This is a genomic window from Caballeronia sp. AZ10_KS36, from assembly GCF_023631105.1.
Classification (GTDB): domain Bacteria; phylum Pseudomonadota; class Gammaproteobacteria; order Burkholderiales; family Burkholderiaceae; genus Caballeronia.
This window is the reverse complement of sequence record NZ_JALQDQ010000013.1, coordinates 1-55,403: the sequence shown is the minus strand read 5'-3', so window position 1 is coordinate 55,403 and position 55,403 is coordinate 1. Positions and strand designations below refer to the sequence as shown.

Genomic DNA, 55,403 nt, shown 5'->3' with positions numbered 1-55,403 from the left:
CCGAGATACCGTGCCTGAACGGGTTCATTTCCCCGGTACGCGTGAGTTTGCCCTCGGGGAAGATGCAGATCAGATCGCCGTCTTCGAGCGCCCGCTGGCATGACTGATACGCGCGCTCCAGCAGTTCCGCGTCCTCGTGCGCGGGCGCAATCGGAATTGCCTTCACATGACGGAACAGCCAGCCGACGAACGGCGTGCGAAAGATGCGGTGATCCATCACGAAGCGGATCGGGCGCGGACTCTCGGCCATGATGACGACCGCATCCACGTAACTCACGTGATTGCACACGAGCACCGCCGCGCCGTGCGACGGAATGCGCGCGGCATCCACCAGGCGAATGCGATAGAACGTGTGCACGAGCATCCACGCGATGAATCGCAGCAGAAACTCGGGCACGAGCGAGTAGATATAGACGGCAACGAGCACGTTCAGCAGCGCCGTCACGAGAAAGAGACCGGGAATGCCCACGCCCATCGACGTGAGCGCGAGCGCCATGAGCGCCGAGACGATCATGAAGAACGAATTGAGAATGTTGTTCGCGGCGATGATCCGCGCGCGGTGCGTCGGCTGGCTGCGCGCCTGAATGAGCGCGTAGAGCGGGACGCTGTAGAAGCCGCCGAACATCGCGAGCAGAAACAGGTCCGCGAGAATGCGCCAGTGCCGCGACACGAGCAGAAAATCGCTGACGTTGAGCAGATGCGAAGCAGGCGCGATGCGGTGACTTGCGAAGAACAGGTCGATCGCAAACACGCTGATTCCGATGGACCCGAGCGGCACCAGCCCTATTTCGACGCGGTGTTTCGAGAGCCGCTCGCACAGCAGCGACCCGGTGCCGATGCCGAGCGAGAACGTCGCGAGCAGAATGGTCACGACATCCGGATTGGCGGACAGCACGTCTTTCGCGAAATTGAAGAAGGACGTGAGAAACGTCGCGCCGACGAACCACAGCCACGAAATGCCGAGCAGACTCAGAAACACGGTTCGGTCCGACCGGGCGAGTTTCAGGTTGCGCCAAGTCTCGGACACCGGATTCCAGTTGATGCGCAAGTCGCGCTGAGACGCCTCCGACTTCGGCACGAAGCCCGACACGACGCGCCCGACGATCGCGAACGCGAGACACGCCGCAGCCAGCAACAGCGCGCCGTGCTCCGCCGCGCCCGCCGCCGCCCCGCCGATGATCGTGCCGATGAGAATGGCGACGAACGTGCCCATTTCGACGAGGCCGTTGCCGCCGACGAGCTCCGTGCCTTTGAGATGCTGCGGCAGATAAGCGTATTTCACGGGACCGAAGACGGTGGAATGCACGCCCATCAGGAAGGTGCAGACGTACAGCAGCGGCGCGCTGTGCAGCAGGAATCCCGCGCCGCCGATCAGCATCACGACGATCTCGAAGCTCTTCACGAGACGCGCGAGCACGGCCTTGTCGTACTTGTCGGCGATCTGTCCGGAAGTCGCCGAAAACAGCACGAACGGCACGATGAAGATGGCGGAGATCAGAAACGCCGCGGTCTTCGGATCCACGCCGGAGAAGCGCGCCGCCTGAAACGTCACGAGCGACGTGAAACCGACCTTGAAGACGTTGTCGTTCATGGCCCCGAGAAACTGCGTCCAGAAGAACGGTGCGAAGCGGCGCTCGCGCAGCAGACGGAACTGGCTCTCGCCTGCGGCGGGCGAGTTGCGGGAAGCACGCGGGCCTGCGTCGTTCTTTGCGTTCAACGGGTTGTCACTCATCGGTGTATCGGTCAGATTGTGTCTTTGTGTGCTCAAACGCCGGACGAAAAAAAACGCGCCCTTCGGCGCGCTGCGATGTTCCGGCTACTTCGGTATCTCGGCTTCAGCCACTGCAGGCTGCCGCGCGACGACGACGCGCGCGGCACGAAGCCCTGACTTCAGCGAACGTTCTGCTGCTCCTGCTGGCCCTGCTCTTCCGGCCAGTCGCGGATATACGCCTTCAACATGCGGTTCTCGAAACCCTGTTCCTCGACCACGGCCTTCGCCACGTCGTAGAACGAGATCACGCCCATCAGCGCGCGATTCTCCATGACCGGCAGATAGCGCACGTGATGCTCCAGCATCATGCGGCGGATTTCGTTCACGTCGGTTTCCGGCGTGCAGGTGAGCGGATGGTCGTCCATGACCTTGCGGATGGTCGTGGTGCCGACGCCGCCGCCGTTCTCGCGCAGCGTCAGGATGATTTCGCGGAAAGTCAGCATGCCGACCAGATCGCCGTATTCCATGACCACCAGCGAGCCGATGTCGTGCGCCGCCATGACGTTGATCGCGTCGGAGAGCGGCGTATCCGGCGTAACGGTGAATAGCGCGTTGCCCTTCACCTTCAGAATGTCGCTGACTCGCATGACTTTCTCCTTGCGAAATGCCTGTTCAGATGCCGAAGCGTTTGTGAAACCATGGGTCGATGCTATCGGAAAGGCCCGCAAAAGGAAAGCGAACGGCGCCCGCGTTAGCCTTTCGGATAAGGCTTCGCGGCCCGGCGGCAGGCGTTCGCCCTAGGTTTGCGTGCGCCGCCGCGATGATAGGATGGCCGACCGACATTTTCGCCGGACGCACGCCGCGCCGGCCGCCGACGATGCCCGCCAACCGCTTCGATACGCTCGCGCTGCACGCGGGCGCCGCGCCCGATCCCGCCACCGGCGCACGCGCGACGCCCATCTATCAGACCACGTCGTTCTCCTTTCGCGACACCGACCACGCCGCCGCGCTCTTCAACATGGAACGCTCGGGGCACGTCTATTCGCGCATATCGAATCCGACCGTCGCCGTCTTCGAGGAACGTGTCGCGGCGCTGGAGAACGGCGTCGGCGCCATCGGCACGGCGAGCGGTCAGGCGGCGCTGCATCTGGCGATCGCCACGCTGATGGGCGCGGGCTCGCATATCGTCGCGTCCGCCGCGCTGTATGGCGGCTCGCATAATCTGCTGCATTACACGCTGCGGCGCTTCGGTATCGAAACCACCTTCGTGCCGCCGCACGATCTCGACGCGTGGCGCGCCGCCGCCCGGCCGAGCACGCGACTGTTCTTCGGCGAGACGCTCGGCAATCCGGGGCTGGACGTGCTCGATATCGCAGGCGTCGCGGAGATCGCGCACGCGCACGGCGCGCCGCTGCTCGTCGATTCGACGTTCACGACGCCCTACCTCCTGCGCCCGTTCGAGCACGGGGCGGATCTTGTCTATCACTCCGCGACGAAGTTTCTCGGCGGCCACGGCACCACCATCGGCGGCGTGCTGGTGGATGGCGGCACCTTCGACTTCGCCGCGAGCGGCCGTTTCCCCGAATTCACCGAGCCTTACGAAGGCTTTCACGGCATGGTCTTCGCTCAGGAAAGCACGGTCGCTCCGTTCCTGCTGCGCGCCCGGCGCGAGGGCCTGCGCGACTTCGGCGCGTGTCTGCATCCGCAGGCCGCGTGGCAACTACTTCAAGGCATCGAAACGTTGCCGCTGCGCATGGACCGGCATGTCGCGAATACGCGCAAGGTCATCGAATTCCTGCTGAGTTCGCCGGCGGTCGAATGCGTGGCCTATCCCGAACTGCCGACGCATCGCGATCATGCCCTTGCCAGGCGTCTGCTCCCGCGCGGCGCGGGCGCCGTCTTCAGCTTCGATGTGCGCGGCGGCGTGCCGGCAGCGCGCGCGTTCATCGAATCGCTGACGCTCTTCTCGCATCTGGCGAACGTCGGCGACGCGCGCTCGCTCGTCATTCATCCCGCCTCCACGACGCATTTCCGCATGGACGCGGCCGCGCTCGCCGCCGCGGGCATCGGGCCGGGACGGATTCGCCTTTCGATCGGGCTGGAAGATCCGGACGATCTGATCGACGATCTGAAGCGCGGGCTGAAGGCGGCGCAAAAGGCTGCCGATAGTGGCGATCAGGCAAACGCGACGCCGCTCGGGAGCCGCGCATGATGCTCGATCTCGACGGCCGCCGCGCCTACGCCTACACCGGCGGCAAGCCTTTCGACGCGGCGCGCCCCGCCGTCGTCTTCATTCACGGCGCGCAGCACGACCATAGCGTGTGGGCGCTGCAGACGCGCTACTTCGCGCATCACGGCTTCGGCGTGCTGGCGCTCGACCTGCCAGGCCACGGCCGCAGCGACGGTCCCGCGCGGCACGACATCGCCGCGCTCGCGGACTGGGTCATCGGCGTGCTCGACGCCGCAGGCGTGGGCCGGGCCATGCTCGTCGGCCACAGCATGGGCTCGCTCATCGCGCTGGACGCCGCCGCGCGCTATCCGGACCGCGCCGCCGGCCTCGCGCTGATTGCGACAGCCGCCCCGATGACGGTCTCCGACGCCCTGCTCGACGCCGCCCGCGAGCGCGAGCCGCAGGCGATAAGCATGGTCAACCAGTGGTCGCATTCGACCATTGCGGCGAAGCCTTCGAGTCCTGCACCCGGCTTCTGGCTGCAAGGCATGAATCAGCGGCTGATGGAGCGCGTGAGCGCATTGGGCGAAGCGCAGCTCTTTCACACGGACTTCAGCGCCTGCAACGGTTATACGGAGGCGCTCGACCGCGCCGCGTCCGTGCGCTGTCCCGTCAGCGTGCTCTGCGGCAAGCGCGACGTGATGACGCCGCCGCGCGCCGCGCGCTCGCTCGTCGATGCATTGCGCAAGGCGGGCGGCCGGGTGCGCACGGTCGAGCTGGACGCCGGCCACGCGCTGATGTCGGAACAGCCGGACGCCGTTCTCGACGCGCTATTCGCGTTCGCGCTGGAGTGTGCCGAAGGCCAGTGAAGCGCGGCTTGCGCACTCGGGGCCGCCGGTCGCAGAATGGATCTTGCTGATGAATCGGATATCCGCCCAGCAGCGGCTCGTGGACACGGAGGCCATCATGGCGCACACGGCACACGGGGACCACTTCGCGAGCTTCGCCGAGTTCTATCCGTATTACCTCGAAGAGCACCGCAACCTGATCTCGCGCAGGCTGCATTTCATCGGCTCGCTGGGCGTGATCGGCTGCCTCGCCATGGCGCTCGCCACCGGCGACTGGCTCTGGCTTCCGGCGGCCGTCGTCTGCGGCTACGGCTTCGCGTGGATCGGACACTTCTTCTTCGAAAAGAACCGCCCGGCCACCTTTCGCCATCCGCTCTACAGCCTGATGGGCGACTGGGTCATGTTCAAGGACATCTGCATCGGCCGGATTTCGCTTTGAGCCGCGTTATGCCGTTTGTTGCGGCATCGGCGAGCGCGGCGTCTCGCGCACGGGCGCATTCGGCAGTTCCTTCGCGCGCACCGCGATCAGCGAGCCCAGCGTCGCTTCGAGTTTCTCGTTCTCCAGCGCGTTGATGAGCGCATCGCGCTCGATCTGCGTGGCATCCAGTCGCAGCTGGTAGTCCAGTTCTTCGCGGTCGACGACGAATTCCTGAAACAGCATGGTAAGCGTGATCTGGTTCGGATTCGCGATCATCACATAGCGCGGCATGCGCGCGTCCTCCAGCCTGCCGATCCAACCGAGCGTGTCGAGCCGCGCGATGATGCGCGTGGACGTATCGAGATCGCAGCGCACCATCTTCGACAATTCGAGCGCGGTATAGCCGGGCTTGCCCTCCTCGCGCGCCTCGACGAGCCGGGCGAGAATTTCGAGCGCGTCCAGCAGGTCGCTGCCCGGAAACGCGCGCCGGTGATACTGCCCGATACGGATGGCGGGCAGCGCCGAGGTCAGCATCGCGCCGACGAGCGCGATCATCCAGCAGAGATACACCCACAGCAGAAACACGGGCAGCGACGCGAACGCGCCGTACACGGCGGTATAAGTGGGGATGCTGCGCACGTAGAGCCCGAAGCCGCGCTTGCCGATTTCGAACGCGACGGCGGCGATCAGCCCGCCCACGACCGCATCGCGCCACTCGACCTTGCAGTTCGGCATGTAGACGTAGGTGATCGTGAAGCCGAACACCGTGAGCGGCAGCGAAACGCCGGTGAGCAGCCATTCGACGACGGGCGGCATCAGGTTGTGCGAACCCGCGTACGCAACCGAATGCGCGAAGACATAGGACGAAATCGACAGGCTGCAGCCGAAGAGAATCGGGCCGAGCGTGATGATCGACCAGTAGACCAGCACGCGCTGCGCGAGCGGGCGCGCCTTCTTCACGCGCCAGATGACGTTGAATGCGGATTCGACCGTCATCATCGTCATCACAGACGTGACCAGCAGGATGATCATCCCGACCGTCGTGAGCCCTTTGGCCTTCGACGCGAACTCGTTCAGGTATCCGAGAATCTGGCTGTTGATCTGCGCGGGCATCAGGTGATCCGCGAGGAAATCCTGCAACGAAGCCTGGAAAGACCCGAAGATGGGGAACGCCGTAAACAAAGCGAAAGCGACAGTGGCGAGCGGCACGAGCGACAGCACGCTCGTGAACGTGAGACTGCCCGCGACTTGTGCGACGCGATCCTCGCCGATACGCCGCGCGACGAAACCCGCGAGGCGCTTGACTGCTGCGAGATCGATTGAAGGACGCTGCAAACGTTTTCTCCTGTGCATTGCATGGGGTCGCCTCGGTTGACGAACAGCCAGCCCGCTGACCGCCTCACCCACGCACGCCGACCCAATCCCTATAATAGCCGTTCACCAAAAAGCTCATATGAACGACATCCTCGTGCTTTACTACAGCCGCCACGGCGCGACGCGCGAGCTTGCGCTCGCGATCGCGCAGGGCGTCGACAGCGTTCCCGGCATGCAGGCCCGCGTGCGTACGGTGCCTCCCGTTTCCACCGTCTGCGAAGCGACGCAACCCGACATTCCGGCAGACGGCCCGCCCTACGCGGAATTGCGCGACCTCGAAGAATGCGCGGGCCTCGCGCTCGGCTCGCCGACGCGCTTCGGCAACATGGCCGCGCCGCTCAAATACTTCCTCGACGGCACCACGCCGCAATGGCTCTCCGGCGCGCTCGCCGGCAAGCCCGCGAGCGTCTTCACATCGACCGGCAGCCTCCACGGCGGCCAGGAAACCACGCTGCTTTCGATGATGCTGCCGCTTCTGCACCACGGCATGATGATCGTCGGCATTCCGTACACCGAGTCCCGGCTGACGACGACGCAAACCGGCGGCACGCCGTACGGCGCATCGCATCACGCGCGCACCGGCGACGAGGCCGGCCGGCAAGGCATCTCCGCCGACGAGAAAGCGCTCGCCGTCGCGCTCGGCGCGCGCCTTGCCCGCGCGGCGCGCGATCTCGTTCGCGGCGCGCAGGCGAACTGAGCCGGCCATGCGCGCGCCTTCCGTCGACGAAACCCGAAACCACGGCGCGTTCGCACTCGGCGCCGCCGCGAGCCTCGCCGCGCTTATCGCGCTCACGCTGCTCTGGGAGCTGTGGCTCGCTCCGCTGCGCCCCGGCGCGTGGGTGCTCGCATTGAAGGCGCTGCCGCTCGCGTGCGCGCTGCCGGGCGTCGCGAAACGCAACGTCTATACGCTGCAATGGTCATGCATGCTCGTGCTGCTGTATCTCGCCGAAGGCATCGTGCGCGGCATGAGCGACGCGGGCTTGTCCGCGCGGCTCGCGTGGCTCGAAGCGTTGCTTGCGCTCGCGTTCTTCGTCTGCGCAATCGCCTATGTCGCGCCGTTCAAGCGCGCCGCGCGTGCGCGCAAACGCCACGGATGACCGCTGTCGTGCCGCTTCGTGCTTGCGCTGAGAAGCTTTGTAGCACGAAATACGGCCACAGGCGCATCCGACGCGCGTGCCTATGCCATCCGGCCGATGCTTCGCCCATCGCCCGCCTGCGCGATACTGTCGCCTAATCTCAGCACTCTCCTTCGCCCATGACCGCTTCTGCCGCAACTTTCATCGACGCCTGCGTTCAACTGATCGGCGCGTCGCACGTCCTCACCGATGACCACGACACCGAGCCGTATCGCGTCGACTGGCGCAAGCGCTATCGCGGCAACGCCTGCGCCGTGCTGCTGCCCGCCGACACCGAACAGGTCGCCGGCATCGTGCGGCTCGCGCGCGCCCATCGCGTGGCGATCGTGCCGCAAGGCGGCAACACCGGCCTCGCGGGCGGCGCGACGCCGGATGCAAGCGGCGCGCAAGCCATCATCAGCCTGAAGCGGCTGAACCGCATTCGCGGCGTGGACCCGCATAACAATACGATCACCGTCGAAGCGGGCGTCGTGCTCGCCGAAATTCAGGCGCGCGCCGAAAGCGCGCAGCGTCTCTTTCCATTGAGCCTCGCGGCGGAAGGCAGTTGCACGATCGGCGGCAATCTGTCGACGAACGCGGGCGGCACCGGCGTGCTGCGCTACGGCAACACGCGCGAGTTGTGCCTCGGTCTTGAAGTGGTGACGCCGCAAGGCGAAATCTGGGACGGCCTGCGCGGACTGCGCAAGGACAACACCGGCTACGATCTGCGCGATCTCTTCATCGGCGCGGAAGGCACGCTCGGCATCATCACGGCGGCCGTGATGAAGCTGCATCCCGCGCCGGTCGCGAAGGTCACGGCGCTGGCCGGGCTCGCGTCGCCGCATGCCGCGCTCGACTTTCTCGCCATGGCGCAGCAGCACGCCGGCCCGCTTCTGACCGGCTTCGAACTGATGTCCGACTTCTCCATGCGCCTCGTCGGACGCCATTTCCCGCAACTGCGTTATCCGTTCGGCGAGCCGCACGGGCAGACCGTGCTGCTGGAGTTGTCCGATAGCGAAAGCGACGAACACGCCCGCGCGCTCTTCGAACGCCTGATGGAGCAAGCCATCGAAGAAGGCATCGTCGAGGACGCGGTGGTGGCCGAGAACCTCGCGCAGTCGCAGGCATTCTGGGACTTGCGCGAGCACATTCCGCTCGCGCAGGCCCAGGAAGGGCTCAACATCAAGCACGACATCGCCGTGCCGATTTCGAGCATCGGCCGCTTTATCGACGAAACGGATGCGATCATCGCGAAAGCCGTGCCGGGCGCGCGCATGGTGACGTTCGGGCATCTGGGCGACGGCAATCTGCACTACAACGTTCAGGCGCCGGAAGGCGTCGATCAGAAGGCGTTCCTCGTCGAGTATCAGACGCCGGTCAACGCGCTCGTGTACGAGCAGGTTCACAAGCATCGCGGAAGCGTCAGCGCGGAGCACGGGCTCGGGCAGTTGAAGGTGGACGAAGCCATGCGCCTTAAATCGCCGGTCGAAGTGCGGCTGATGCAAACCATCAAGGCCGCGCTCGATCCCGAGAATCTGATGAACCCAGGGAAGGTCGTGCGCTGGAACGCCGAAGCCGGCAAGGAGAGGACCGCATGAAGATTCGTGTGCTGTCAGACCTGCATCTGGAATGCGACGAGCCGCTCGCCATTCCCTATGCCGACGCCGATCTCGTCGTGCTCGCGGGCGACATTCACAACCACGCGGAAGGCTTGCGCTGGGCAGCGGAGAACTTCGACAGCGGCGTGCCCATCGTCTATGTGCCCGGCAATCACGAGTACTACGACGGCGAGTTCGGCGCGATGGAAGCCGCGATGCACGACGCCGCGCGCAGTGTCGACAACGTGCACTATCTGAACAACGCCGCGCTCGTCGATCGCAGAGGCGCGTGGCGCGTGCTCGGCACGACGCTCTGGACCGACTTCGCCTTGTTCGGCGCGGGCGAGAACGAAATCGAGAAAGCGAAGGAAGCGTGCGCGAAGGTGATGCTGGACTATCGCGGCCTGATCCAGCTCGCCTGGCCCGAACCGGACGGCGAACCGCACGCCTTCACGCCGGACGATTCGCTCGCGCTGCACGTGCAGGCGCGCGCGTGGCTCGAAAGCGAACTGGCGAAGCCGTTCGCGGGGCAGACCATCGTGGTCACGCATCACGCGCCGCTGCGCGAAAGCCTCGCGCCGCGCTATGCAGAAGACATCGTGTCGGCGGGCTTCATCAATCACTTGCCGGCACTCGCCCGAGAACCGGTCGCGCTCTGGATTCACGGCCACACGCATACGGCGTTCGACTACACCGTGAACGGCACGCGCGTGGTGTGCAATCCGCGCGGCTACTTCCACAAGCGCACGCAGCGCTGGGAGAACCCGGAATTCGCGTGGGACAAGGTCGTCGAGATCTGACGCCGAAGGGGAGGAACGCCATGTGCGGCCGAATCAGCCAGTACCGACTGCCGATGCACTATGCCGAGCGCCTGCATCTGAAGAACCCGTTCGTACTCGTGGACGCCGCCGACCGCCGCCCCGGCTATAACCTGTCGCCCGGCACGCATCCGCTCGCGGTCTATCCCGACGAGACCATTCGAGCGGTCCATTGGGGCTACTGCCCGTCGTGGGCCCGAGAGAAGAAACTGCCGCAGACGATCAACGCGCGCGTCGAGACGGCATCGACGAGTGCGTATTTCAGAGACTTGTGGCGCAACGCGCGCATCCTCGTGCCGGCGGACGGCTGGTTCGAATGGCGCGTGGAACCGCGCCCGGGCGATCGCGCGGGCAAGCCTTTCAAGCAGCCGTATTACATTCGCCGCGCGGACGGCGAGCCGATGTTTCTGGCGGCGCTCACGAGCATCGTGCGCGATGAAGACGCCGCGACGCCGGGCGCGGGCTTCGTGATCGTGACGTCGAAGGCAGACGAGGGTCTGGTCGATGTGCACGACCGCCGTCCGCTCGTCTTTTCGCCCTCTGCGGCCCGGCGCTGGCTGGACGCGACGGCCACGCCCGCCGATCTTCAAGCGCTCGTGAAAAGCGATGGCGTGCCGGCCGCGCACTTTGTCTGGCATCGGGTGACGAGCGACGTCAATCGCACGGTCAACGACGAACCGCGTCTCATCGAGCCGCTGGAAGCCGCTTAGCGACGATAGCGATCGCGCTCGTCGTCGATCCGCACCGGCACGAGGCGCCGCTTGGCCTCACGCTCGGACTGGGCGCGCATTGCCTGAAAGAGATCGCGCGAGGCAGGCACGGCGACCAACACCAGCAGCGCGGCAAGGGCGAACAACAAAGGCGTGCTCATTCGACGTTTTCCCGGAAAAGTTGCGTTGAGGGGAGTCCAGACGAGTCCAGACGTTACCAAGCTGCGGACGAAACGGGCGTAAGCAAGTGTTGCACCGCGCTTTATTCGGTAACGAAAGACTCAAGCGAGCGTATCAGGTCGCGACGAACTCTTTGAGCGACTCATCGTCGGCCGCGAGCGTCGCCGGCAGCGCCTCGCGCAAGAATTCGACCCATGTGCGGATCTTCGCGTCCAGATACTGGCGCGACGGATACAGCGCGTAGACCCGCAATTCCTGCATCGTGTATTGCGGCAGCACCCGCACGAGCGTCCCTGCGCGCAGCGCGGGCAGCGCGGACGACGTCGGCAGCACGCCGATGCCCATGTTCTCGCGAATCGCGACGACCATCGCTTCGGCGACGTTCACCGTGAACGTGGACGGCCCGAGCGTCACGGTCTCCTGCCCGTTCGGTCCGTCGAAGACCCATCGGCCGGGCGGAAACACCGGCGTGATCAGATGCAGACAGGTGTGGTGCGCCAGATCGGCCAGGGTGTGCGGCGCGCCGTGCTTCTCGATATACGCCGGCGACGCGCACGCGATGCTGAACACCGTGCCGAGCCGCGCGGATACGAGGCCCGAGTCCGGCAACTCGGAGGCGAGCACGAGCGACACGTCGTAGCCTTCGTCGAGCAGGTCCGGCATGCGCTGCGCGAGCGTCAGGTCGACCTGCACCGAAGGATGCCGCTCCTGGTAGCGCGAGATCATCGGCACGACGTAATGCTGACCGAAGCTCGTCATCGAATGCACTTTCAGACGCCCGGCCGGACGCGCGTGCGCGTCGCTCGCCTCGGCTTCGGCCTGATCGACATACGCCAGAATCTGCTCGCAGCGTTGCAGGTAACGCTCGCCCGCTTCGGTCAACGCGATACGGCGCGTCGTGCGATTCAGAAGGCGCGTGCGCAGATGCGCCTCCAGATCCGACACCGCCCGCGACGCGTACGCGGTCGTCGTATTTAGATGTTGCGCGGCGGCGGTGAAGCTGCCCGCCTCGACCACGCGCACGAATACGCGCATGTTTTGGAGCGTGTCCATATCGTTCTTCGACCCTGAACTGTCCTGTCGTCTCGTCAGACCTGAGCGACTGCCCTCGCATTGTTGCATGGGCTAGAAGTCCGCATTCTCTCACGATCTGCAAGAATTCTTTGCGAGAGCGCCGGTTATTCGCGGATCGTTGCAAAAATATAATCACCGCTTGGTCGATTCTTTTTGCGATTGAGGAGTGGAACGTGCAAGGCCGGGGGTTCAGACGCGCAAGCTGCGCCGCGCTGCTTACAACAATACTCACGATGGCGGGCTGCGCAAGCACCGGCAACATCGCGCCGCAGGACTCGCTGGAGGACGCTTCGACGCTCGATGCCGGCCACGCAATCGAAGCGGCCACGCGCGCCGCCGATGCCGACGCCGCCTGGCCCGATGCGCAATGGTGGCGCGCCTACCGCGACCCGCAACTCGACGCATGGATCGCCCGGGCGACGGCCGGCAATCCTACGCTAGCGATGGCCGCGGCGCGCGTGCGCGAGGCGCGCGAACAGGCGGGCGTCGCGCGCTCGGCGCTGTTTCCGCATGTGGACGGCAGCATGAGCGTCACCCGCAAGAAATGGCCGGACAACGCGTTCTACGGGCCCGGGCCTTTCGCGGACGCCACGACCTGGGACAACACGGCCGGTCTGACTCTCTCCTACGATCTCGACCTGTGGGGCCGCGACGAGCACGCCGCCGAGCGCGCGCTCGATGTCGCCCACGTGCGGGCCGCCGATGCGCGGGCCGCGCAACTCGAACTCGAAACGAACATCGTGCGCGCCTACGTCGGCTTCTCGCAGTCGTTCGCGCTGCTCGACATCGCGCAGCAAACGTACGACCAGCAGGCGCGCATTGCCGAACTGGCGCGGCGGCGGCTGAAAGGCGGGATTGGCACGCAGCTCGAAGTGAGCCAGGCCGAAGCGCCGCTGCCCGAGTACGAACGCCAGATCGATCTGTACAAGGAAGCGATCGAGCTCGCGCGTCATCAACTGGCCGCGCTCGCGGGCGAAGGCCCCGGCGCGGGCGAAGCGCTCACGCGCCCGGCGCTGTCGCTCGCGACGCCGCTGCCGCTGCCCTCTTCGTTGCCCGCGGAACTCGTCGGGCATCGGCCGGATATCGTCGCGGCGCGCTGGATGGTCGCGGCAGAGGCGCGCGGCATCGACGTCGCGAAGGCGCAGTTCTACCCGAACATCAATCTGGCGGCATCGCTCACGCAGATGTTCGCGGGCGGCGCGCTGTTGAGCTTTCTGACGAGCCAGGCGACCGGCTACGCGTTCGGCCCGGCGCTCTCGCTGCCGATCTTCGAAGGCGGACGGCTGCGCGCGCAACTCGGCGCGGCGTCGGCGCAATACGATCAGGCGGTCGACCACTACAACGCGACGCTCGTCGCGGCGCTCAAGGACATCGCCGATCAGGTCGTGCGCGTGCAATCGCTCGACACGCAGCTTGAAACGTCGGGCCGCTCGGTCGCCGCCGCGCGCAAGAACTACGACCTCGCCAACGAAGGCTACAGGCGCGGCCTGACCGATTACGTCAACGTGCTCATCGCGCAGTCGCAACTGCTGCGCGCAGAGGACGGCGAAGCGCGCGTGCGGGCGCAGCGGCTCGCCGCGTACGCGACGCTCACGGCCGCGCTCGGCGGCGGCATCGACGATCCCGCGAACGGACCGGACGCGGCGAAGCTCGCGCCGTCGAAGCACATCGGGCCGCTCGCTCGCATCGCCGGCGAGAAGTAGAGGGAACGCGCATGTCGTCCTTAACTGCCAAACCTGCACATCAATCCGCGCATCAATCTGCAATGGACGCGCTCGCCGACTGGGCGCGCACCGACGGCCTCGCGTGGGTCTACATCTTGAAGGCGGTGCTTGCGGCGCTGCTCGCGCTATGGATCGCCATGCGCCTCGACATGCAGCAGCCGCGCACCGCGATGACCACAGTCTTCGTCGTGATGCAGCCGCAAAGCGGCATGGTGCTCGCGAAGAGCTTCTATCGTTTCTGCGGCACGATGGTCGGTCTCGTCGTGATGCTCGCGCTGATCGCCGTTTTCGCGCAGCAGCCGGTGCTCTTTCTGTCGGCGACGGCGCTGTGGGTCGGCATCTGCACGGCGGGCGCGGCGCGCAACCGCAATTTCCGCTCGTACGGCTTCGTGCTCGCGGGTTACACGGCGGCGCTGATCGGCATTCCGGCCGCGCAGCATCCGGACGGCGCGTACCTGTCGGCGCTCACGCGCGTGGGCGAAGTCACGCTCGGCATCGTCTGCGCGGGCACGGTCAGCGCGCTCGTTTTTCCGCAGCACGCGGGCGAGCAGATTCGCGCGACGGTGCGCCGCCGCTTCGCGCAGTTCGTCGATTACGTATGCCGCGCGATGTCCGGCGACATGGAGCGCGCGCAGATCGAGCGGGCGAATCTGGGCTTCGTCGCCGATGTCGTCGGCTTCGAGGCGGCGCGCAGTGTCGCCGTGTTCGAACACCCGGAATCGCGGCGGCGCGGCGGACGGCTCGCGCGTCTGAACAGCGAATTCATGACCGCCTCGACGCGCTTTCACGCGCTGCATCAGTTGATGAACCGACTGCGCGACAGCGCGTCCGCGACGACCATCGCGGCGCTGACGCCGTTCATCCACGAAGTCCCGCCGCTCTTGCTCGACGCAGGCGAGCCCGTGCGCAATGCCGCCGAAGCCGCCCACGCCGCCGCGCGCTTGCGGGAGTTCAAGGCCGCGCTGCCGAAGCGCGTGCGTTCGGCGCGCGAGACGATCGCGAGCGACGCGGCCTTTGCGCCGCTCGAATTCGATACCGCGACCGAACTGCTCTACCGCTTCGTCGACGACATGCTGGCGTACGCCGAAACGTACGCGTCGCTGGCTGCGCCGTCGCATGAACGCGAACGCTGGACCGCGCGCTACGTGCCGAAGACGAACCTCGTCGCCGCCGCGATCTCCGGCGTGCGCGGCGCGATCGTGATGTTCGTGCTCAGCGCGTTCTGGATCGCCACCGCGTGGCCGAGCGGCGGCACGATGGTGCTGAACGCGGCGGCCGTTTGCGCGCTCGCGTCGTCCTCGCCGCGCCCGACGCTCATGTCGGCGCAAATGGCCATCGGCACGGCGCTCGCCGCGGTCGTCGGCATGATCGTCGTGTTCGGCGTCTTCCCGCACATGGACGGCTTCGTGCTGATGTGCGTCGCGCTCGTGCCCGCCCTCTTGCTCGGCGCATTCCTGAGCACGCGGCGTCCGGTGGCGGGCGTGGGCATCGGTTATTGCATCTTCTTCTGCTTTCTCGCGGGGCCGGACAACCTCGTTCACTACGATCCCACCGGCTTCATGAACGACGGCATCGCGCTCGTGCTGTCGATGATCGTCTCGGCCGTCGCGTTCGCGATCATCCTGCCCACCGATGCGCCGTGGCTGCGGCGTCTGTTGCTAGCCGACCTGCGCCGCGAAGTCGTGCTCGCGCGACGCGGCCGCCTGACGAACGTGGCGACGCGCTTCGAAAGCCGCACCCGCGACGTTCTCTCGCAAATCGACGCGCTCGCCGCCGGCCGGCCCGCGCTGCAACGCGAGGCGCTGCGTTGGCTCTTTGCGGTGCTGGAGGTCGGCCGCGCGGTCATCGACTTGCGGCGCGAGATCGCCGCGCTGTCCGACGCGCCGGACCATGCGGCTGCTCAACCGTGGCGGCGCGCGATCGACGCCACGCTCGATGCCGTCGCGCGTCTCTTCGATCGCCCGAATACGGCGCGCTTCGATGCCGCGCTGCGCTGCGCGGAAACCGCCATCGCCGATGTGCAGCGTCACATCGCCGCGTCGAATCGACCGCGCGAGGAGCGGCATCGGTTGCAACGCATCGCGAGTCATCTGCATTTCATTCGCACCGCGCTGCTCGATCCCGAGTCGCCGTTCGCCATGCCTCATTCCGATCTGCCAACCGGAGCGCCCCATGCCGCGTGACACCGCGATTCTCGAAGCCTATGTGCCGACGCTCCTGCTTCTGTTCGTCGCGGGCGCGCTGATTACATGGGTGATCGACCGCGCGCTCGCACTCACTGGCATTTATCGCGTGGTCTGGCATCCGGCGCTGTTTCGCGCGAGCCTGCTCGTCTGCATCTGCGGCGCGCTCGGGCTCGCGGTGTATCGCTGAAAGCAGTCATTCGCTCACACAGGTTCACACACGTTCACAAGAGTTGCATCATGGTCCTCAGGAAAATCATCGGCTTCGTCATGACGATCGTCATCTTCGCGGCCGCGCTCGTCATCGGCCGCATGCTGTGGGTGCATTACATGGATGAGCCGTGGACGCGCGATGGCCGCGTGCGCGCCGATGTCGTCAACGTCGCGCCGGACGTGTCGGGCGCGGTCGTGCAGATGCCCGTGCGCGACAACCAGTTCGTGAAGAAAGGCGATCTGCTGATGGAGATCGATCCGTCGCATTACCGGATCGCGGTCGAGCAGGCCGAGGCGAACGTGGCGGCGCGCGCCGCCGAACTGCGCATGCGGCGCTCGGACGCGGCGCGGCGCGCGGACATGGACAGCCTCGTCGTCTCGAAGGAAGCGCAGGAGAACGCGATGCAGACGGCATCGACGGCGGCGGCGCAGCTTCAGCAGGCGCAGGCCGCGCTGGATGCGGCCAAGCTGAATCTCGAACGTACGAAGGTCTATTCGCCGGTGGACGGCTACGTGACCAACCTGAACGTGTATCGCGGCGACTATGCGACGGCGGGCGCGGCGAAGCTCGCCATCGTCGATAGTCATTCGTTCTGGGTCTACGGCTACTTCGAGGAAACGAAGCTGCCGCACGTGCGCGTGGGCGACCGCGCGCAGATTCGCCTGATGAGCGGCGGCGAACTGACCGGACATGTGGAGAGCATTTCGCGCGGCATTTATGATCGCGACAATCCGCAAAGCCGCGAACTGCTCGCCGACGTGAACCCGACGTTCAACTGGGTGCGGCTCGCGCAGCGCGTGCCGGTGCGCGTGAGAATCGACGAGGTGCCGCAAGGCGTCATGCTCGCGGCGGGGACGACGTGCACGGTGGTGATTGCGCCGTCGATGTAAGCCGCCGATCTGAGCCATTCATAGACGCAAAAAAGCCCGCCCCGGCCACGACCGGAAGCGGGCTTCGCACCACCGTCACGCCCTTACTTCAACACCACCCTCACATCGAAGTACTTCGCGGCAAGCCGGTCGATGGAGCCATCGTCCTTCAGCTCCTTCAGCGCGCGGTTGAGCGCGTCCTTCAGCGCCTTGTCGCTCTTGCGCACGCCGAAGCCCACGCCCGAGCCGAGCAGCTTGTCGTCGCTCACGGCCGGGCCCGCGAACGCGAAGCCCGCGCCCTGCGGCTGCTTCAGAAAGCCCTTCGACGCCGCCTCGGCATCCTGGAACGCCGCATCCAGACGCCCCGACGCGAGATCCGCGTAAATCTGGTCCTGCGCCTGATACGACTCGACGTCGATGCCCGCGGGCGCCCACTTCGCCTTCGCGTAGGTCTCCTGAATCGAGCCCTGCAGCACGCCGACGCGCTTGCCCTTCAGGCCGTCGACCGTCGGGAGAATCGCGCTGCCCTTCTTCGCGATCAGCTGGTTCGGAATCGTGTAGATGGGATCGGTGAAGTCGATCGCGAGCTTGCGCTTGTCGGTGATCGTCATGTCCGAATTGATGCCGTCGAACTTGCGCGCCTCCAGGGCCGGAATCAGCCCGTCGAACGAGTTCTCGACCCACACGCACTTCATCTTGAGCTTCGCGCAGACCGCGTTGCCGATGTCGATATCGAAGCCCGTCAGCTCGCCCGTCGGCGTCTTCGATTCGAACGGCGCGTACGACGCCTCCACGCCGAAGCGCAGTTCCTTCATGTTATCGGCGGCGTGCGCATTAAGCGACGCGGCGCCCGCGGCGGTCATGGCGCCGAGCACGGCGAGCGCGGCGAACTTGCGGTTGATCCATTGCGATTTCATCTACTGCGATCTCCTTCCAGTGTGTTTCGTGATCTGTCGTCCGATGCGGCACAACGCCGACCATTGCAGAATCGCGGCGTCAATAAAAACGCTCAAACGAGGCGCAGATTTTTGATGCGCCGCATCATGGACAAGGCCGCGATTGTAGCGCGCGCCAGAAGCCGCACCCGCGCGGCGGCGCGCGGCGTGTGCGGCAAAAGCGGAAACGAAAACTGGCAAGCGGATGTCGCGCCCATGCAAGTCCGGGCGCAAGGAGGCGGGATTATTCGAGCGATGCGAGCGTCGCGTCGGTGGTATCGACGACCATCAGACCGGCGCGTAGACCCGGCTTCACCTTGGGATTCGGAAACACGATGCGCTCTTCGTCGTGCGTCACGCGATAGCTGTAATCGCCGTCGCGCGCGAGCTCCGCGCCTGCCGGAAACGCCGTGAAATTCGGCACATCGGCTGCGACGTTCAGCACGAATGCTTCGCTCTGCTTGTCGATTTGGGCAACGACGGTGAATACGCGCAGCGGCGCCTCTTCGACCGGCGCGTTGCCCGCGACGAGCCGCCGCAAAGCCGCATCCGATGCCGCGAAGCGCGCGAGATCGTTCTGACCGAAGGGCCGCACCTTGCCGAGTTCGAGCGTGCACGCGAGCGCACCGCACTGCTCGGCGGTGAAATGCGTGAACGTGTTGCCCTTCTCCCGATGCAGCAGCACCGCTTGCAGACGCGCATCCTGCAACCAGTCGAACATCGCGCGGGAAAGCGGCGCGCCGGTGTAGGGCAACAGCGCGAACTGCTCGAAGACCGACGCGCGAATGGCCGTATGCATGTCGATATGCCACTTCGGATGGGCGACGCCTTCGAAGAAGCCGCGCGCCGCGCGTTCGAGCTCGGCCGCGCGCGGCGCTTCGGCGCTCGCAGGCAAGTTCGCGTGACGGCCGCTGAACAGGCGATTGAGGTCGTCGTCGGCATAGCGCACGCCCGCTCGCATCGCGCCGATGTTGCCGAGGATCACCAGCACCCGGGCCGCGAGCGCGGCCTTCCCGCTCGCGATATCGGCGACGAGGCGCGACAGCATTTCGATCGGCGCGGTTTCATCGCCGTGAATGCCGGCAGACGCGATCACGCTATGCGTCACGGGTTGCGCGGCCGGTTCCAGCAGCAAGACGCCTTCGCCCTGCCACGTCCAGCGCACGCCGGATGCCGCCGTGCCGGACCGCGTCGCAGGCTTTTCGCCCGCGAGACAGAACGCGAGAAAGTCGTCGAGAAGCTCAGTGCTGGAAGTCATAGATCGCGCCCAGTCCGAGAAGCGTCGTCAGTTCGTCGAGCGCCCTGCGCGATTGATCCAGCAGTTGCGGATCGGCGAGATCGGCGGGCGCGAGGCGATCGCGATAATGCGTGTCGATCCACGCGTCGAGGCGCGCGAAAAGCGCGTCGTTCATCCACACGCCGGGGTTCACCGCCGCGCGCTCGGCACCGTTGAGCACGACGCGTAGCCGCAGGCACGCCGGGCCGCCGCCGTTTTTCATGCTCTCGCGCAGATCGAAGACGAGCACTTCGTCGATAGGCGTCGCCCGACCGGCGAGCGAATCCAGATACGCCGCCACGCGCTCATTCTCGCGGCATTCCTGCGGCACGACGAGCACTTGCGTGCCGTCCGCCCGCGACAGCAACTGGCTGTTGAACAAATACGACGACACCGCATCGGCCACGCTCACTTCGCTCTGCGGCACTTCGAGGGCCTTGAACGCGGCGCCTTGTTGCGCGAGTTTCGCGGCGAGCTCGTCGTAGACCTTCTGCTGATCCAAGAACGCGCGCTCGTGGCAGAAGAGCGTCGTGCGATTGCCGACCGCGATGACGTCGTTGTGGAACACGCCGGCGTCGATCACATCGGGGGATTGCTGCGCGAACACGGTCGATGCGTCCGAGAGTCCGTGCAGGCGCGCCACCGCGCGGCTCGCCTCCAGCGTCTGCCGCGCGGGAAAGCGCTGCGGCTGCGGCCCCTGGCCGTATTCGCTGCGGCCATACACGAAGAACTCGACGCCCTTCTCGCCGTACTCACGCGCGAAACGCGTGTGATTGGCCGCGCCTTCGTCGCCGAGCGCGGGCGTGCCCGGCAGCGCATGATGAATGCGAAAGCGCGCTTCGTCGGCGAAGATCGCGGCAAGCGAGCGGCGCGTTTCGCCATGCTCGATCGCGCGATGCAGCTTCGCCGCAAGGTTCGCGGGCGTGAAGTGGACGCGGCCATCGGCGGTATCGGCCGAAGGGCTCACGGTCGCGGCGTTGGCGGTCCACATCGCGGAGGCCGAACTCGCGGCCGCGAGCAGTTCCGGCGCATCAACGGCGGCGCGCTCGATCACGGCGGCGTCCGTTCCTGTGAAGCCGAGACTTCTCAACAGCCGGATGGACGGACGTTCGAGCGGCGGCAGCACGCCCTGATGAAAGCCCAGGTCCGCGAGCCGCTTCATCTTGCGCAAGCCCTGCTTCGCCGCGGCCTTCGGATTCGCGACCGACTTCTCGTTATTGCGCGACGCCACGTTGCCGAACGACAGCCCCGCATAGTTGTGCGTCGGCCCGACGAGCCCGTCGAAATTCGCTTCGCTCGCCTCGCGAGCTTCGTGGGTCTGATTGGCTTGCTGTGCCTGCATGTCGGATTCCGGTGCTTAGAACGTGAGACCCGGCGAAACGCTCGCGGGCATCTGCAATTGCGCGCTTTCGACGGACGCCATCGGATACGAGCAGTAGTCCGCCGCGTAATACGCGCTCGGCCGATGGTTGCCCGAGCGCCCGACGCCGCCGAAGGGCGCCGCCGACGACGCGCCGTTGGTCGGCCGGTTCCAGTTGACGATGCCCGCGCGAATCGTGCGCTGGAAGTGCCTCCACGCGGTCTCGTCGTCGGCGAGCAGGCCGGCGGAGAGGCCGAAAGCCGTGTCGTTCGCGCGCTCGATGGCTTCATCGAAAGTCTTGTAGCGCGTGAGTTGCACCATCGGGCCGAAGTGCTCTTCGTCGGGAACGTCGCGGGCGTCGGTCACATCCAGAATCGCGGGCGTGACGAAACCGAGATTCGCCGCGCGCTGCTGCATCGCAAGCAAGGGCCGTGCGCCGGCTTCGATCAATTGCGTTTGCGCCGCGACGAGCCGCGCCGCCGCCCGCGCCGAGATGACCGCGCCCATGAACGGCTGCGGTTCGTCGTCGTACGCGCCGATGCGGATGCCCGCGCTCACTTCCGCGAAGCGTTGCAGGAAACGCTCGCCGAACGCATCGTCCGGGACGAAAAGACGGCGCGCGCACGTGCAACGCTGACCGGCCGAAAGAAACGCCGATTGAATCGTGTGATGCACGGCTGCGTCGATGTCCGCGACCGGCGCGACGACGAGCGGATTGTTGCCGCCCATTTCCAGCGCCAGCACGATTTCCGGCCGCCCGCCGAACTGGCGATGCAACAGCGTTCCGACATCCGAACTGCCGGTGAAGAAGAGGCCGTCGATCTGCCGATGGTTGGCGAGCGCGATGCCCGTGTCCTTTTCGCCTTGCACGAGATTGAGCACGCCCGCAGGCAGCCCCGCTTCGATCCACAACGCGACGGTCGCCGCCGCGACGCCCGGCGCGAGTTCCGAAGGCTTGAACACGACCGCGTTGCCCGCGATCAGCGCCGGCACGATATGGCCGTTCGGCAAGTGCCCCGGAAAGTTATACGGCCCGAACACGGCGACCACGCCATGCGGCCGGTGGCGCAACATGGCGACGCCATCGGCCATCGGCGCGCGCTTTTCGCCGGTGCGTTCGTGATACGCCTGCACGGAGATATCGACCTTCGCGGCCATCGACGCCACTTCGGTGCGCGCCTCCCAGAGCGGCTTGCCGGTTTCGCGGCCGATGGCGTGCGCGAGCGATTCCTTGTTCTCGTTCAGCAGCGACGCGAAACGCTTCGCCACCGCCACGCGCTCATCGAAGCTCACGGCCGACCATGACGCGAACGCGCGCCGCGCCGAGGACACAGCGCGATCCACGTCGTCGGCGGATGCGCTCGCGCCTTGCCACACGGTTTCATCGCTTGCCGGATTGCGCGACGCGAACGACGCGCCCTGCCCGTCCTGCCACTCACCGCCGATATACAACTGGTTTCGGATATCCATGACGTCTCTCAGTTATTTCGCACGCGGCGAGGTCAGCACGCGCACGGTGTCGCCGTTCTTCACGCGCAAGGCGGCGGCTTCGTCGGCGGTCAGCAGGAACGTGCCGTCTTCGACCGCGCCGGAGGTTGCGCCGCAGCGGAAGTCGTCCAACGACGTGTTCGATACCAGGCTCTTCGCATGGCTTTGCGCGTCGTCGCGCTCGCCGATGCGCACGGTCGCCAGCACGCTTTCGCGCACCGTGCGCAAGTCCGCGATGTGGCATTCGAGCACCGGACCGGCATCGAAAATATCGACGTGGTTCTCGTAACGCAGGCCTTCGGCTTCGAGCATCTTGCGCGCGGGCGCGGTGTCGCGGTGCGTGACGCCGACCGTCTGCTGCGCGGACTCCGGCAGCAAGTCCAGATACACGGGATAGCGCGGCATCAGTTCCGCGAGGAACGACTTCTTGCCGTGCGAGCTTAAGTAATCGGCTTCGTTGAAGTCGATCTGATAGAAGTGCGACCCGACCGCGTTCCAGAACGGCGATTCGCCGTTCTCGTCGAAATGGCCGCGCAACTCCGCGCACAGCCGCTGCGGAAAGCGCTCCCGGAACTGCGCGATAAACATGAACCGCGACCGCGACAGCAACCCGCCCACGCCCGCCGTGCGATAACGCGGGCTCAGGAACAGCGAGCAAACCTCCGAATAGCCCGTGAGATCGTGCGAGATGTTGAGCAGCGACATGCGCGTCCACACGCCCATGTCCTTGCTTGCATGCACGACCGTCGACACGCGATAGTTGTAGAACGGCTGCTCCAGCCCGACTTCCGTTTCGATGCCGCACACGCCCGCGACATCGCCCGTGGCGGTGTCTTCCATCACGAAGAAGTAGCCGGCTTCGAACGGCTCGGCCTCGCCCGCGAGCGTGCGCCGCGCGCGCTCGACACGAGCCGCCAGCGCGGCGCGATCCGGCTTGAACGTGGTGAGCCCCGGGCCCGTTTCCAGCGCCAGCGCGACGAGCGCGTCGACATCTCCCGGCTGCACGCAGCGCACGACGATCATTGCAATTCTCCCGAGGCTTGATGCAGCGGCACGCAACGCACCGTGTCCTTTTCCGCGACGCCGAGCGCGCCGCACGCATCGGCGCTCAACGCCGCGCCGTCCGAGCGCGTGCCCGTCAGGTCCGCGACGATGCAGCGGAACTCGTGCGCCCCGCCCGCCGCGACGAGATACGCCGCGCCTTTCGTGTCCGTGCCTTCGCGCACCGCGCGCAGTTCGCCCGAACTCGCGGATGCGCTCTTGTCCACCGCGAGCGTCAGCACCGGGCCGGCGTCGAAAATATCGACGAAACGGTCCGGCTCGAAGCCTTCTTCGAGATGAATGTCGTAGGCGAGCAGCGTGCTCGCGTTCGGCTCGCCGAGCACGCGCTGCGCCTCGCCGGGCAGAAGCGGCACATAGAGCGGATACGTCGGCATGACTTCGGCAATGAACGTGCGGCTGCGCCCGCCCGACTCCAGTTCGACTTGCTCGAAGTCACGGCCGAAGAACTTCCGGCCGACGGCTTCCCAGAACGGCGACACGCCCGCGTCGTCCGTGACGCCGAGCATCAGCGAGAACACTTCGCTCGAAAAGCGCTTGCGGTTCGCCGCGATGTACATCATGCGGGCGCGCGAAAGAAGATGCGCGGTCGCTTCGCCCTCGGGCGTGCGCAGCGACGGATCGATATAAAAGCCCGTGAGCCGGCTCTTGCCCGTCAGTTCATGCGACATGGTGAGCGCGTGAATCTTGCGGTTCACCTTGAGTTCGCGCGATGCGTGGATCAGCGCGTCGTTGCGAAACGTGTAGAACGGCTCCGAGTAGCCCGCCGACGCGACAATGCTCGACGTGCCGTAGAGCTTGCCCGTGCGCGCGTCTTCCAGCACGAAGAGATAGAACTCCTCGCCCGGGAAATCGACTTCGGCGCGAAACGAATCTTCGGAGAGCGCGACGCGCGTTTCCAGCGCGCGCCGGTCGCGCGGCAACGAGTGCAGCACGGGCGCGGCCGAGCGCGCCATGCGCTCGAGCTCGTCGAGATCGGAGAGTCTTGCCGGACGAACGAATAGCATCGCCGTTTCCTGTAAAGCGGTGATCAACGATGAATCAGCGCGGGACGGCCGTCGCGCCCACGACCTCTTCGATCGCCTTCTCGATGCGCGCGAAGCCTTCGTCGAGATCGGCCATCGGCATGATGAGCGACGGCGCGAAGCGCAGCACGTTCGGCCCGGCGATCAGCATGATGACGCCGTTGGCCGCCGCCGCATTGAGCACGTCTTTCGCGCGATCCTTGTAGGCGTCGGCGAGTTCCGCGCCGATCAAAAGACCGCGGCCGCGAATCTCCTTGAAGAGGCCGAACCGCTCGTTGATGCGCGCAAGATGCGCCTTGATTGCTTCGCTGCGCGCGCCGACGCCTTCGAGCAATTTCGGATCGCTGATCAGTTCGACCACTTTCTCCGCGATGGACGCGCCGAGCGGATTGCCGCCGTATGTCGTGCCGTGAACGCCGACTTTGAAGTGCTGCGCGATGTCATCGGTGGTCAGCATCGCGCCGATGGGAAAGCCGTTGCCGAGCGCCTTCGCGGTCGTGAGAATGTCGGGCGTCACGCCATATTGCATGTACGCGTAGAAGGTGCCCGTGCGGCCGACGCCGGTTTGCACTTCGTCGAAAATCAACAAAGCGCCGTGCTTGTCGCACGCTTCGCGCAGGCCCTTCAGGAACGCGGGATCGGCGGGCAGCACGCCGCCCTCGCCCTGCACCGGCTCCACGATCACCGCGCACGTCTTGTCGCCGATGGCTTCGAGCGCCTGCGCGAGATCGTTATACGGCAGATGGCGGATTCCTTGCGGCTGCGGCCCGAAGCCTTCCGCGTACTTCGGCTGTCCGCCGACGCTCACCGTGAAGAACGTGCGGCCATGAAACGACTGCGTGAACGAGATGATCTCGACCTTCTCGGGACCGAACTTGTCGATGGCATAACGGCGCGCGAGCTTCAACGCCGCTTCGTTCGCCTCGGCGCCCGAGTTCGCGAAGAACGCGCGATCCGCGAAGGTCAGGTCCGTCAGGCGTTTCGCGAGACGCAATACCGGCGCGTTCGTATAGCCGTTGCCGATGTGCCAGAGCTTCTCGCCCTGCTCGTGCAGCACCTTGAGCAGTTCGGGATGCGCGTGGCCCAGCGCCGTCACCGCGATGCCGCCCGCGAAGTCGATGTAATCGCGGCCTTCGGTGTCCCATACGCGCGAGCCGCGGCCTCTGTCCGGCACGAAATTGGCGGGCGAAAACACCGGAACCATTACTTCGTCGAACGTACCGCGATTCACATTGATGTCGGTCATGTGCCACTCCTCTACGGGTTCTTGCTGCAGTCGTATTGCAATGCTTTCGATATTAGGCGCTTGCGTGCGTTCCGTCTTGCGCGTTCGCGACATGCTTTCATGCGCTTTCACGCTACGCTCGAGCGTCGATTCAACGAGCTTCGGGCGGCTCGATCAACGCCCCGCCGCGCGGTTCGTCGAGCGCGCCGCGCTGCTTTTCGATCCAGTTGCGCCGCTCCTCGCGCGGCGTTACGCCGAAGCGGTCGCGATACGCATTGGAAAAATGCGCCGCCGATGAAAACCCACACGCGAGACTGATCTGCACGACGGATTTGCTCGTGCGCTGCAATTGCGTGCGGGCCTTGGTGAGACGCAGATTGAGGTAATACTTCGAGGGCATTGCGCCGAGATACTGACGGAAGAGCCGCTCCAGTTGCCTGCGCGAGATACCGACGAGATTCGCGATGTCATCGGTGGACAGCGGGTCTTCGATATTCGCTTCCATCAGTTGCAGCGCGTCGTTCAGGCGCGGATGCCGCTCGCCCGGCGCGGTGACGAACGGTATGCGCTGCCGCTCGGTGCCCGCGCGCAACGCGCCGACGCCGAGCGAATCCGCGATGCGCTCCGCCAGATCCTGACCGTGATCGCGAGCGATCATCGCGAGCATGAAGTCGATGCTCGCCTGCCCGCCGGCGCACGTCGCGCGGTCGCGGTCGATCTCGAAGATCTGCTGCGAAACAATGGCGCGCTCGAACTGCTCGGTGAACTGCTGATACGTCTCCCAGTTCACGGCCACGCGATATTGCGCCAGTTGTCCGGCCATCGCGAGCCACCAGACGCCGTGATGGATGCCGGAGACGAGCGGCGTGCGCGGCGCGACGCGCGCAAGGCTCGCGAGAAAGAGCCGGTAGTCGGCGAACTGCTGATAGCGTTCGGAGACGACGATGAGCCAGTCGCAATGAACGGCGTCGTTGAAGGCGCAATCGGCGGGAAGCTGCGCGCCGCCCGAAAGCGGCACCGGACGGCCGTCCCACGAACAGATGCGCCAGTCGTAGAGACGATGCCCGTCGATTTCGTTGGCGAGCGTGAGACTGTCGATGATCGGCGCGATGCCGCTCATCGATACCGGCGGGAGCGCCACGATCGCCACTTGCAGCGGCCCGCGCGCCGGGCCCGAAGCGCTCGCCACGTTACTTGAGACTGCCCGACAGGAACTGCTTCAGGCGCTCGCTCTTCGGCGCGCTCAACACCTCGGAGGGCGCGCCTTCTTCTTCCGTGCGTCCCTGATGCAGGAACATGACATGATTCGACACGTTGCGCGCGAAGCCCATCTCGTGCGTCACGACGATCATCGTGCGGCCTTCTTCGGCGAGCCGCTGCATGACCTTGAGCACTTCGCCGACGAGTTCGGGGTCGAGCGCGGACGTAGGTTCGTCGAACAGCATGACGTCCGGATGCATGGCGAGCGCGCGGGCAATCGCGACGCGCTGCTGCTGCCCGCCCGACAGATGCGACGGATACTGCTTTTCCACGCGCGGCGGCAGGCCCACTTTCTCCAGATACTCGCGGGCGCGGTCCTCGGCTTCCTTCTTCGAGATGCCGAGCACGTGAATGGGCGCTTCCATCACGTTCTCGATGGCCGTCATGTGCGACCAGAGATTGAAGTGCTGAAAGACCATCGCGAGCTTCGTGCGCACGCGCTGGAGCTGCTTGTGATCGGCCACTTCGAGATTGCCGTTGCGGTCGGTCTTCGTGCGCACGGCTTCGCCATCCACGACGATCTGCCCCGCGTTCGGCTTCTCCAGAAAGTTGATGCAGCGCAGGAACGTGCTCTTGCCCGAGCCGCTCGCGCCGATGATGCTGATGACATCGCCCGCGCGCGCCGCGAGCGACACGCCCTTCAGCACTTCGTTGTCGCCGTAGCGTTTGTGGATGTCCTCGGCGACGAGCTTCGTCGCGACGTCTTTGGCTTTCGGCTCCAACGCAATCTCCTCGGGTGATGACATGATTCTCCGCACGGCTTGGAATTTTACCGCTCGTCAGGCGCGCGACGGGCTCAGGTACGCGAGCCAGCGGCGCTCCGCGCGTCGAAACGCCGCGACGAGCACGAACGAAATTGCCAGATACAGAAGCGCCGCGATGCCGAACGAGCCGAACGACTCATACGTCGCGGAATTCGCATCGCGGGCGACCTTCAAAATGTCCGGCACCGTCGCCGTGAACGCGACGGTGGTCGCGTGCAGCATCAGGATCACTTCGTTGCTGTACAAAGGCAAGGCGCGGCGCAGCGCGGACGGCAGGATCACACGTCGATACATCGTGAACGTGCCCATGCCGTAGGCGCGCGCGGCTTCGACTTCGCCGTGCGGAATCGCGCGGATCGCGCCGGCGAAGATTTCGGTCGTATAGGCGCAGGTGTTGAGCGCGAATGCGAGCACCGCGCAATTGAAGCCGCTGCGAAAGAACGCTTCGAGCAAGGAATGCGTGCGGACGAACTCCAGGCTGTACATGCCCGTGTAGAGCAGCAGCAGTTGCACGTAGAGCGGCGTGCCGCGAAACACGTACGTGTAGAGCCGCACGGGCGTCGAGAGCCAGCGACGCTTCGAGACCCGCGCGCAGGCGAGCGGCACGGCCGCGCAGAAGCCGATGGCGATCGACGCCGCGAGCAGCCACAGCGTCACGACGAGGCCCGAGGCGCGCATGCCGTCGGAATACAGAAACGGACGCCAGTATTCGGCGAAGATCGACATCATGTTCTCGGTCCTCAAAGATCGGCGTGACGCACGCCCGTCGAATAGCGTTGTTCCAGCGCCATCAGCACGAAGTTCGACGCCGTGGTGATCGCGAGATAGATGAGCGCGGCGATCAGAATGAAGAAGAACATGTTGAACGTGCTCTTGCCCGCGTCCTGCGCCGCCTTGACCACATCCGCGAGGCCGATGATCGACACGAGCGCCGTCGCCTTCACGAGCACTTGCCAGTTGTTGCCGATGCCCGGCAGCGCGAAACGCATCATCTGCGGAAACAGGATGCGGCCGAACACGCGCATGCCGCTCATGCCGTACGCGCTGCCCGCTTCGAGCTGCCCGCGCGGCACCGCGAGAAACGCGCCGCGAAACGTCTCGGTGAAATACGCGCCGTAGATGAAGCCCAGCGTGAGCACGCCCGCCGTAAACGGATCGATATCGAACTGATCCCAGCCGAACGCGTCGGTGACGTGATTGATCGCGATCTGGATGCTGTAGAAGAGCAGCAGCATCAGCACGAGATCGGGCACGGAGCGGATGAGCGTCGTGTACGCGGTCGCGATGCCGCGCAAGAATCCGTGCCGCGAGAGCTTCGCCGACGCGCCGACCAGCCCGAGCAACACCGAGACCGCGAGCGAAAGCAGCGCGAGCGCGAGCGTTTCCTTTGCGCCCGCCCAGAGCAGCGGGCCGAAGCCGTACAGCGACATGAGCGCCTCCTGTTTCGTCTAATGGAGGCGGCGGTCCTGCCGATGCGCGCCTCCCGGATTGGCGCGGATAGTCGCAAGCGAAAAATAATCGCTCAAAGAAGCGGCGTCGGCGTGTTGCGATGCAGCATCCGGTGCGCGGGCGCGGCGCGCGGTTCGTGCGCCCGCGCCGCAACGTCGGCGACGCGCGAAAGCCGTGAAAACCCGCATGGGCGCGTCGTGCGAAATTCGTGCTTTTGCGTCGCTTTTTCGATAGCGGAGGACGGCGCGCCGTCAGCCCGCAGCCACGCCTCGCACGAGCTGCACGACATGGCCGTTGGCGACCGCGATCTCCGGGCTCTCTTGCAGAAGCGGCAGGAAGCGTTCGGCGAAGGCGGGATCGCGCGTCTCGGCGCGGAACATGCCGATGACCGCCTTCGCATGCCCGACGCGCGCATCCGGCGTGGCTTCGTCGTCGTCGAGAACGTCGTCCAGGGCGGCGATCAGCGTCGACAGCGGCGAGAGCCAGCGATACGCGCTGCCGTTGATCACGATCTGCAGGAATTCGCCGGGCGACACCGGCCCGAACTCGGCCTCGTGCGCATGGCGCAGGTGCGCGAGCACCGCGCGATGCAGCGCGAGCAGCGGATGCCGAACATCGCGGAGGAAGGAAACGGCGGTTTGATCGTCCATGAAGGCGTCCGGTTGGGCTTCAGATTGCGTCTTAACGATGAAGGCTCAACGAGCCCGTGTCGCGCCCGCGTAGCGGATGAATTCGGCGGCCGTGAGCGGCGGCGAAAAGAGCCAGCCCTGCCCGAACTGCGCGCCGCGCGCATGCAGATAGGCCGCCTGCTCTTCGCGCTCGATGCCTTCGGCGATCACCTGCACGCCGAGCGTCGCGGCCATCTCGATGATATGCGAAGCGACGCTGCTCGACGCCGCATCCTGTCCGACCGTATCGACGAACGACTTATCGATCTTCAGGCCGTCCACGCGAAACGTCTGCAAGTGCGACAGACTGGAATAGCCGGTGCCGAAGTCGTCCAGATAGACCGCGTGGCCCGCCGCGCGGAACGCGCTGATCACCTCTTTCGCCGCGTCGGCGTCGAGAAAGCCGCGCTCGGTGGCCTCGATGCGGATCTGCTGCGGGCGGATGCCTTGCCGCGCGAGCGCGGGACCGATCACGCCGAGAAAACGATGCGTCGTCAGGTCCGGCGCGGACACGTTCACGGAGATGTAATAGTCGGCGTAGCGTCTGAGAAAGTCGCCCAGTTCCAGCAGAACGGTGTCGAGCACCTGATCGGTGATCGCCTGAATGAGCCCGCGATGCTCGGCGAGCGGAATGAAATGGTCGGGCCGCACGATGCGGTCGTGATGCTTCCAGCGCACCAGCGCTTCGGCGCCGACGCATTGGCGCGTCGCGAGATCGACGATCGGCTGATAAGCGACGATGAACTGGTGGCGGCGCACGGCGTCGCGCAACTGTCCGCGCGGCGAGAGCCTGCGCACGATGACAGCGGCCGCCCAGCCCGCGCACGCCACGCCCGTCGCGATGCCGGCGAGCAGCCACTCCCACGGCAGCGAGCGCGCGCGCGTGCGCCACGTCTCGCGCGGCGTGCTGACGACGACCGCGAGCGGCATCGTCGCCGAGCGGCGCACGGCCACCGACGCGCAATCCAGCAGCGACGGCGAGCTGCGATAGACCGCGAGGACTGCGGACGCATCCGTGGCGGGCGTGCCGGCGATCACGCGCCGCGCTTCGGTGTTGATGACGGCGACATCGCCCGAGCGCCCGATGTTCGCGTCGATGCCGTCGACGTAGAGCGACGGATCGGCGGCAATGTAGACGCCGCCGCGCCCCATCACGAGCGAATCCTTGCCCCCCGGCAGGCGCGCCATGCCGTACCACGCGCTCACGCCGTCGCGAGAACGCCAGTCGGGCGGCGGCAATGCGAGACCGTCCGACGCGCCCGCCGACACCGCGCCGAGCGACGACGAGCATTGCCACCGGCCGTCGCGGTCGTAGGCGCCCGCGTCGCGCAGCGGCGCACGCGTGAGCGCGATGTGTCGCAGCGCCCGAAGATAGCTCGTGGAGCACGGCGCGTCGCTCACCTCGCCGATGTCGCCCAGCGCGCCCGACAGACGCCGCGTCAAGACTTCCGCGCGAACCAGCGCGGCATCGGCGAGCTTGCCGAGCCGCTCGACGCGCGCCTGCCGTTCGCTGCGCGCGGCGAGCGTCAAGGCGATCCCCGCCGGCGCGAGCGCCGCGATCATCACGACGACGATCAGGAGCGCCGCCAGCGCCCCGCGTTGAAGTTTGTTCATTCGTATTGTGGTCGTGCGCTGCAGGGCAGGACGCTCGGGCGCGCTGCCGCGCCGCGTGCGCTGATCGCGCTGACGTGCCTGCGTTGCGACGGCTGCGCGGAAAAGCGGAGAACAGGCCGCCGCACGAGGCGCACGCGCCGGCTCGGTCGACAGGCGCCTTAGTGTAGAGGGCGGCAAGTAGGCGACTCAACGTTTATTTAGCCAGAAAGTGGCGCATTGGGTGGGCTGGCGCACGAGCCGCACGCGATTTATGGTCTTCGCGCGGCGTGCGAAAATCGCGGCTGCAAAGCCCGCCGATGCGGGCTTCTTCGACCGCCACCCGAGAAACCGCCATGACATCGAATCGCGCGCCAGCGCCCATCATTCGCGACGCCGCGTCCGGCGACTTCGACGCCATCGCGCGCATTTATTCGCACTACGTGCTGCACGCGCTGGCGACGTTCGAGGAAGCGCCGCCGACGGCCGACGAGATGCGCGCGCGTCACGCGACGGCGGTCGCGGCGGGCCTGCCCTATCTCGTCGCGGAACTCGACGGCGAGGTGGCCGGTTACGCGTATGCCTCGACGTATCGCGCGCGCTCGGCGTACCGGCATACGATCGAAGATTCCGTCTATGTCGCCGACGGCTTCGGCGGACGCGGCATCGGGCTCGCGCTGCTTTCGGCGCTCGTCGAGCGATGCGAGCGCGGCCCCTGGCGGCAGATGATCGCGGTGATCGGCAACAGCGGCAACGCCGGGTCCATCGCGCTGCATGCGCGGCTCGGGTTCGAGCATGTCGGCGTGTTGCGCGACGTCGGCTTCAAGTTCGGCCGATGGGTCGATACCGTGCTCATGCAGCGCGCGCTTCGCGCCTCGGCCTGAATCCCATTCGTTCTCGCAGAACCTTCCCGCCTTGCCTACCTATACGCTCGCCTCTCCCGTCAGCGCCGAAATCGACGTGCGCAAGAGCCGCTTCATCGCGCTCGCCATTCCGGTTTCCAACCGGGACGCCGCCATGCAGGAACTCGACCGCCTGCGCGCCGAGCATCCGACGGCCACGCACGTGTGCTGGGCGCTGTTCGCGGGCGGCCAGTCGGGCATGTCCGACGATGGCGAGCCGTCCGGCACGGCGGGCCGCCCGATTCTCGAAGTCCTTCGGCATCACGAAGTGGACGGCGTGCTGGCGGCGGTCGTGCGCTACTACGGCGGCATCAAGCTGGGCGCGGGCGGACTCGTGCGCGCGTACACCGACGCGATTGCCACCGCGATGCAGTCGGCCGAGCGCATCGAGCGTATCGAGCGCGGCCTGCTCGCCATCGAGATCGACTACGCCGACGAAGCGCGTGTGCGCCGCTGGATCGAGCAGCACGAAGCCGAACTGGTCGACAGCGCGTACGGCATGACGGTGCGCCTCGTCGTGCGCATGGCCGCCGCCGCGCGCGGACCAGCGGCCGCCGAACTGCGCGATCTCACGCACGGACGGGCGAACGTCGAGGTGCACACGTGAGCGAGCCGCGCGTCTTCGCGATGACCGTCGCGCCGCGCGGCGATGTCGTCGAAGTGCAGCCGGGCGAGTCCCTGCTCGAAGCTGCTTGGCGCGCGGGGCTGTCGCTGCCCCGCTCGTGCCGCAACGGAACCTGCCGCACGTGCATGTGCAAGCTCGAATCGGGCGACGTGGACTATCGCATCGACTGGCCGGGGCTCACGGCGGAGGAGAAGGCGGACGGCTGGATCCTGCCGTGCGTGGCGCTCGCGCGTTCGGACGTGATCATTCATCAGCCGGACGCGGAGCCGCGCGAGCCGGAAGACCGTGCGCGTCGTACGCGCGGCTTCTGAGCGAACACGAAGGCCGGGTTATTCAGGATTTGTCGTCTCGATTCAACGACCTACGATGTGATTCCGAGCCGCGCCGCACAGATTCTCGTGTAAAGAGGATGCAGCGCGCCTCTCAGAAAGTGTACAATTGCGCTTTGCCCCAAATTCTGGCAGGGCCAGATCAACCGAGATTTCAATGACTAAAGTACTGTTGAAAGAGAATGAGCCTTTCGACGTCGCCATGCGACGTTTTCGTCGTACCGTCGAACGCACGGGCCTGATTCAAGAACTCAAGTCGCGCATGGCGTACGAAAAGCCGACGACTGAGCGCAAGCGCAAGAAAGCTGCTGCTGTCGCTCGTCTTCGCAAGCAGATCCGCCGCGCGCAATTGCCGAAGAAGTTTTATTGATCGCTGCGCGCAGCCATCGACGGTGGGCGTGACGCCCTCGTCCTTCGCAATGCGTGGTGGGTGGGCGGTCCGAGTTCGAACGGGTCGCGGTTTCGCGGAAGCGGTAGTGAAAACGCCGGACGCGAAAGCTCGCTGATAGCACGTCTAGCGCGTGCGCCCGGTCGGATGACGGCCGAAGGATTCGCAAAAAAAGCCTGCATGAGTTGTTGCTCATGCAGGCTTTTCGTGTTTGGAGCGGTCGTTCAGGGTAAGGCGAGCCGACAACGAACGCACTCGCCTAGCGACGGAACAGGAGCATAGAGAGTTTGACGATGGACGGATAACAAGCAACGCAACTGCCGTGTTCCGACGCGTCGAGGAAGAAATACTGGATTGGCGCTTGCGCCACTTGGACAACGTCTCCAAGCGGCTTGATACGGCGGCCGCCGGAAACGCGATTTTGAATTCTGGTTGCGGGGGTAGGATTTGAACCTACGACCTTCGGGTTATGAGCCCGACGAGCTGCCAGACTGCTCCACCCCGCGTCTGGAGAATTAGATTATAGACTGAACCGCCTGGCGTCGTCAAACGGTGTTTTCGCTCAAGACGCCGAAACCGGCGTCATGCGCTCGCCATCGGTGCTGGCACCCGCCCCCGATGCGCGATGATGCGCCCGCGACAGTCTGCCGAGCAGCGGCAACAGCACGAGCGCGATCGCGGCCCCGCCCGTCGCCAGCCAGCCGAGCGACACGAAAAGATGCGTGTACATCGGCAACGACTGCAGCGGATCGAGATGGCCCGGCGGCATACGGGCGAAGTTCGCCACGACGGTGCCGAGATACTGCGACACCCCTGTCGCCACGAAATACGCGCCCATCATGAAGCCGCTCATGCGGGCCGGCACGTAGCGCGCGATCATCGCGAGGCCGAGTCCCGACACCAGCAATTCACCCAGCGAATAGAGGCCGTAGCCCGCCACCATGAACCACGACGAAACGCGGCCCTCCACTGCGTAGCGTCCGCTCAGGCCGAACACGAAAAAGCCCACCGCGACCACCACGAAACCGAACGCATATTTCGCGGCCACCGACACGTCGCGGCCGCGCCGCGCGAGCCCCGCATAAGCGACGGCGAGCAGCGGACTCAGAATCATGATCCAGATCGGGTTCAGCGCCTGGAACTGCGCCGCGCTCCACGTGAAGAGACGCACGCCGGCAACCGAGAAAGCAGGATCGACATTGCGCAGCGCGAACAGCGTGAGCGACGTCGACATCTGCTGATAGAAGACGAAAAACAGGATGACTTGCAGCGTCAGGATGAGCGCCGCCCAAAGGCCGGCCCGCTCGCCGCGGTCGCAGCGCGCCAGCATATAGCCGAAGATCGCGAGAATGCCGAGCGCGGCGGCCCAGACGCAAACTCTCGCCACCGTCTGATGCTGGAGGATGAACACCGTCGCCGCCGCGAGCACGACACCGCCGGCCGCGACCGCGATGAAGCGGCCCCAGCGCATCGGATGATCGTCCGGTGCAGAGCCCACATGCGCAAGCGTGCGGCGCATCAGCGCGAAATTCAGGAGGCCGAGCACCATGCCGCCGCAGCACACGGCGAACGCCGCGTGCCAGCCCCAGTGGTCCTTGATCCACGGCGTCGCGAGCATCGAGAAAGTCGATCCGATATTCACCGCCATGTAATAGATGGTGAAGGCACTGTCGATGCGCGCTTCGTCGCCTTCGTAGATGCGGCGCACGAGATTCGCCGCGTTCGACTTGAAGAGCCCGTTGCCCACCACGATCACGCCGAGCGACGCATACATGAAGCCGAGCGCGTCGTACGGCAGCGCGAGCATGAAGTAACCGAGCGACAGCACGATCGCGCCGAAGGTCATCGTGCGGCGGGCGCCGAGCACCTTGTCGCCGATCCAGCCGCCGATCGACGGCGCCGAGAACACGAGCGCGGAAAATGCGCCCCATGTGAGATTGGCGTAATCGTCGGCGAAACCGACTTTGTCGATCATGAACAGGACGAGCAGCGCGGCCATGCCGTAATAACCGAAACGCTCCCACATTTCGATCAGAAAGACGGTCGCAAACGCGCGCGTCTGCGACACGGCGGGCGATTGATTATTCATGGGGAAATTCCTTCAACCACAGAAGCGGTACAACGCCTTCGAAAATGCGTGGAGATTGAAACGAACTCGTCCTGAAAAGGACGATGACTGTGCAAAAGCACGTGATTATCGCTTATCGCTGCCAAAGGAGGCGTGGATAAGCCGCAACGACTTATTCCGAATCAAGGCGCGGAGCCTTCAACGTGCGATTGGAGAAAATCGCGAAAAGAAAAATGACAAACGTCCGGGTGCGCGGACGACCCGTTCTCAGGCCGCCGGACGGCGCACCAGCGCGAGCATCACGCCGAAGCCGATCATCAGCGCGCCGCTGACGCGATTGAACCACCTGAAACCGCGAGCTCCGCGCGAAAGCGAACCGAGTCGTGCGCCGAGCGCCGCGTAAATGACGATCGCGACAAGCTCGAACAGCAGGAATATCGCGCCGAGAATCGCAAAGCTCGCCGCATACGCGCTGCGGTCGACGAATTGCGGGAAGAAGGCGGTGAAGACGAGAATCGCTTTGGGATTGCCGGCCGCGACGAGAAACTCCTGCTTCGTAAGCCGCGCGAGTCCGGCAGCGCCCGCGCCCTCCTCGCCCGTGATGGTTTGCGGTCCCGAGCGGATGAGCTTGATGCCGATCCACACGAGGTAAGCCGCGCCCACGAGCTTGATCGCCGTGAAAAGCGTCTCGGACGCGAGCAGCAACGCGCCCAGTCCCAAGCCGGCAATCGCGATCATGACGGCGAACGCGGCGAGCCGTCCGAACGACGCAAGCACCGACACGCGCACGCCCCGACGCGCGCCGTTCGAAAGCGAAAGCATGTTGTTCGGCCCGAACGCCATGTTGATGGCGAAACACGCGGGCACGAACAGCGAGAACGTCTGAATCGACATGGGACACCCTTCGAGGCGAGCAACCGGATCCCGCCAAATTACCAGATTCAGAAGCGGTGGCGAATGCCCGTGGTGAACATCAACTGATTGCGGCCGCTCGACGGGTCGTTCGTGTTGATGACAGCGGGCGCGTACGACGACGCGCGCTGATAGATGGACTCGATATACACGTCCGTGCGCTTGCCCAACAGGTAGTCCACCTGCAACGCGCCTTCGTGCCAGTGCGCGCCGCCGCCGTTCGTGTACACGTACATGCCGGCGAGCAGGATCGCGGGCGTCAGCTTGTAGATGCCGTTGATCTCGTAGTTATTGAGCGCGAGCGATGGCAGCGCGGCGCCGGTATCTGCGTCGTTCACGCCGGAATTGATCGAGCGGGAGAACGCGCCGGCAAGCTGGAAGTCGCCGATGCCGTAGCTCATCGCAACGCCGAAGGTGTTCTGCCGCTGCACGTTGGCCGCGATGACGGCGCCCGGCGCGTTGCCGGGGAGCGCGAGCGCGTCGTACGCGCCGCCGGTCGTGTTCCCGCGTCCGTCGTTGTGCAGATAGGCCGCCCCGGCGCTGAACGAATCGAGCGTGTAGTTGGCGCCGATGCTGTACGCGCGGTTATTCGCGAACCCGCCCGCCGCATTCGAGAACGCGTAGAGGCCGCCGAAGCTGAAGCCGCCGTACGTCGCGCTCGTGTATTTGACGGAGTTGGCCGCGAGAAACGAGTTGTTCGCGTTGTCGTTGTCGAGCACATGCGCGAAGGCCGTGCCGCCAGTGCCGCCCGTCAGCGTGAAGGGCGCGAAATAGTCGTGGATGGAGTCGTACTGACGGCCGAACGTGAGGGTGCCGAGCGCGTCGGTGCCGAGGCCGACGTACATCGGGTGATCGTTGAGGCCCTGCCCCGTCGACACCGCGTAGCCGCGCTCGAGCCGGAAGATCGCCCGCGCGCCGCCGCCCAGATCTTCGCTGCCTTGCAGCCCCCAATAACTGCCGTCGATGGTGCCGGTCGTCAGCCGGTACTGCGAATGCCCGCCGACATTGCTGACATACGCGAGGCCGGCGTCCAGCTCGCCGTAGAGCTGCACCGAGCTTTGCGCCCATGCGGCGCCCGGCACGCCGATGAATCCGATGCACGCCGCGAGCACCGCCGCGAACTTCGGGCGGGCGGCTGCGGGAGAAACTGCGCGCCGGGCACGCCTGACGGACGGCGCGACATTGCGTGCGGTTAGACGGATTGGCATAGAAGAACTCCAGATCGTTTCGCGGCTGACGATTGTCGATTCTGCAGCCCATCTTGTCAGGTAAAAAAACGCTCGGCGCACGGGTGTGACCCATTACCAACGGATGACCGGAAGCCCCTTCCCAATTCGGCGTTTCGGCGCTATTGAGGCGAGCGCCGCTAGAATCGGAAGACATCGACTCCTTCCAAGCCACCGGATCTCTCCATGCCACAGACCACTCTCGCGATCGTTACCGGCCACACGCGCGGCCTCGGCGCGGCGCTCGCCGACGCCTTGCTCTCGCGCGACGCCGAGATTCTCGCGATCTCGCGCAAGCGCAATGCGGCCCTTGCGGCGCGCTATCCCGGCCGGCTGCACGAAGCCGAGCTGGATCTCGCCGATCTGTCCGCGCTCGGCGCGTGGCTCTCGGACGGCGCGCTCGGCCGCTTTCTGGCGCGCGCCGATCGCGTGCTGCTCGTCAACAATGCGGGGATGCTCGCGCCGGTCGGGCCGCTCGCCGATCAGGATGCGGGTGCGGTCGCGCGTGCCGTCAGCGTGAACGTCGCGGCTCCGCTGATGCTCGCCGCTGCCTTCGCCGCCGCGAGCGCGCAGGCGCCGGACCGGCGCGTCGCCCATATTTCGAGCGGCGCGGCGCGCAACGCGTATCCCGGCTGGAGCATCTACTGCGCGACGAAGGCCGCGCTCGATCACCACGCGCGCGCGGTCGCGCTCGACGACAATCGCGGCTTGCGCATTTGCAGCGTCGCGCCGGGCGTCGTCGATACGGACATGCAAGCCGAGATTCGCGGCACCGCGCTCGAGCGTTTCCCGCTGCGGGAGCGCTTCGACACACTGAAGCGCGAGGGCCAGCTCGCGACGCCCGAGCAGTCGGCAAGCAAGCTCGTCGATTTTCTGCTGAGCGATGCCTTCGGCAGCTCGCCGACCGCCGATATCCGCGAACTCGGCTGACCGTCAGGGCGTCAGGCCGCTGACACCGCGCACGCAGGCGCGTCGGCGACGGCGAGCGCCTCACGCGACAGCCGGTCCGCGTGCGCGTTGCGGGCGCGCGGAATCCATTGCAGGCGGACTTCGCCGATCTGCGCGATGAGCGCCCGCACGCGCGCCGCGTGATCCGCCAACGAGCGGATGCCGCCCGCTTCACTGCCTCCAACGTCGTCGATCACGACGCGGCTGTCGCCATAGATCGTCAGATTGGCGGCGCCTTCGCGCTGCGCCGCTTCGAGAAGCGCGGTCAGCGCGAGATACTCGGCCAGGCTGCTGTCTCCCTGCCCGGCCGTCGCGCTGATTTGCAGCGTGCGGCCATCCGGACTTTTAAGCACCGCGCCTATGCCGATGCGCCCCGGATTCGGCAGCGCGGAACCGTCGAACCAGCCTGTCCACGCGCTCGCATCGTCCGGTCGCGGGTCGGATGCGCGCGGCTGCGGCGGACGGTCTGCACGCGCCAGCCTGCGCAGGCGCAGCGCGTCGGCGGCTCTCGCGTGCGCGGCGCGCCGTGCATCGACCAATTCTTTCAAGGACTGCGTGCCCGCTGCCTTCGTCAGCGTCTTCACGAGCGCCGCGTGCTCGGAAAGGGCCGCGCTTTTCACGAGCCGGCGGCTTTTCAGACGTTCCTTCTTGTAGGCGACGGCGAGCAGTTCCTCGAACTCGATCATGGGGGGCACGAAGGATGAACGAGCCCGCAGCTTAGCAGAACGCAGCAGGCACACGGGCACAGGCGTTGCTCATGCGGAGTAGTCCGATAGCGAACGACGCAGCGAACCGGGCACCGATGAAGAGTCAGCGAGACACACGCCTGGGCATCAGGGAAACGTCAAGGAGCAGATCATGAACCGACCGATGGGAGAATCGTCCGGTGGTGCAACGATCATCGGCAAGGGCGCCGCGACGGCCGCGGGTCCGGGCCCCGACGTCATGGCGGCGAGCACGCTGGATGGCAACGCAGTGCTGAGCAGCGACGGACACGACGTCGGCTCGCTCAAGGAAATCATGCTGGATGTGACGAGCGGCCGCGTGGCGTATGCGGTGCTGTCGAGTGGCGGCTTTCTCGGCATCGGCGACAAGCTGCTGGCCGTGCCCTGGAGCGCGCTGACGCTCGACACCGACAACCGCTGCTTTCGCCTCGCCGCGACGGCCGACCAAGTGCGCAATTCGCCGGGATTCGACAAGGACGCGTGGCCGTCGATGGCCGATCCCGTCTGGGCGAGCTCGGTGCATCAGCACTATGGCCGCGAGCCGTACTGGTCGAGCGGGTCCAGCGGCCCCGGCGCGCCGAGCACAAACGACGTCAGCGGCACCGGCGCGATTCCGCCCGGAGGCGTCGACGCGCCGGAAGCCGGCGGCGTCAAGCTGTAGCGAGGCGCGCGGAGCGGCAATCAGTCGAGCGGACGCTCGCCGAGCGGCAAGTCGACGTCTTGCGCGTCGTCGCCCATGAGCACGCGCAGGACGTCGGTTGCGAACTCTTCCACCGCGAAATGCCATTCGAGCGAGCCAACGGGGAAGTCGTTCGGGCTGCACTTGCCCTGAGCGCGACGAATCGCGCCGACGGACAGACTCAGCGCGCGCGCGTGCTGGAAGTGCGGATCGTTTGAATCGAGAAACGGCAATTGATCTTTATCCATGACACCCTTCTGGCCCCGGCCGCTGACACATAACAACGATATCGGCCGGAACCGGAAATTCTTTAGTACCGGCTTTGATTAAATGCTTGCCGCCCGCCCTGCGGCGAGAACGTGCGGAGAAAACGCTTATGCAGCCCTATCGGAACGTCGCCGGCAATTCCGGCGTGTCGGCTTACGAAATCCTGCCCGATGGCATTCGCGTGCGCTTTGCCGACGGACGGACCTATCTCTACAACTACCGCGAGTCGGGCCGCACGCACGTCGAGCAAATGAAACGGCGTGCCCGCGCCGGTCGCGGCCTCTGCAGCTACATTTCGCAGACCCACGTTTCGTACGCCGACAAAGACGAGCGAAGAGACGCTTGACGGCGCGGATGCGCCCGAGATTCTGCCTCAACGCCCCGATGGCAGATGTGGCACCGTTTCGTTGCTGGTCGCGGCGAGCTGGTGCATTTGCCGTTGCAGCTTGTTCAATTGCGCCTGAGCCGCCACGCGCCGCACTTCCAGTTGCGCGAGATCCTTGCGAACCTCCTGTTGCCTGAGCGCAACCTCCTGGTCCTGCGTACTGCCGCGCTGGAGATCCACGCGGGAACGTTCGACCTGCGCCTCCGACTCGGCAATCAGCCGTGCGAACTGCTCGTTTTGCGCCTGCAAGTGCGCGCGCCGCATTTCTGCTTCCGCGAGCCGCACGGCCTGCTCGACGAAATGCCGGAATGCGGGCTCGGCGGCGTCGATATCGCCCGCTTTCAGCACGCGCCATACGGCGTCCTCGTGATAGAGCACGGCATAGTAAGTGAGATCGCGCGGATAGAAAAGCAGGCTCGCACTATACGCGAAACTTTGAAATGTCCGGAAAACGGCGAGCGTGGATTGCTGAATCAGCCACTCCACTTCCGCAATCTGCGCCGCCTGCAGACCGTGCCCGGCGAACGGCGCCGACGCGCCTGTCGGTCGCAGCGGCGTGACGCGGGTGGCGGTTTGCGGCGCGGCGGGTTCGGATTCGTCGGACGGCTCCGGTGCGTCGGGCTTGCTTTGCGCAGCGAAGCGGACCGGAGCGCTCCCCTTCTGACGGAGAAGGAACGAGGGCGCGTTATCGAGTAATGTGCCGCGTCTGCTCAGCAGGCTTTTCACGATGACTCCAAAGTTGACTTACGGCTGCGTTTTTGACGTTCCTTGATGAATCCAGGTGCCTTTATGCGCGTCGCATATTCTGAATATTCGCGCTGATTATTCTGGATGACGAACAAGCGGCCACGAAAATCGAACGAACTATCGGCTGATGAAACCCAGTATAGGCGAGCGATTTTCAGATGCAATCGAACTCATGCAGCAAACTAAATCGCCGGCATATCAACGGTAAAACCGTAAGTGACCCGGCCTTTCGTTTCGCGGGCACAGATAATTACATGTGCCGGTAGACGGCCTGCATTCCGCTGATGCGCAGATTGGCGAGTTGCGCTGATCGCGCTTTCGACATGAGCGCCACCATCCGCATGATGCGAATGCCCTGAATGCCGCACGCGATGCCCGGCGTATCGGCTAGCCGCGATTCGAGACTCTTCATCCGCCCGTAGAGATTGACGATCGGCTCGGCCGGCGTTCCCGCTCTGATCGCGTAGTTCGCGTCGCCGTTCGTCACGACGGGCGCGCACAGCCGGTCGGGGCCGGCCTGACCGTCGACGAACGAATCCGCGAGAATCTCGGGCGCTTCGAAATGCAAGCGCCCTTCGTTGCGATCCCGAAAATATTCATACACCGCCTCCAGATGCGCGGTGGAAGTTTGCTCGATGCGCCGCGCCGTTGCCGCGCACCGATGCAGTTTCCAGTTCTCTTGCTGACTCACGGCCGCAATCAAATCGGCGATGCGCAATCTCAATTCTGCTTCACGTTTCTGGATGAGTGCGTCAAGCATTTTCGCTTCGTCGCTATTGCGATCGGGCAGGCTTTCGCTCCATGCCAATAAATCGTTCAGTGTGATCGACATGAAACACTCCGGTTGCATTGGGCCCATTGAATCGAATACGGGCGGCTCAAGTTCGTTTGGAGCGCAAATTGTAATGAATCGGCATCCGTTTGGCAGCGCCAATATTTATCGTAGTTGGTTTTGAGATAAGCGGCGGATTTCGTCTGTAGAGCGCGGCACAGCCGATGCTATATCCCTTGCACGGCGCGACGTGCGCCTGGAACCAGGAGACAGCCATGAAAGCGACCGCAGCGATCGCAGGCGCCCTTCTCGCGCTTGCCAGCACCGCCTCCCTTGCGCAGGAAATGACGCGCGACCAGATGAACCAACGCCCGCAAACGCAGCAGCAGGGGCAGAACGCCTCGCCCGGCGGCGCAAACGATGCGTCGCAGGGCGGCGCGCCTTCCGGCACGTCCGGGAGCGGCACGCTGATGGAAAAGCGCGAGCAAGGCATGTCGCCGGATACGTCGCAACAGCCGGCGCGTGGTTCCAAGTCCACCGGGACGATGAAGCAATAACGCGCGCGCCGTTCTACCACGCCTGCGCAGCGACGCCGGAAGGCGAACCGGCGTCGCTGCGTGCCTGTTAGGGAGCCGAATCTTTGACTCGTCGACGGGAAACGTAAAGGATCGTTGCCGACTGCGCGAATAGGAAAAGTCCTGCTGTATTTTGTCCGGCGAGCCGATTTAATGCCGCATTCTTCTGAACGAATGAGGCACGCAGCATGAAAGACCTGCACATTTCCGTCGACGCGAACGGCCGCGCAACCCTGTCGCACTCCATGCACATCAAGGAGCATTGCCTGAACCGTGCGCGTCTCTTGACGTCGCTCGTCAATATGGTCGCGGCGCCCGGCGGCTTCGAGCACTTCTGTTCGTACCCGGAGTCGATGCGCAGCGACATTCTGAGTCTTCTCCACTCGATCGCCGAAGAGCAGATTCCGCTGATCTCGGCGCTGGAAGAACACACCGCGCGCGCGTCGTACGACCGCGGCGTGCAGGCCGCCCGCGAGTTCCTCGTACAGGAGCAGGCAGCCAATTCCGCGCTGCACTTCGACGCCGAGAACCACCAGCCGGAACCGCTTGCCATCGCGCATTGAGCGACGGATTGGTCGCATCGAACGCGCTAATCGTCGGTGATGAATCGAGCCGCACGCACCAAGTCGTGCGGCCATCATCGCTTCGCGCTTGGAAATCGAAAACGACAAGAAGAAACCTCATGCTCGCACGAAAAGCCTGCTTCGCTCTGCTGCTTCCCTTAACGGTTCTGACGCTGACCACGCCTGCCTTTGCCAAGTACACCGAAGAGTGGATCGGAAGCGGCAACGTCACGCGCTCGCAGACGGCGCCGCGCGCCAGCGACAAAGCGACCTCCGCGTCGAGCGCGGCAGCGTCGCGTGCGCCTTCGCAGCCGGGCCGGCCGAAAGCGCCGCTGACAGCTTCACCGTTCGACAAGGATCCGATCGCCGCCTATGCCGACGATCCGATCGCCGAGTTCGCGCGCCCTCGGTCCAAGCGCAATCATCTTTAATGCTGCGCGCTGTCGCAGGAGGCGCGCTGCCATCGCCCGCCCTGCCATGTGCGCGACGGTTTGCGCATTATCAGAAGCGCGGACGTGCAGGCAGGCCACCCCTTGCGACGCCTCTTATTGCAACAACGCGAGCAGCGATGTACGCAAGAAAGCCCGCGATCAGCAATGAACTGCTGGATCGCGGGCTTTCGCTTGTGCGCGCCTTTAGCCGATGAGATCGGCGGGCAACTTGCCGCCGTTCGCGGCGAGCGCCTGCATCAGTTGCTTGTGCAACCAGATGTTCATCGAGGCGGAGTCGTTCATGTCGCCGCTGTACTTGAGTTCCGTGGCGAGTTGCTTGCGATGGTCGAGACTGCTGTCGACGTCGAGCAGCTTCATCATGTCGACGATGGAAACGCGCCAGTTCAACTGCTGGCTGCTCTCGCTCGCCAGTTGATCCATCACGGCGGCGACGTCGATGTCGGACAGCGGCGCGGGAGCGGCGGCTGCCTCGACGCTTGCCTGCGGCGCCGGGTCCTGCGCGGCGACGGGCGCCGGGTCGGCAGGTTTCGCTTTGTGGAAGATCTTGCCTACGATGTCACCGAAGATGCTCATGTCTGTGTCCTTTGCGAGTTAGCTACGGAAGTGCCGGCCGCTTGCCGGTCAGCGACGGGACGCGGCGACGGCTGCCGGAGGCTTTAACGCCGGGCGCTTTGGGAAGTTGACTCGTTGGCACAAAACGGGACGGATTTTGATGAATAGTTGCAGTGGTGATTAGGAGTGCAATCTAGGCTGAAGACGCGTGCGTGGCGTTTCATGAGGAAGGCGATTACTTTCTCCGGGACCGTTGCAACCATGCTTGCGACACCGGCATGCCCTGTCGAGCCTCGACAAAAGCAAAAATCCCGCAAGCCGATAGGCTGTGCGGGATTCGGGAATCGTTCTGGCGGAGAGAGGGGGATTCGAACCCCCGATAGGTTTTACCCTATACACGCTTTCCAGGCGTGCGACTTAAACCACTCATCCATCTCTCCGGAAGACTGCGATTATACCAAGTTCCCGCCGCCCGCCTAGCCCCTACGGGTGACGAATGTAGTCGACGAGCGCGCGCGTGTACTCGTCCGGCTTGCGGTCGACGAGACTCACCGCAATCGCCACCGCGAAGCCGGCCGGCACGCCGAAGACGCCCGAGCTGATCGGCTCTATGCCGAACCAGCGCGGCCCGTCGAAGCCCGTCAGGTGCGTGAAGAACGGATACGTCGACACGATGTAGTACACGCACACGATCAGCCCCGCGATCATCCCCGCGACGACGCCTCGCTGCGTCGTGCGCTTCCAGAACACGCCGAGGACGAGCGCCGGAAACAGGCTCGACGCCGCCAGCGAAAACGCCGCGCCCACGAGAAACAGGATGTTCCCCGCATTGAGCGACGCGACATACGACGCAAGCAGCGCAACACCGAGCAGCAGTATTTTCGAAATCGTGACGCGCCGCTGGCTCGTCGCGCGGCGATCCACCATGCAGTAATACACGTCGTGCGACAGCGCGTTCGCGATGGTGAGCAGCAGGCCATCCGCCGTCGAAAGCGCCGCGGCCAGCGCGCCCGCCGCAATCAGTCCGGACATCACATAAGGCAGGCCCGCGATTTCGGGCGCGGCGAGCACCACCATGTCCGGCTGCATCTGAATGCCGGCCCAGCGCACGACGCCATCGCCGTTGATGTCGCCGATACGGATCAGATACGGCTCGATGTGCCGCCACTGCGTCACCCATTGCGGCAGCTCCGCGAAGCGATGTCCGACGAGCCCCGTCAGGATCTCGTGCTTGATCAGCACGGCGAGCACCGGCACGGTCAGATAAAACAGCGCGACGAAAAAGAGCGTCCAGCCGACCGAGCGCCGCGCCGATGCCACGGACGTAGTCGTGTTATAGCGCGTGAGAATGTGCGGCAAGCTCGCCGTGCCGATCGACAAGCACAGGATGAGCGAGAGGAAGTTCAACCGGTGCGCCCGCGCGCTGCCCTGCTCCGCCGTGCCGGAGGAAGACGCGAACGCATCGGTCAGCGGCACGGGGGCGGCAACGCGCTCGCTCAACGCATCGCGTTCGCGCGACCACTTGGCCTGCGCATCGGCGGGATCGCGCGGAAACGACGCCAGTTCGCGCTCGCGCTCGCTGATCTCGCGCAGCGGGCCGTTGTGCCGACGCAAATCGGCGATTTCGGCGACGAGCCGCGCGTGCTCGTCGAAGAACGATCGCGGCAGCGCATCGATCCGCTGCTGCGCGCGCGCCGCCTGACGCCCGAGATCGGCGCGGGCGCGGGCTTCGTCGGGCGACACGGCGAGCGCGCGTTCGAGCGTCTCAACGCGCTCCATCACGCGGCCATAGTTGAACTGCGGAAACCAGCCGAGCCCGTCGCGATGCGCAATCATCGACACGGGAATCAGCATCGCGCTGATCAGGATGATGTATTGCGCCACCTGCGTCCACGTCACCGCGCGCATGCCGCCGAGAAACGAGCACACGAGAATGCCCGCGAGCCCGCAGAAGATGCCGATCGAAAACTCGATGCCGATGAAGCGCGACGCGATCAGCCCGATGCCCTGAATCTGCGCGACCAGATAGACGAACGAGCACAGGATCGCCGCGATGGCCGCGAGCCCGCGCACGAGGTTGCTCGAAAAGCGCGTGCCGAGAAAATCGGGAATCGTGTAGCGCGCGAGTTTGCGCACGTACGGCGCGAGCAAGAATGCGACGAGGCAATAGCCGCCGGTCCAGCCCATCATGTAGGCGAGGCCGTCGTAGCCGCTCGCATAGATGGAGCCGGCCAGTCCGATGAACGACGCCGCCGACAGCCAGTCCGCCGCCGTCGCCATGCCGTTGAACGCGGATGGCACGCGCCGCCCGGCCACATAGTATTCGACGAGATCCGACGTGCGCGAGAGCAGGCCGATGACCGCATACACGGCAATCGGCACGAACAGGAACACATAGCCGACCCACATGCCCGCGCCGGCCGTGCGCTCGATACGCTCCATCAGGAAGATGAACAGCAAAAAGCCGAGCGTATAGAGCGCGTAAGTGACGATGAGCCGGTTGGTGAGCTTCATCGTTGGCCGTCGTCACTCGCTTGGGCGTCTCCGACGGCGCGCGCGAGCCGCGCATCGGCGAGTTGCATCAGCACGATATAGACGGCGATCAGCGTCACATAGACGAGAATCGCGCCCTGCGCGCCGAAGAAGAACGGCAGCGGAAACCCGGCGATGCGCACGTGCTGCAGGCGCTCCGCGAAAAGCGGCACGCAGAACGACACCACGAATCCGACGGCAAGCAGCACTGCGATCAGCGCGACATTGAAGCGCCAGTACGCGCGATGCGCGCGCGCCGCGGCCGCCGGGACGCGCGGCGGCGGGGCAAGCGTGGGATTGAGCGGATCGGCGGGCGTGACCATGCGGTTATGTACCAAAACCGCGTGGCATCGGCAATCGGGATCGACCGCCGCTTATCGGGCGGCGGTCGTTTAGAACAGCTTCAGCGGGCTTCGCCCAGTTGATCGAGAATCGCGGGATTCTCCAGCGTGGACACGTCCTGCGTGATCTCCTCCCCCTTCGCGAGCGAGCGCAACAGACGCCGCATGATCTTGCCCGAGCGCGTCTTCGGCAAGTTCTCGCCGAAGCGGATGTCCTTCGGCTTCGCGATCGGCCCGATCTCCTTCGCGACCCACGCGCGCAAGTCGTTGGCGACCTGCTTCGCTTCGTCGCCTTCCGGACGCGCGCGCTTCAACACGACGAACGCGACCACCGCTTCGCCCGTCGTGTCGTCGGGACGTCCGACCACGGCGGCTTCCGCGACCATCGGATTCGCGACGAGCGCCGACTCGATTTCCATTGTGCCGAGGCGATGCCCCGAGACGTTGAGCACGTCGTCGATGCGGCCCATGATCGTGAAGTAGCCGGTCTCCTTGTCGCGGACCGCGCCGTCGCCCGCGAGATACAGCTTGCCGCCGAGTTCTTCCGGGAAGTAGCTCGTCTTGTAACGGTTCGGATCGCCCCAGACGTTGCGCAGCATCGACGGCCACGGGCGCTTCACCACCAGAATGCCGCCATGCCCGTTCGGCACGTCCTGCCCGGTTTCATCGACGATCGCGGCCATGATGCCCGGCAGCGGCAGCGTGCATGATCCCGGCACGAGCGGCGTCGCGCCCGGCAGCGGCGTGATCATGTGGCCGCCGGTTTCCGTCTGCCACCACGTATCGACGATCGGGCACTGCCCGCCGCCGACGTTCTCGTGGTACCACATCCACGCCTCCGGATTGATCGGCTCGCCGACCGTACCGAGAATGCGCAGCGTCGAGAGGTCATAGCTCTTCGGATGCACCTTCGCGTCCGCTTCCGACGCCTTGATGAGCGAGCGGATGGCCGTAGGCGCGGTATAGAAGATGGTGACCTTGTGGCGCTGAATCATGTCCCAGAAGCGGCCCGCGTTCGGATACGTCGGCACGCCCTCGAACATGATCTGCGTCGCGCCGATGGCAAGCGGCCCATACGCGATATAACTGTGCCCCGTGATCCAGCCGATGTCCGCGGTACACCAGAAGATGTCGCCCGGCTTCATGTCGAAGGTCCACTTCATCGTCTGCGCGGCCCACAGCAGAATGCCCGCCGTGCTGTGCTGCACGCCCTTCGGCTTGCCCGTGGAGCCGGACGTGTACAGGATGAAAAGCGGATGTTCCGCGCTCACCCACTCGGGCTCGCACTGCGCCGCTTCGTTTTCGACGATCTCGTGCAGCCACACGTCGCGTCCTTCGTTCCACGCGATCTTGCCGCCCGTGCGCCGATACACGATGACGTCCTTCACCGCGTCGCAGCCGCCGGCCGCGAGCGCTTCGTCGGCGATGCTCTTGAGCGGGAGCGCCTTGCCGCCGCGCATTTGCTCGTCGGCGGTGATGAGCGCGACCGCGCCGACATCGACGAGCCGCTCGTTCAGCGACTTCGACGAGAAGCCGCCGAACACCACCGAATGCGTCGCGCCGATGCGCGCGCACGCCTGCATCGCGACGACGCCTTCGACCGACATCGGCAGATAGATCACGACGCGATCGCCCTTCTTCACGCCGCGCTTCTTGAGCGCGTTGGCGAGGCGGCACACGCGTTCGAGCAGGTCCTGATACGTGACGTTGGTCACCGTGCCGTCGTCGGCTTCGAAGATGATCGCGTTCTCGTTGCCGCGCCCCGCTTCGACATGCCGGTCGAGGCAGTTATACGACGCGTTCAGCTCGCCATCCGCGAACCACGTATAGAACGGCGCGTTGCTTTCGTCGAGCACGTTCGAAAACGGCTTGTGCCACGCTAGCGTCTCGCGCGCGAGCCGCGCCCAGAAGCCTTCGTAGTCGCGCTCCGCTTCGGCGACGAGCGCCTTGTACGCGTCCATGCCCGAAATCGCCGCGCCGGACGAAGCCTTGGCTGACGGCGGAAACACACGTTTTTCCTGAAGAACCGATTCGATCGCAGACATCGACAACCCCTCCGATGGTGATTCCAAAAGCCGGCGGCGCGCTCGACGCTTAAGGTGGGCACGCCGCATGTTATTGAGGTTCGAAAGCGTCACGCGCACGGGCGTTCTCGCCGAACCCTGTCTCCTTTCGACCGGCTCCGCCGTCTCGCGGAAAGCCGGTCACTTGCAACCTTGCCGGCGCGATTCGTTCGAGAATCGCGCGTGCCGACTCATTGCAGCCTGCATGAAGATCAAGATAGGCCGCGCAACTTACCCGCTTCTTACGCGGCCGACGGCTGCGGCACGGGGTATACACGGAGTCGGCGCGGCTTCTACAATGCGTCCCCACAATCGTAACTGAACTCGCCGCGCGCTTGTCGTGCGCTTGTCGTGCACTCGCTGCCGAAATCACAGCTTGAATCGCTACGCCCTCTATCTCATCGCGTCGATGCTGCTCGTCGGAAGCAACGTCGGCATCGGCAAGTCCATCGTCGCGTCGGTGCCGGTGCCGCTCTTCGCGCTGCTGCGCTTCGTCATCGCGCTGGCGGTGCTGTGGCCGCTGCTGCGTCCGTCGAAGATGAGGCGCGTGGCGCGCGCCGAGTGGATCAACCTTTTCTTGCAGGCGCTCTTCGGCACGTTCGGCTTCACGCTGCTGATGCTCAACGGCGTCGCGCGCACGAGCGCGGTCGCGGCGGGCGTCATCACGAGCACCATGCCGGCTGTCGTCGCGCTTTTCGCGTGGCTCTTCCTCAGGGAAAAGCCGGGCGGACGAGCGTTCGCTTCGATCGCGCTGGCGGTCGTGGGCGTCGTCGTGATCAATGTCGCGCACAGCGGCGGCGGCGTTCACGGCGGCGGCTCGCTCGCGGGCAATCTGATGGTGGTCGGCGCGGTCTGCTGCGAATCGCTCTATGTGATCCTGTCGCGGCGGCTGACGCAGACGCTGCCCGCCATCGACATCTGCGCGTACACGCACGGCTTAGGCTTTCTGCTGATGTTGCCGCTCGGCCTGCCGAGCGCGCTCGCGTTCGACTGGCGCGGCGTCGACGGGCTCACGTGGGCGCTCGTCGGATGGTATGCGCTTTCGGCAAGCGTCTTTTCCTTCTGGCTCTGGATGAAAGGCATCCGCCACGTCGCCGGCAGCCTCGCGGGCGTCTTCTCCGCCGTCCTGCCGATCGCGGCGGCGCTCTACGGCATTGCGTTCCTCGGCGAGCGGCCGACGCTCGCGCATGGCGTCGCGCTCGCGTGCGTGATGGCGGGCATCGTTCTCGCGAGCCTGAAGCGCCGCACGCCAGCGCCGCGCGACGAGCGCGAGCGGCGCGAAAGCGGCGTGTAGCGGCACGTAGCGTCACGTGGCCGCGCATTCCATCCGATTGACACAACAGTGCTTGCCGCTGCGTTCAGGCAGGCTCGCGCGGCGACACGCTACAATACCGGGCTTTCCCGGACGGGCCAGAACCGCCCGTTTCACGTTTTCAGCCGTTCACTCTCCGCCGACCGCCCGACCGACACGCCGCCCATGTCCGCTCAGAAGCCCTTCCCCGACTCGCCCGCTCGCCCCGGCCCGATGAAGGCGTTGCCCAGAATCATCTTCATGAGCCGCTGGCTTCAGGTGCCGCTCTATCTCGGACTGATCGTCGCGCAGGGCGTCTACGTCGTCCTGTTCCTGAAGGAAGTCTGGCACCTCGTCACGCACGCGATGACGCTCGACGAAACCAACGTCATGCTGGTCGTGCTCGGCCTGATCGACGTGGTGATGATCTCGAACCTGCTCATCATGGTGATCGTCGGCGGATACGAAACGTTCGTGTCGCGTCTCGGCGTGGAAGGTCATCCCGACGAACCCGAGTGGCTCGATCACGTCAATGCGGGCGTGCTGAAAGTGAAGCTCTCGATGGCGCTCATCAGCATCTCGTCAATTCATCTGCTGAAGACCTTCATCAATCCGGATCAGCACACGTTCCATACGGTGCTGTGGCAAGTCGTGATTCACGTGGCGTTCCTCGTGTCCGCGCTCGTCATGGCGTATGTCGACCGGCTGACCACGCATACGCATCCGCGGCATTTCCACAGCGAAACCGCAACACCCCGAAGCGCACTCGATTGAAGCGTCGAAGAGAACGCAGGCAGTCTTTCGTCCCCAGAGCCCAAGCCATGACCGTCATCAAGCAAGAAGACCTGATCCAGAGCATCGCCGATTCTCTGCAGTACATCAGCTACTACCATCCGCTCGACTATATTCAGGCGCTCGGCCGCGCCTACGAGCTGGAGGAAAGCCCGGCCGCGAAGGACGCCATCGCGCAGATCCTGACCAACAGCCGCATGTGCGCCGAAGGCAAGCGCCCGATCTGTCAGGACACGGGCATCGTCACGGTGTTCGTGAAGGTGGGCATGGACGTGCGCTGGGACGGCGCGACGATGTCCGTCACGGACATGATCAACGAAGGCGTGCGCCGCGGCTATCTGAACCCGGACAACGTGCTGCGCGCGTCGATCGTGAGCCCGCCCGAAGGCGCGCGCAAGAACACGAAAGACAACACGCCGGCCGTGATCCATTACGAGATCGTGCCGGGCGACAAGGTCGACGTGCAGGTCGCCGCGAAGGGCGGCGGCTCGGAGAACAAGTCGAAGTTCGCGATGCTGAATCCGTCGGATTCGATCGTCGACTGGGTGCTCAAGACCGTGCCGACGATGGGCGCCGGCTGGTGCCCGCCGGGCATGCTCGGCATCGGCATCGGCGGCACGGCCGAAAAGGCGATGGTGATGGCGAAGGAATCGCTGATGGACCCCATCGACATTCAGGACATCATCGCTCGCGGGCCGCAGGACTGGATCGAAGAACTGCGCGTCGAACTGCATGAGAAGGTCAACGCGCTCGGTATCGGCGCGCAAGGTCTCGGCGGCTTGTCGACCGTGCTCGACGTCAAGATCATGGCCGCGCCGACGCACGCGGCTTCGAAGCCCATCGCGATCATCCCGAACTGCGCCGCGACCCGCCACGCGCACTTCACGCTCGACGGCTCGGGCGCAGCCAAGCTCGACGCCCCGCCGCTCGACGCATGGCCAAAGGTCACGTGGCAGCCGAACACCGAGACGAGCAAACGCGTCGACCTCAACACGCTGACGCCGGAAGAAGTCGCGTCGTGGCAGCCGGGCCAGACGCTCTTGCTCTCGGGCAAGATGCTGACGGGCCGTGACGCCGCGCACAAGCGCATCGCCGACATGCTCGCCAAGGGCGACAAGCTGCCGGTCGATTTCACGAACCGCGTGATCTATTACGTCGGTCCGGTCGATCCGGTGCGCGACGAAGCGGTCGGCCCGGCGGGCCCGACGACGGCTACGCGCATGGACAAGTTCACCGAGATGATGCTCGCGCAGACCGGCCTCATCTCGATGATCGGCAAGGCCGAGCGCGGCCCGGTCGCCATCGAGGCGATCAGGAAGCACAAGGCCGCGTATCTGATGGCGGTCGGCGGCGCGGCGTATCTCGTGTCGAAGGCGATCCGCGAGGCCAAGGTGCTCGCGTTCGAAGACCTCGGCATGGAAGCCATCTACGAGTTCGACGTGAAGGACATGCCGGTGACGGTCGCGGTCGATTCGAACGGAACGTCGGTTCACAAGACCGGCCCGGCGCAATGGCAGGCGAAGATCGGCAAGATTCCGGTCGCGACGGCGTAAGCATGCGACGCGGACCGCATCGCGCGTGACTTGCGCGGCGCGGCCGGAAAGCCGGGCCGCGCGCCCGGCTTTTCTTTGCAAGCCGCTTTTTCCGATAACGCTTTCCATTCTCACTTTCGGCCGCGACAAAAAATTCCCCCTCAACCTTGGCAGGCCCCAGTCCCAAGGTTTATCTTTCCCCCATGCTCACACGCCCGGAACAAGGACACCTATGAAAGGCGACGCGAAAGTCATCGAATATCTGAACGCGCAGTTGAAGAACGAGCTGACCGCGATCAATCAATACTTCCTCCACGCCCGGATGTACAAGCACTGGGGCCTCGAGCAGTTGAACAAGCACGAATACGACGAGTCCATCGGCGAGATGAAGCATGCCGACTGGCTGATCCAGCGCGTGTTCATGCTCGACGGCTTGCCGAACCTGCAAGACCTGCACAAGCTCCTGATCGGCGAAGAGACCAAGGAAATCATCGAGTGCGATCTGAAGCTCGAACAGATTTCGCAGTCCACCTGCAAGGAAGCCATGGCGTATTGCGAGTCCGTGCGGGACTACGTTTCGCGCGATATCTTCGACAAGATTCTGAACGACACCGAAGAGCACATCGACTGGCTCGAAACGCAACTGGATCTGATCGACAAGGTCGGCATCCAGAACTACCAGCAGAGCATGATGGGCGAGCAATAAGCCGCCTCAACCGATGTCCGCTGTCGTCGCTTCCTCCCCTGCCACGAACGTTCGCGCGCCGGCCGGCGCTAACGCGCCCGTCGGCATCTTCGATTCCGGTCTGGGCGGTCTTTCCGTGCTGCGCGCGGTGCGTGCGGTGCTGCCGCACGAGCGGTTGATCTACGTGGCGGACTCGCTGCACGCGCCCTACGGCGAGCGGGACGACGCGTTCATCACCGCGCGCACCACGGCCATCGGCGAATGGCTCGTCGGACAGGGCGTGAAGGCCCTCGTGGTCGCGTGCAACACGGCGACCGCGCAGTCCATCGCGCACGTGCGCGAGCGGCTGGCGATTCCGCTCGTCGGCGTCGAGCCCGGCGTGAAGCCGGCCGCGGCGGTGTCGAAAACCGGCGTGGTCGGCGTGCTGGCCACGCAGGCGACGCTGCGAAGCGCGCGCTTTCAGTCGCTTCTGGACCGCTATGCCGGCAATTGCCGCTTCATCTGCCAGCCGGGGCACGGGCTGGTGCAGGCGGTGGAACGGTGCGACACGTCGTCGCCCGGCCTCATGGCGCTGCTCGAAAGCTATCTCAAACCGATGCTGGACGCTGGCGCCGACACCCTCGTGCTCGGCTGCACGCACTACCCTTTTCTCGACCGCGCCATCCGGGAGATTGCGGGCGAGCGGCTGCATATCGTCGATACGAGCGTCGCGGTCGCGCGGCAACTCGAACGTCTGCTCGACGCCAGCGGACTCCGAAACGCCGATGCGTCGGTCGCAACGACCCCGCTTTTCTACTCCACCGCCGACGGCGAACCGCAGCGGCAACTCGCCGCCTCGTTGCTGCAAATCCAGGCGGAAGTGCGGTACGCGACTATTCCGAGCGCGTAGTCGCCACAGCGCGCGAAGGGTTGGTTCGCCGCCCCGAGGCGCGCGAAAAGCCGCCTTGCCCCGCCCCGTAAGTCTCCGGCGGGCAAACCCGGCATCCTGTTACAAAAAACCCCGCTCCTCGCTTGCCAAGCACGCGACACTGAATGATAATAATTCGCATTAACGGAAGCTATCGCGAACCATCATGATCGTCTGTGTCTGCAAGTCAGTGTCCGACAGAAAGATTCGCGCCGCCATCGCGGAGGGCGTCGATACGTTCGACGAGCTCCAGTTCGAACTCGGCGTTGCCATGTGCTGCGGGAAGTGCGAGGAAAGCGTGCGCGATGTGATGGCGCAAAGCGGCGTCTGTGCCTCGCACTGCGGCGTGCAGGCGGCGCCGGTCACGTTCTACGAACGCCAGGCCGCCTGACGCATTTGCGCCGGCGCGCCACTCCGTCACGCCGCGCCGGTAGCCAACCGCATTACCTTCTGCAAACCGTTCAGTCCTGTCCGAGGAGAACGAGATGGAATTGCTGATCGGTTTCGTGGCTACCCTGTTCATTTCGCTGCTGATATTTCGTCGATGACTTCGCCCTTCGCTTTCGGGCCAGCTTATGTTCGGGATCTCAGCATCAGGAGCCGTCAGGCAAGCAGACTCTCGAACAACGCCCAAGAATGCAGTCCCCGACCACGTCTTCTGCCGCCTTTTCGCCCGCGCCGTCATCCGGCATCAATCCTCGCATGGTCGCCGCGTGCGCGCTGGTACTCGCGATTCATGCGGCGCTCCTCGGCACCGTGCTGACGATGCGGCACGAAGCGCCGCCGCGCCCCGTGGAGGCCAAGGCGATCACCGCGCAGCTGATCAGCGAGACCCCGCAGCCCGCGCCGCAGCCCGTTGCGGTCCAGTCCCCGCCGACGCCCCAGCCGCCCAAACCCGTCCCGCAACCGAAGCCACAGCCGAAGCTCAAGCCAAAGGCCGAGCCTAAGCCCGCGCCGATGCCGGTCACGCCGGCGCCGTCGCCGATTGCGGCGCCCGCGCCCGAGCCGACGCCGCCGGCTCCTCCCGCTCCGCCGCCGCC

At 65.3% G+C, this 55,403-nt stretch carries 57 protein-coding genes, 2 tRNA genes and 1 pseudogene (1 of these 60 running past the window's edge); 29 read left to right on the top strand and 31 right to left on the bottom strand.

The window, feature by feature from the left end; translation table 11 throughout:
- On the bottom strand, window positions 1–1,732 hold the 5' portion of the coding sequence (locus NCR35_RS06905; protein ID WP_250533773.1) for an MFS transporter. It extends 221 nt beyond the left edge of the window; the window shows 1,732 of its 1,953 coding nt (coding positions 1–1,732); the start codon lies at window positions 1,730–1,732; its stop codon lies beyond the left edge, outside the window.
- A 158-nt stretch (window positions 1,733–1,890) separates the two neighbouring features.
- Window positions 1,891–2,358, bottom strand: coding sequence for a CBS domain-containing protein (locus NCR35_RS06900; RefSeq protein ID WP_175940065.1), 468 nt, complete (start codon window positions 2,356–2,358; stop codon window positions 1,891–1,893).
- A gap of 230 nt (window positions 2,359–2,588) precedes the next feature.
- Between NCR35_RS06900 and NCR35_RS06895 the strand changes: the two genes are divergently transcribed.
- The 3 genes from NCR35_RS06895 (at window position 2,589) to NCR35_RS06885 (ending at window position 5,168) form a co-directional block, all read left to right on the top strand.
- Window positions 2,589–3,923: an O-acetylhomoserine aminocarboxypropyltransferase gene (locus tag NCR35_RS06895; protein ID WP_250533771.1), complete on the top strand. Its 1,335-nt coding sequence runs from the start codon at window positions 2,589–2,591 to the stop codon at window positions 3,921–3,923.
- Complete coding sequence (locus NCR35_RS06890) at window positions 3,920–4,750, top strand: alpha/beta fold hydrolase (protein WP_250533770.1); 831 nt, start codon at window positions 3,920–3,922, stop codon at window positions 4,748–4,750. Before NCR35_RS06895 ends, NCR35_RS06890 begins: the two co-directional genes overlap by 4 nt.
- A gap of 97 nt (window positions 4,751–4,847) precedes the next feature.
- Entirely contained in the window at window positions 4,848–5,168 is a 321-nt protein-coding gene (locus NCR35_RS06885; protein ID WP_250533925.1) for an Mpo1-like protein, read from the top strand.
- 6 nt (window positions 5,169–5,174) lie between these two features.
- Here NCR35_RS06885 and NCR35_RS06880 read toward each other — a convergent pair whose 3' ends face one another.
- Entirely contained in the window at window positions 5,175–6,482 is a 1,308-nt protein-coding gene (locus tag NCR35_RS06880) for a YihY family inner membrane protein (protein ID WP_502801656.1), read from the bottom strand.
- 118 nt (window positions 6,483–6,600) lie between these two features.
- On the opposite strand from NCR35_RS06880, the gene wrbA reads away from it, so the two are divergent.
- The 5 genes from wrbA (at window position 6,601) to NCR35_RS06855 (ending at window position 10,762) form a co-directional block, all read left to right on the top strand.
- Entirely contained in the window at window positions 6,601–7,218 is a 618-nt protein-coding gene (gene wrbA, locus NCR35_RS06875) for an NAD(P)H:quinone oxidoreductase (protein WP_250533768.1), read from the top strand.
- Window positions 7,219–7,225: 7 nt separating this feature from the next.
- Window positions 7,226–7,618: a DUF2069 domain-containing protein gene (locus NCR35_RS06870; RefSeq protein WP_250533767.1), complete on the top strand. Its 393-nt coding sequence runs from the start codon at window positions 7,226–7,228 to the stop codon at window positions 7,616–7,618.
- Between the two features lie 158 nt (window positions 7,619–7,776).
- On the top strand, window positions 7,777–9,234 hold the full coding sequence (locus NCR35_RS06865; protein WP_250533765.1) for an FAD-binding oxidoreductase: 1,458 nt from the start codon (window positions 7,777–7,779) through the stop codon (window positions 9,232–9,234).
- Complete coding sequence (locus NCR35_RS06860; RefSeq protein WP_250533764.1) at window positions 9,231–10,034, top strand: metallophosphoesterase; 804 nt, start codon at window positions 9,231–9,233, stop codon at window positions 10,032–10,034. Before NCR35_RS06865 ends, NCR35_RS06860 begins: the two co-directional genes overlap by 4 nt.
- 20 nt (window positions 10,035–10,054) lie before the next feature.
- On the top strand, window positions 10,055–10,762 hold the full coding sequence (locus NCR35_RS06855; RefSeq protein ID WP_250533763.1) for an SOS response-associated peptidase: 708 nt from the start codon (window positions 10,055–10,057) through the stop codon (window positions 10,760–10,762).
- On the opposite strand, the gene NCR35_RS06850 is transcribed toward NCR35_RS06855, so the two are convergent.
- Window positions 10,759–10,923, bottom strand: coding sequence for a hypothetical protein (locus NCR35_RS06850; RefSeq protein WP_250472086.1), 165 nt, complete (start codon window positions 10,921–10,923; stop codon window positions 10,759–10,761). The two genes, NCR35_RS06855 and NCR35_RS06850, sit on opposite strands and share 4 nt — an antisense overlap.
- 133 nt (window positions 10,924–11,056) lie before the next feature.
- Window positions 11,057–11,995: a LysR family transcriptional regulator gene (locus tag NCR35_RS06845; RefSeq protein WP_250472085.1), complete on the bottom strand. Its 939-nt coding sequence runs from the start codon at window positions 11,993–11,995 to the stop codon at window positions 11,057–11,059.
- 254 nt (window positions 11,996–12,249) lie between these two features.
- Here NCR35_RS06845 and NCR35_RS06840 point away from each other — a divergent pair, with 254 nt between their 5' ends.
- From NCR35_RS06840 to NCR35_RS06825, 4 genes are read left to right on the top strand one after another with little or no spacing between them, the layout of a single operon-like run.
- Window positions 12,250–13,719 (top strand): efflux transporter outer membrane subunit, encoded by a 1,470-nt coding sequence (locus NCR35_RS06840; RefSeq protein WP_250533762.1) that lies wholly within the window; start codon window positions 12,250–12,252, stop codon window positions 13,717–13,719.
- Window positions 13,720–13,730: 11 nt separating this feature from the next.
- Window positions 13,731–15,923: an FUSC family protein gene (locus tag NCR35_RS06835; RefSeq protein ID WP_250533761.1), complete on the top strand. Its 2,193-nt coding sequence runs from the start codon at window positions 13,731–13,733 to the stop codon at window positions 15,921–15,923.
- Entirely contained in the window at window positions 15,913–16,113 is a 201-nt protein-coding gene (locus NCR35_RS06830) for a DUF1656 domain-containing protein (RefSeq protein ID WP_206467971.1), read from the top strand. The genes NCR35_RS06835 and NCR35_RS06830 overlap by 11 nt, the downstream gene beginning before the upstream one ends.
- A 50-nt stretch (window positions 16,114–16,163) precedes the next feature.
- Entirely contained in the window at window positions 16,164–17,027 is an 864-nt protein-coding gene (locus NCR35_RS06825) for an efflux RND transporter periplasmic adaptor subunit (protein WP_206467970.1), read from the top strand.
- Window positions 17,028–17,110: 83 nt separating this feature from the next.
- Here the strand turns inward: NCR35_RS06825 and NCR35_RS06820 are convergent, their stop codons facing one another.
- The 13 genes from NCR35_RS06820 to NCR35_RS06760 form a co-directional block, all read right to left on the bottom strand.
- Window positions 17,111–17,923 (bottom strand): ABC transporter substrate-binding protein, encoded by an 813-nt coding sequence (locus NCR35_RS06820; protein ID WP_250533760.1) that lies wholly within the window; start codon window positions 17,921–17,923, stop codon window positions 17,111–17,113.
- Between the two features lie 262 nt (window positions 17,924–18,185).
- Window positions 18,186–19,199, bottom strand: a complete 1,014-nt coding sequence (gene astE / locus NCR35_RS06815) for a succinylglutamate desuccinylase (protein WP_250533759.1) — start codon at window positions 19,197–19,199, stop codon at window positions 18,186–18,188.
- The gene (gene astB, locus NCR35_RS06810) at window positions 19,183–20,559 is read right to left on the bottom strand and encodes an N-succinylarginine dihydrolase (RefSeq protein WP_250533758.1); all 1,377 of its coding nucleotides are present in this window, start codon (window positions 20,557–20,559) and stop codon (window positions 19,183–19,185) included. Before astB ends, astE begins: the two co-directional genes overlap by 17 nt.
- A 15-nt stretch (window positions 20,560–20,574) precedes the next feature.
- Window positions 20,575–22,047: a succinylglutamate-semialdehyde dehydrogenase gene (gene astD / locus NCR35_RS06805; protein ID WP_250533757.1), complete on the bottom strand. Its 1,473-nt coding sequence runs from the start codon at window positions 22,045–22,047 to the stop codon at window positions 20,575–20,577.
- Window positions 22,048–22,059: 12 nt separating this feature from the next.
- Window positions 22,060–23,088: an arginine N-succinyltransferase gene (astA, locus tag NCR35_RS06800; protein WP_250533756.1), complete on the bottom strand. Its 1,029-nt coding sequence runs from the start codon at window positions 23,086–23,088 to the stop codon at window positions 22,060–22,062.
- Window positions 23,085–24,131: an arginine/ornithine succinyltransferase subunit alpha gene (gene aruF, locus NCR35_RS06795; RefSeq protein ID WP_250533755.1), complete on the bottom strand. Its 1,047-nt coding sequence runs from the start codon at window positions 24,129–24,131 to the stop codon at window positions 23,085–23,087. The genes astA and aruF overlap by 4 nt, the downstream gene beginning before the upstream one ends.
- A gap of 34 nt (window positions 24,132–24,165) precedes the next feature.
- Window positions 24,166–25,395, bottom strand: a complete 1,230-nt coding sequence (locus NCR35_RS06790) for an aspartate aminotransferase family protein (RefSeq protein WP_250533753.1) — start codon at window positions 25,393–25,395, stop codon at window positions 24,166–24,168.
- Window positions 25,396–25,525: 130 nt separating this feature from the next.
- On the bottom strand, window positions 25,526–26,494 hold the full coding sequence (locus NCR35_RS06785) for a GlxA family transcriptional regulator (RefSeq protein ID WP_250533924.1): 969 nt from the start codon (window positions 26,492–26,494) through the stop codon (window positions 25,526–25,528).
- A 70-nt stretch (window positions 26,495–26,564) separates the two neighbouring features.
- Window positions 26,565–27,380 carry an ABC transporter ATP-binding protein gene (locus NCR35_RS06780; RefSeq protein ID WP_175940039.1) on the bottom strand — a complete coding sequence of 272 codons (816 nt, stop codon included), beginning with the start codon at window positions 27,378–27,380 and terminating at the stop codon, window positions 26,565–26,567.
- Window positions 27,381–27,413: 33 nt separating this feature from the next.
- Window positions 27,414–28,127, bottom strand: a complete 714-nt coding sequence (locus tag NCR35_RS06775) for an ABC transporter permease (RefSeq protein WP_250533752.1) — start codon at window positions 28,125–28,127, stop codon at window positions 27,414–27,416.
- Window positions 28,128–28,138: 11 nt separating this feature from the next.
- Window positions 28,139–28,828: an ABC transporter permease gene (locus tag NCR35_RS06770; RefSeq protein ID WP_244848409.1), complete on the bottom strand. Its 690-nt coding sequence runs from the start codon at window positions 28,826–28,828 to the stop codon at window positions 28,139–28,141.
- A gap of 270 nt (window positions 28,829–29,098) precedes the next feature.
- Window positions 29,099–29,497 (bottom strand): hypothetical protein, encoded by a 399-nt coding sequence (locus NCR35_RS06765; protein WP_250533751.1) that lies wholly within the window; start codon window positions 29,495–29,497, stop codon window positions 29,099–29,101.
- A 45-nt stretch (window positions 29,498–29,542) separates the two neighbouring features.
- Window positions 29,543–31,129: an EAL domain-containing protein gene (locus NCR35_RS06760; protein WP_250533750.1), complete on the bottom strand. Its 1,587-nt coding sequence runs from the start codon at window positions 31,127–31,129 to the stop codon at window positions 29,543–29,545.
- A gap of 332 nt (window positions 31,130–31,461) precedes the next feature.
- Here NCR35_RS06760 and NCR35_RS06755 point away from each other — a divergent pair, with 332 nt between their 5' ends.
- The 4 genes from NCR35_RS06755 to rpsU all read left to right on the top strand — a co-directional run bounded on the left by NCR35_RS06755 (window position 31,462) and on the right by rpsU (window position 33,331).
- Window positions 31,462–31,989, top strand: coding sequence for a GNAT family N-acetyltransferase (locus NCR35_RS06755; RefSeq protein WP_244848406.1), 528 nt, complete (start codon window positions 31,462–31,464; stop codon window positions 31,987–31,989).
- A gap of 31 nt (window positions 31,990–32,020) precedes the next feature.
- Window positions 32,021–32,614, top strand: coding sequence for an IMPACT family protein (locus NCR35_RS06750; protein ID WP_250533749.1), 594 nt, complete (start codon window positions 32,021–32,023; stop codon window positions 32,612–32,614).
- Window positions 32,611–32,943 (top strand): 2Fe-2S iron-sulfur cluster-binding protein, encoded by a 333-nt coding sequence (locus NCR35_RS06745; RefSeq protein ID WP_502801655.1) that lies wholly within the window; start codon window positions 32,611–32,613, stop codon window positions 32,941–32,943. The genes NCR35_RS06750 and NCR35_RS06745 overlap by 4 nt, the downstream gene beginning before the upstream one ends.
- Before the next feature lie 175 nt (window positions 32,944–33,118).
- On the top strand, window positions 33,119–33,331 hold the full coding sequence (rpsU, locus tag NCR35_RS06740) for a 30S ribosomal protein S21 (RefSeq protein WP_006999077.1): 213 nt from the start codon (window positions 33,119–33,121) through the stop codon (window positions 33,329–33,331).
- A gap of 447 nt (window positions 33,332–33,778) precedes the next feature.
- Here the strand turns inward: rpsU and NCR35_RS06735 are convergent.
- From NCR35_RS06735 to NCR35_RS06720, 4 genes are all read right to left on the bottom strand, one after another.
- A tRNA-Met gene (locus NCR35_RS06735) sits at window positions 33,779–33,855 on the bottom strand.
- Between the two features lie 56 nt (window positions 33,856–33,911).
- Window positions 33,912–35,438, bottom strand: a complete 1,527-nt coding sequence (locus NCR35_RS06730) for a peptide MFS transporter (protein WP_250533748.1) — start codon at window positions 35,436–35,438, stop codon at window positions 33,912–33,914.
- A 246-nt stretch (window positions 35,439–35,684) separates the two neighbouring features.
- Window positions 35,685–36,311 (bottom strand): LysE family translocator, encoded by a 627-nt coding sequence (locus NCR35_RS06725; protein WP_250533746.1) that lies wholly within the window; start codon window positions 36,309–36,311, stop codon window positions 35,685–35,687.
- Between the two features lie 47 nt (window positions 36,312–36,358).
- A complete protein-coding gene (locus NCR35_RS06720) occupies window positions 36,359–37,537 on the bottom strand; it encodes a porin (protein WP_250533745.1) in 1,179 nt (392 codons plus the stop codon).
- Between the two features lie 204 nt (window positions 37,538–37,741).
- On the opposite strand from NCR35_RS06720, the gene NCR35_RS06715 reads away from it, so the two are divergent.
- Window positions 37,742–38,485, top strand: coding sequence for an SDR family oxidoreductase (locus tag NCR35_RS06715; protein WP_250533744.1), 744 nt, complete (start codon window positions 37,742–37,744; stop codon window positions 38,483–38,485).
- A gap of 11 nt (window positions 38,486–38,496) precedes the next feature.
- Here NCR35_RS06715 and NCR35_RS06710 read toward each other — a convergent pair whose 3' ends face one another.
- The gene (locus tag NCR35_RS06710) at window positions 38,497–39,189 is read right to left on the bottom strand and encodes a ribonuclease HI family protein (RefSeq protein WP_250533743.1); all 693 of its coding nucleotides are present in this window, start codon (window positions 39,187–39,189) and stop codon (window positions 38,497–38,499) included.
- Window positions 39,190–39,361: 172 nt separating this feature from the next.
- Here NCR35_RS06710 and NCR35_RS06705 point away from each other — a divergent pair, with 172 nt between their 5' ends.
- A complete protein-coding gene (locus NCR35_RS06705; protein ID WP_244848399.1) occupies window positions 39,362–39,889 on the top strand; it encodes a PRC-barrel domain-containing protein in 528 nt (175 codons plus the stop codon).
- Between the two features lie 20 nt (window positions 39,890–39,909).
- Here the strand turns inward: NCR35_RS06705 and NCR35_RS06700 are convergent, their stop codons facing one another.
- Entirely contained in the window at window positions 39,910–40,155 is a 246-nt protein-coding gene (locus NCR35_RS06700) for a hypothetical protein (protein ID WP_175940026.1), read from the bottom strand.
- Window positions 40,156–40,241: 86 nt separating this feature from the next.
- On the opposite strand from NCR35_RS06700, the gene NCR35_RS06695 reads away from it, so the two are divergent.
- Window positions 40,242–40,520, top strand: coding sequence for a hypothetical protein (locus NCR35_RS06695; protein WP_350029187.1), 279 nt, complete (start codon window positions 40,242–40,244; stop codon window positions 40,518–40,520).
- A 27-nt stretch (window positions 40,521–40,547) separates the two neighbouring features.
- Here the strand turns inward: NCR35_RS06695 and NCR35_RS06690 are convergent, their stop codons facing one another.
- A complete protein-coding gene (locus NCR35_RS06690; protein ID WP_250533742.1) occupies window positions 40,548–41,285 on the bottom strand; it encodes a DUF2968 domain-containing protein in 738 nt (245 codons plus the stop codon).
- Window positions 41,286–41,556: 271 nt separating this feature from the next.
- A complete protein-coding gene (locus NCR35_RS06685) occupies window positions 41,557–42,138 on the bottom strand; it encodes a hypothetical protein (protein WP_250533741.1) in 582 nt (193 codons plus the stop codon).
- Window positions 42,139–42,353: 215 nt separating this feature from the next.
- Here NCR35_RS06685 and NCR35_RS06680 point away from each other — a divergent pair, with 215 nt between their 5' ends.
- The 3 genes from NCR35_RS06680 (at window position 42,354) to NCR35_RS06670 (ending at window position 43,647) form a co-directional block, all read left to right on the top strand.
- Complete coding sequence (locus NCR35_RS06680; RefSeq protein WP_250533740.1) at window positions 42,354–42,635, top strand: hypothetical protein; 282 nt, start codon at window positions 42,354–42,356, stop codon at window positions 42,633–42,635.
- A 206-nt stretch (window positions 42,636–42,841) separates the two neighbouring features.
- The gene (locus tag NCR35_RS06675; protein ID WP_250533738.1) at window positions 42,842–43,216 is read left to right on the top strand and encodes a hypothetical protein; all 375 of its coding nucleotides are present in this window, start codon (window positions 42,842–42,844) and stop codon (window positions 43,214–43,216) included.
- An 8-nt stretch (window positions 43,217–43,224) separates the two neighbouring features.
- Window positions 43,225–43,647: a hypothetical protein gene (locus NCR35_RS06670; RefSeq protein WP_250533736.1), complete on the top strand. Its 423-nt coding sequence runs from the start codon at window positions 43,225–43,227 to the stop codon at window positions 43,645–43,647.
- Between the two features lie 204 nt (window positions 43,648–43,851).
- Here the strand turns inward: NCR35_RS06670 and NCR35_RS06665 are convergent, their stop codons facing one another.
- The 5 genes from NCR35_RS06665 to acs all read right to left on the bottom strand — a co-directional run bounded on the left by NCR35_RS06665 (window position 43,852) and on the right by acs (window position 49,138).
- Complete coding sequence (locus NCR35_RS06665) at window positions 43,852–44,241, bottom strand: DUF3597 domain-containing protein (RefSeq protein ID WP_250533735.1); 390 nt, start codon at window positions 44,239–44,241, stop codon at window positions 43,852–43,854.
- Window positions 44,242–44,570: 329 nt separating this feature from the next.
- A tRNA-Ser gene (locus NCR35_RS06660) sits at window positions 44,571–44,660 on the bottom strand.
- Between the two features lie 43 nt (window positions 44,661–44,703).
- The gene (locus NCR35_RS06655) at window positions 44,704–46,734 is read right to left on the bottom strand and encodes a sodium:solute symporter family protein (protein ID WP_250533734.1); all 2,031 of its coding nucleotides are present in this window, start codon (window positions 46,732–46,734) and stop codon (window positions 44,704–44,706) included.
- Window positions 46,731–47,075, bottom strand: coding sequence for a DUF4212 domain-containing protein (locus tag NCR35_RS06650; protein ID WP_244848388.1), 345 nt, complete (start codon window positions 47,073–47,075; stop codon window positions 46,731–46,733). The genes NCR35_RS06655 and NCR35_RS06650 overlap by 4 nt, the downstream gene beginning before the upstream one ends.
- An 80-nt stretch (window positions 47,076–47,155) precedes the next feature.
- Entirely contained in the window at window positions 47,156–49,138 is a 1,983-nt protein-coding gene (acs, locus tag NCR35_RS06645) for an acetate--CoA ligase (RefSeq protein ID WP_250533733.1), read from the bottom strand.
- A 394-nt stretch (window positions 49,139–49,532) separates the two neighbouring features.
- Between acs and NCR35_RS06640 the strand changes: the two genes are divergently transcribed.
- From NCR35_RS06640 to NCR35_RS06610, 7 genes and pseudogenes are all read left to right on the top strand, one after another.
- A complete protein-coding gene (locus tag NCR35_RS06640; protein WP_250533732.1) occupies window positions 49,533–50,450 on the top strand; it encodes a DMT family transporter in 918 nt (305 codons plus the stop codon).
- 183 nt (window positions 50,451–50,633) lie between these two features.
- Window positions 50,634–51,221 carry a TIGR00645 family protein gene (locus NCR35_RS06635; protein WP_250533731.1) on the top strand — a complete coding sequence of 196 codons (588 nt, stop codon included), beginning with the start codon at window positions 50,634–50,636 and terminating at the stop codon, window positions 51,219–51,221.
- A gap of 47 nt (window positions 51,222–51,268) precedes the next feature.
- Complete coding sequence (locus tag NCR35_RS06630; RefSeq protein ID WP_250533730.1) at window positions 51,269–52,792, top strand: fumarate hydratase; 1,524 nt, start codon at window positions 51,269–51,271, stop codon at window positions 52,790–52,792.
- A 211-nt stretch (window positions 52,793–53,003) separates the two neighbouring features.
- Window positions 53,004–53,477: a bacterioferritin gene (gene bfr / locus NCR35_RS06625; RefSeq protein WP_244848383.1), complete on the top strand. Its 474-nt coding sequence runs from the start codon at window positions 53,004–53,006 to the stop codon at window positions 53,475–53,477.
- Window positions 53,478–53,490: 13 nt separating this feature from the next.
- On the top strand, window positions 53,491–54,345 hold the full coding sequence (gene murI, locus NCR35_RS06620; RefSeq protein WP_250533729.1) for a glutamate racemase: 855 nt from the start codon (window positions 53,491–53,493) through the stop codon (window positions 54,343–54,345).
- A gap of 184 nt (window positions 54,346–54,529) precedes the next feature.
- Window positions 54,530–54,754, top strand: coding sequence for a (2Fe-2S)-binding protein (locus NCR35_RS06615; RefSeq protein WP_244848381.1), 225 nt, complete (start codon window positions 54,530–54,532; stop codon window positions 54,752–54,754).
- A 245-nt stretch (window positions 54,755–54,999) separates the two neighbouring features.
- Window positions 55,000–55,403 (top strand): annotated as a pseudogene (locus NCR35_RS06610) (energy transducer TonB); the annotation flags it as partial.

Bases quoted from the DNA above. Each gene is read 5' to 3' on its own strand.
- NCR35_RS06900 (WP_175940065.1), bottom strand. From the start codon at position 2,358: ATGCGAGTCAGCGACATTCTGAAGGTGAAGGGCAACGCGCTATTCACC.
- NCR35_RS06895 (WP_250533771.1), top strand. From the start codon at position 2,589: ATGCCCGCCAACCGCTTCGATACGCTCGCGCTGCACGCGGGCGCCGCG.
- NCR35_RS06890 (WP_250533770.1), top strand. From the start codon at position 3,920: ATGATGCTCGATCTCGACGGCCGCCGCGCCTACGCCTACACCGGCGGC.
- NCR35_RS06885 (WP_250533925.1), top strand. From the start codon at position 4,848: ATGGCGCACACGGCACACGGGGACCACTTCGCGAGCTTCGCCGAGTTC.
- wrbA (WP_250533768.1), top strand. From the start codon at position 6,601: ATGAACGACATCCTCGTGCTTTACTACAGCCGCCACGGCGCGACGCGC.
- NCR35_RS06870 (WP_250533767.1), top strand. From the start codon at position 7,226: ATGCGCGCGCCTTCCGTCGACGAAACCCGAAACCACGGCGCGTTCGCA.
- NCR35_RS06865 (WP_250533765.1), top strand. From the start codon at position 7,777: ATGACCGCTTCTGCCGCAACTTTCATCGACGCCTGCGTTCAACTGATC.
- NCR35_RS06860 (WP_250533764.1), top strand. From the start codon at position 9,231: ATGAAGATTCGTGTGCTGTCAGACCTGCATCTGGAATGCGACGAGCCG.
- NCR35_RS06855 (WP_250533763.1), top strand. From the start codon at position 10,055: ATGTGCGGCCGAATCAGCCAGTACCGACTGCCGATGCACTATGCCGAG.
- NCR35_RS06850 (WP_250472086.1), bottom strand. From the start codon at position 10,923: ATGAGCACGCCTTTGTTGTTCGCCCTTGCCGCGCTGCTGGTGTTGGTC.
- NCR35_RS06845 (WP_250472085.1), bottom strand. From the start codon at position 11,995: ATGGACACGCTCCAAAACATGCGCGTATTCGTGCGCGTGGTCGAGGCG.
- NCR35_RS06840 (WP_250533762.1), top strand. From the start codon at position 12,250: ATGGCGGGCTGCGCAAGCACCGGCAACATCGCGCCGCAGGACTCGCTG.
- NCR35_RS06835 (WP_250533761.1), top strand. From the start codon at position 13,731: ATGTCGTCCTTAACTGCCAAACCTGCACATCAATCCGCGCATCAATCT.
- NCR35_RS06830 (WP_206467971.1), top strand. From the start codon at position 15,913: ATGCCGCGTGACACCGCGATTCTCGAAGCCTATGTGCCGACGCTCCTG.
- NCR35_RS06825 (WP_206467970.1), top strand. From the start codon at position 16,164: ATGGTCCTCAGGAAAATCATCGGCTTCGTCATGACGATCGTCATCTTC.
- NCR35_RS06820 (WP_250533760.1), bottom strand. From the start codon at position 17,923: ATGAAATCGCAATGGATCAACCGCAAGTTCGCCGCGCTCGCCGTGCTC.
- astE (WP_250533759.1), bottom strand. From the start codon at position 19,199: ATGACTTCCAGCACTGAGCTTCTCGACGACTTTCTCGCGTTCTGTCTC.
- astB (WP_250533758.1), bottom strand. From the start codon at position 20,559: ATGCAGGCACAGCAAGCCAATCAGACCCACGAAGCTCGCGAGGCGAGC.
- astD (WP_250533757.1), bottom strand. From the start codon at position 22,047: ATGGATATCCGAAACCAGTTGTATATCGGCGGTGAGTGGCAGGACGGG.
- astA (WP_250533756.1), bottom strand. From the start codon at position 23,088: ATGATCGTCGTGCGCTGCGTGCAGCCGGGAGATGTCGACGCGCTCGTC.
- aruF (WP_250533755.1), bottom strand. From the start codon at position 24,131: ATGCTATTCGTTCGTCCGGCAAGACTCTCCGATCTCGACGAGCTCGAG.
- NCR35_RS06790 (WP_250533753.1), bottom strand. From the start codon at position 25,395: ATGACCGACATCAATGTGAATCGCGGTACGTTCGACGAAGTAATGGTT.
- NCR35_RS06785 (WP_250533924.1), bottom strand. From the start codon at position 26,494: ATGAGCGGCATCGCGCCGATCATCGACAGTCTCACGCTCGCCAACGAA.
- NCR35_RS06780 (WP_175940039.1), bottom strand. From the start codon at position 27,380: ATGTCATCACCCGAGGAGATTGCGTTGGAGCCGAAAGCCAAAGACGTC.
- NCR35_RS06775 (WP_250533752.1), bottom strand. From the start codon at position 28,127: ATGATGTCGATCTTCGCCGAATACTGGCGTCCGTTTCTGTATTCCGAC.
- NCR35_RS06770 (WP_244848409.1), bottom strand. From the start codon at position 28,828: ATGTCGCTGTACGGCTTCGGCCCGCTGCTCTGGGCGGGCGCAAAGGAA.
- NCR35_RS06765 (WP_250533751.1), bottom strand. From the start codon at position 29,497: ATGGACGATCAAACCGCCGTTTCCTTCCTCCGCGATGTTCGGCATCCG.
- NCR35_RS06760 (WP_250533750.1), bottom strand. From the start codon at position 31,129: ATGAACAAACTTCAACGCGGGGCGCTGGCGGCGCTCCTGATCGTCGTC.
- NCR35_RS06755 (WP_244848406.1), top strand. From the start codon at position 31,462: ATGACATCGAATCGCGCGCCAGCGCCCATCATTCGCGACGCCGCGTCC.
- rpsU (WP_006999077.1), top strand. From the start codon at position 33,119: ATGACTAAAGTACTGTTGAAAGAGAATGAGCCTTTCGACGTCGCCATG.
- NCR35_RS06730 (WP_250533748.1), bottom strand. From the start codon at position 35,438: ATGAATAATCAATCGCCCGCCGTGTCGCAGACGCGCGCGTTTGCGACC.
- NCR35_RS06725 (WP_250533746.1), bottom strand. From the start codon at position 36,311: ATGTCGATTCAGACGTTCTCGCTGTTCGTGCCCGCGTGTTTCGCCATC.
- NCR35_RS06720 (WP_250533745.1), bottom strand. From the start codon at position 37,537: ATGCCAATCCGTCTAACCGCACGCAATGTCGCGCCGTCCGTCAGGCGT.
- NCR35_RS06715 (WP_250533744.1), top strand. From the start codon at position 37,742: ATGCCACAGACCACTCTCGCGATCGTTACCGGCCACACGCGCGGCCTC.
- NCR35_RS06710 (WP_250533743.1), bottom strand. From the start codon at position 39,189: ATGATCGAGTTCGAGGAACTGCTCGCCGTCGCCTACAAGAAGGAACGT.
- NCR35_RS06705 (WP_244848399.1), top strand. From the start codon at position 39,362: ATGAACCGACCGATGGGAGAATCGTCCGGTGGTGCAACGATCATCGGC.
- NCR35_RS06700 (WP_175940026.1), bottom strand. From the start codon at position 40,155: ATGGATAAAGATCAATTGCCGTTTCTCGATTCAAACGATCCGCACTTC.
- NCR35_RS06685 (WP_250533741.1), bottom strand. From the start codon at position 42,138: ATGTCGATCACACTGAACGATTTATTGGCATGGAGCGAAAGCCTGCCC.
- NCR35_RS06680 (WP_250533740.1), top strand. From the start codon at position 42,354: ATGAAAGCGACCGCAGCGATCGCAGGCGCCCTTCTCGCGCTTGCCAGC.
- NCR35_RS06675 (WP_250533738.1), top strand. From the start codon at position 42,842: ATGAAAGACCTGCACATTTCCGTCGACGCGAACGGCCGCGCAACCCTG.
- NCR35_RS06665 (WP_250533735.1), bottom strand. From the start codon at position 44,241: ATGAGCATCTTCGGTGACATCGTAGGCAAGATCTTCCACAAAGCGAAA.
- NCR35_RS06655 (WP_250533734.1), bottom strand. From the start codon at position 46,734: ATGAAGCTCACCAACCGGCTCATCGTCACTTACGCGCTCTATACGCTC.
- NCR35_RS06650 (WP_244848388.1), bottom strand. From the start codon at position 47,075: ATGGTCACGCCCGCCGATCCGCTCAATCCCACGCTTGCCCCGCCGCCG.
- acs (WP_250533733.1), bottom strand. From the start codon at position 49,138: ATGTCTGCGATCGAATCGGTTCTTCAGGAAAAACGTGTGTTTCCGCCG.
- NCR35_RS06635 (WP_250533731.1), top strand. From the start codon at position 50,634: ATGTCCGCTCAGAAGCCCTTCCCCGACTCGCCCGCTCGCCCCGGCCCG.
- NCR35_RS06630 (WP_250533730.1), top strand. From the start codon at position 51,269: ATGACCGTCATCAAGCAAGAAGACCTGATCCAGAGCATCGCCGATTCT.
- bfr (WP_244848383.1), top strand. From the start codon at position 53,004: ATGAAAGGCGACGCGAAAGTCATCGAATATCTGAACGCGCAGTTGAAG.
- murI (WP_250533729.1), top strand. From the start codon at position 53,491: ATGTCCGCTGTCGTCGCTTCCTCCCCTGCCACGAACGTTCGCGCGCCG.
- NCR35_RS06615 (WP_244848381.1), top strand. From the start codon at position 54,530: ATGATCGTCTGTGTCTGCAAGTCAGTGTCCGACAGAAAGATTCGCGCC.